This is a genomic window from Actinophytocola xanthii (genome assembly GCF_001921205.1).
GTDB classification, from domain to species: Bacteria; Actinomycetota; Actinomycetes; order Mycobacteriales; family Pseudonocardiaceae; genus Actinophytocola; species Actinophytocola xanthii.
Map to the genome: position 1 here is coordinate 1 of NZ_MSIE01000058.1, position 55863 is coordinate 55863.

58 protein-coding genes (1 of these 58 only partly in view) are annotated in these 55863 nt (G+C 72.4%); 18 read left to right on the plus strand and 40 right to left on the minus strand.

What is annotated here, in order from left to right; genetic code table 11:
* From BU204_RS39465 to BU204_RS28025, 4 genes are all read right to left on the minus strand, one after another.
* The coding region (locus tag BU204_RS39465) for a PPE domain-containing protein (RefSeq protein WP_143229801.1) at positions 1-1170 on the minus strand (1170 nt) is incomplete at its 3' end.
* Between the two features lie 14 nt (positions 1171-1184).
* Positions 1185-1568: a hypothetical protein gene (locus tag BU204_RS28015; protein WP_143229802.1), complete on the minus strand. Its 384-nt coding sequence runs from the start codon at positions 1566-1568 to the stop codon at positions 1185-1187.
* A 142-nt stretch (positions 1569-1710) separates the two neighbouring features.
* On the minus strand, positions 1711-2337 hold the full coding sequence (locus BU204_RS28020) for a DUF3558 domain-containing protein (RefSeq protein ID WP_075128770.1): 627 nt from the start codon (positions 2335-2337) through the stop codon (positions 1711-1713).
* Between the two features lie 42 nt (positions 2338-2379).
* Positions 2380-4407 (minus strand): putative bifunctional diguanylate cyclase/phosphodiesterase, encoded by a 2028-nt coding sequence (locus BU204_RS28025; protein ID WP_233160691.1) that lies wholly within the window; start codon positions 4405-4407, stop codon positions 2380-2382.
* A gap of 227 nt (positions 4408-4634) precedes the next feature.
* On the opposite strand from BU204_RS28025, the gene BU204_RS28030 reads away from it, so the two are divergent.
* The 3 genes from BU204_RS28030 to BU204_RS28040 all read left to right on the plus strand — a co-directional run bounded on the left by BU204_RS28030 (position 4635) and on the right by BU204_RS28040 (position 8015).
* Entirely contained in the window at positions 4635-5513 is an 879-nt protein-coding gene (locus BU204_RS28030) for a lysozyme (RefSeq protein ID WP_075128771.1), read from the plus strand.
* 152 nt (positions 5514-5665) lie between these two features.
* Positions 5666-6838: a hypothetical protein gene (locus BU204_RS28035; RefSeq protein WP_075128772.1), complete on the plus strand. Its 1173-nt coding sequence runs from the start codon at positions 5666-5668 to the stop codon at positions 6836-6838.
* Positions 6839-6851: 13 nt separating this feature from the next.
* Complete coding sequence (locus BU204_RS28040) at positions 6852-8015, plus strand: pentapeptide repeat-containing protein (protein ID WP_083661709.1); 1164 nt, start codon at positions 6852-6854, stop codon at positions 8013-8015.
* A 111-nt stretch (positions 8016-8126) separates the two neighbouring features.
* On the opposite strand, the gene purL is transcribed toward BU204_RS28040, so the two are convergent.
* The 3 genes from purL to purS are packed head-to-tail and all read right to left on the minus strand — an operon-like array spanning position 8127 to position 11310.
* Positions 8127-10409 (minus strand): phosphoribosylformylglycinamidine synthase subunit PurL, encoded by a 2283-nt coding sequence (purL, locus tag BU204_RS28045; protein WP_075128773.1) that lies wholly within the window; start codon positions 10407-10409, stop codon positions 8127-8129.
* On the minus strand, positions 10406-11074 hold the full coding sequence (purQ, locus tag BU204_RS28050) for a phosphoribosylformylglycinamidine synthase subunit PurQ (RefSeq protein WP_075128774.1): 669 nt from the start codon (positions 11072-11074) through the stop codon (positions 10406-10408). Before purQ ends, purL begins: the two co-directional genes overlap by 4 nt.
* Complete coding sequence (gene purS, locus BU204_RS28055) at positions 11071-11310, minus strand: phosphoribosylformylglycinamidine synthase subunit PurS (RefSeq protein ID WP_075128828.1); 240 nt, start codon at positions 11308-11310, stop codon at positions 11071-11073. The genes purQ and purS overlap by 4 nt, the downstream gene beginning before the upstream one ends.
* 197 nt (positions 11311-11507) lie before the next feature.
* Here purS and BU204_RS28060 point away from each other — a divergent pair, with 197 nt between their 5' ends.
* From BU204_RS28060 to BU204_RS28070, 3 genes are all read left to right on the plus strand, one after another.
* The gene (locus tag BU204_RS28060) at positions 11508-12452 is read left to right on the plus strand and encodes an SMP-30/gluconolactonase/LRE family protein (protein ID WP_083661710.1); all 945 of its coding nucleotides are present in this window, start codon (positions 11508-11510) and stop codon (positions 12450-12452) included.
* A gap of 72 nt (positions 12453-12524) precedes the next feature.
* Complete coding sequence (locus BU204_RS28065; RefSeq protein WP_075128775.1) at positions 12525-13538, plus strand: NAD-dependent epimerase/dehydratase family protein; 1014 nt, start codon at positions 12525-12527, stop codon at positions 13536-13538.
* A gap of 22 nt (positions 13539-13560) precedes the next feature.
* Complete coding sequence (locus tag BU204_RS28070; RefSeq protein ID WP_075128776.1) at positions 13561-15129, plus strand: GMC family oxidoreductase; 1569 nt, start codon at positions 13561-13563, stop codon at positions 15127-15129.
* Positions 15130-15141: 12 nt separating this feature from the next.
* Here the strand turns inward: BU204_RS28070 and BU204_RS28075 are convergent, their stop codons facing one another.
* On the minus strand, positions 15142-16653 hold the full coding sequence (locus tag BU204_RS28075) for an aldehyde dehydrogenase family protein (protein WP_075128777.1): 1512 nt from the start codon (positions 16651-16653) through the stop codon (positions 15142-15144).
* A gap of 74 nt (positions 16654-16727) precedes the next feature.
* On the opposite strand from BU204_RS28075, the gene BU204_RS28080 reads away from it, so the two are divergent.
* Positions 16728-17369: an MBL fold metallo-hydrolase gene (locus tag BU204_RS28080; protein WP_075128830.1), complete on the plus strand. Its 642-nt coding sequence runs from the start codon at positions 16728-16730 to the stop codon at positions 17367-17369.
* Here the strand turns inward: BU204_RS28080 and BU204_RS28085 are convergent.
* The 10 genes from BU204_RS28085 to BU204_RS28130 form a co-directional block, all read right to left on the minus strand.
* Positions 17341-18051, minus strand: coding sequence for a DUF2334 domain-containing protein (locus BU204_RS28085; RefSeq protein ID WP_075128778.1), 711 nt, complete (start codon positions 18049-18051; stop codon positions 17341-17343). The genes BU204_RS28080 and BU204_RS28085 overlap by 29 nt on opposite strands.
* 48 nt (positions 18052-18099) lie before the next feature.
* Positions 18100-18912, minus strand: coding sequence for an SAM hydrolase/SAM-dependent halogenase family protein (locus BU204_RS28090; RefSeq protein ID WP_075128779.1), 813 nt, complete (start codon positions 18910-18912; stop codon positions 18100-18102).
* Between the two features lie 37 nt (positions 18913-18949).
* Positions 18950-19789 (minus strand): MOSC domain-containing protein, encoded by an 840-nt coding sequence (locus BU204_RS28095; RefSeq protein WP_075128780.1) that lies wholly within the window; start codon positions 19787-19789, stop codon positions 18950-18952.
* Between the two features lie 19 nt (positions 19790-19808).
* Positions 19809-21242 (minus strand): adenylosuccinate lyase, encoded by a 1434-nt coding sequence (gene purB / locus BU204_RS28100; RefSeq protein WP_075128781.1) that lies wholly within the window; start codon positions 21240-21242, stop codon positions 19809-19811.
* Positions 21243-21370: 128 nt separating this feature from the next.
* Positions 21371-22093 (minus strand): serine/threonine-protein kinase, encoded by a 723-nt coding sequence (locus tag BU204_RS28105; RefSeq protein WP_075128782.1) that lies wholly within the window; start codon positions 22091-22093, stop codon positions 21371-21373.
* 3 nt (positions 22094-22096) lie between these two features.
* Positions 22097-22903, minus strand: a complete 807-nt coding sequence (locus BU204_RS28110; protein WP_075128783.1) for a hypothetical protein — start codon at positions 22901-22903, stop codon at positions 22097-22099.
* The gene (locus BU204_RS28115; RefSeq protein ID WP_075128784.1) at positions 22900-23451 is read right to left on the minus strand and encodes an RNA polymerase sigma factor; all 552 of its coding nucleotides are present in this window, start codon (positions 23449-23451) and stop codon (positions 22900-22902) included. The genes BU204_RS28110 and BU204_RS28115 overlap by 4 nt, the downstream gene beginning before the upstream one ends.
* A 50-nt stretch (positions 23452-23501) precedes the next feature.
* Positions 23502-24089 (minus strand): TetR/AcrR family transcriptional regulator, encoded by a 588-nt coding sequence (locus BU204_RS28120; protein WP_075128785.1) that lies wholly within the window; start codon positions 24087-24089, stop codon positions 23502-23504.
* Between the two features lie 45 nt (positions 24090-24134).
* Positions 24135-24392 carry a hypothetical protein gene (locus BU204_RS39470; protein WP_143229803.1) on the minus strand — a complete coding sequence of 86 codons (258 nt, stop codon included), beginning with the start codon at positions 24390-24392 and terminating at the stop codon, positions 24135-24137.
* A 499-nt stretch (positions 24393-24891) separates the two neighbouring features.
* Positions 24892-25410, minus strand: coding sequence for a SigE family RNA polymerase sigma factor (locus BU204_RS28130; RefSeq protein ID WP_075128787.1), 519 nt, complete (start codon positions 25408-25410; stop codon positions 24892-24894).
* 142 nt (positions 25411-25552) lie between these two features.
* Here BU204_RS28130 and BU204_RS28135 point away from each other — a divergent pair, with 142 nt between their 5' ends.
* A complete protein-coding gene (locus tag BU204_RS28135) occupies positions 25553-26596 on the plus strand; it encodes a threonine aldolase family protein (protein WP_075128788.1) in 1044 nt (347 codons plus the stop codon).
* Positions 26597-26599: 3 nt separating this feature from the next.
* On the opposite strand, the gene BU204_RS40925 is transcribed toward BU204_RS28135, so the two are convergent.
* The 13 genes from BU204_RS40925 to BU204_RS28195 form a co-directional block, all read right to left on the minus strand.
* On the minus strand, positions 26600-26770 hold the full coding sequence (locus tag BU204_RS40925) for a hypothetical protein (protein WP_198943021.1): 171 nt from the start codon (positions 26768-26770) through the stop codon (positions 26600-26602).
* A 125-nt stretch (positions 26771-26895) separates the two neighbouring features.
* Positions 26896-28038, minus strand: coding sequence for a pyridoxal phosphate-dependent aminotransferase (locus BU204_RS28140; protein ID WP_143229811.1), 1143 nt, complete (start codon positions 28036-28038; stop codon positions 26896-26898).
* A 228-nt stretch (positions 28039-28266) separates the two neighbouring features.
* Positions 28267-29727: a DHA2 family efflux MFS transporter permease subunit gene (locus BU204_RS28145; RefSeq protein WP_075128789.1), complete on the minus strand. Its 1461-nt coding sequence runs from the start codon at positions 29725-29727 to the stop codon at positions 28267-28269.
* 80 nt (positions 29728-29807) lie between these two features.
* Positions 29808-30287 carry a MarR family winged helix-turn-helix transcriptional regulator gene (locus BU204_RS28150; RefSeq protein ID WP_075128790.1) on the minus strand — a complete coding sequence of 160 codons (480 nt, stop codon included), beginning with the start codon at positions 30285-30287 and terminating at the stop codon, positions 29808-29810.
* 55 nt (positions 30288-30342) lie between these two features.
* Complete coding sequence (locus BU204_RS28155) at positions 30343-31524, minus strand: transglycosylase SLT domain-containing protein (RefSeq protein WP_083661711.1); 1182 nt, start codon at positions 31522-31524, stop codon at positions 30343-30345.
* Positions 31525-31536: 12 nt separating this feature from the next.
* A complete protein-coding gene (locus tag BU204_RS28160; protein ID WP_075128791.1) occupies positions 31537-31836 on the minus strand; it encodes a hypothetical protein in 300 nt (99 codons plus the stop codon).
* A gap of 6 nt (positions 31837-31842) precedes the next feature.
* Complete coding sequence (locus tag BU204_RS28165; RefSeq protein WP_075128792.1) at positions 31843-32613, minus strand: ESX secretion-associated protein EspG; 771 nt, start codon at positions 32611-32613, stop codon at positions 31843-31845.
* Positions 32603-33880, minus strand: coding sequence for a PPE domain-containing protein (locus BU204_RS28170; protein ID WP_075128793.1), 1278 nt, complete (start codon positions 33878-33880; stop codon positions 32603-32605). Before BU204_RS28170 ends, BU204_RS28165 begins: the two co-directional genes overlap by 11 nt.
* A 6-nt stretch (positions 33881-33886) precedes the next feature.
* Positions 33887-34528 carry a DUF3558 domain-containing protein gene (locus BU204_RS28175; RefSeq protein ID WP_075128794.1) on the minus strand — a complete coding sequence of 214 codons (642 nt, stop codon included), beginning with the start codon at positions 34526-34528 and terminating at the stop codon, positions 33887-33889.
* Complete coding sequence (locus BU204_RS40290; protein ID WP_158073525.1) at positions 34521-34919, minus strand: hypothetical protein; 399 nt, start codon at positions 34917-34919, stop codon at positions 34521-34523. Before BU204_RS40290 ends, BU204_RS28175 begins: the two co-directional genes overlap by 8 nt.
* Before the next feature lie 126 nt (positions 34920-35045).
* Complete coding sequence (gene purD, locus BU204_RS28185; RefSeq protein WP_075128795.1) at positions 35046-36290, minus strand: phosphoribosylamine--glycine ligase; 1245 nt, start codon at positions 36288-36290, stop codon at positions 35046-35048.
* Between the two features lie 38 nt (positions 36291-36328).
* Positions 36329-37312: a TAXI family TRAP transporter solute-binding subunit gene (locus BU204_RS28190; RefSeq protein WP_075128796.1), complete on the minus strand. Its 984-nt coding sequence runs from the start codon at positions 37310-37312 to the stop codon at positions 36329-36331.
* 2 nt (positions 37313-37314) lie between these two features.
* Positions 37315-39348 (minus strand): TRAP transporter permease, encoded by a 2034-nt coding sequence (locus BU204_RS28195; protein WP_075128834.1) that lies wholly within the window; start codon positions 39346-39348, stop codon positions 37315-37317.
* A gap of 203 nt (positions 39349-39551) precedes the next feature.
* Here BU204_RS28195 and BU204_RS28200 point away from each other — a divergent pair, with 203 nt between their 5' ends.
* Positions 39552-40652 carry a glycerophosphodiester phosphodiesterase gene (locus tag BU204_RS28200; protein ID WP_198943022.1) on the plus strand — a complete coding sequence of 367 codons (1101 nt, stop codon included), beginning with the start codon at positions 39552-39554 and terminating at the stop codon, positions 40650-40652.
* A gap of 36 nt (positions 40653-40688) precedes the next feature.
* Here the strand turns inward: BU204_RS28200 and BU204_RS28205 are convergent, their stop codons facing one another.
* Both BU204_RS28205 and BU204_RS28210 read right to left on the minus strand, forming a co-directional pair.
* Positions 40689-41315: a class I SAM-dependent methyltransferase gene (locus tag BU204_RS28205; protein ID WP_075128797.1), complete on the minus strand. Its 627-nt coding sequence runs from the start codon at positions 41313-41315 to the stop codon at positions 40689-40691.
* Positions 41315-42604, minus strand: coding sequence for an adenylosuccinate synthase (locus BU204_RS28210; RefSeq protein WP_075128798.1), 1290 nt, complete (start codon positions 42602-42604; stop codon positions 41315-41317). Before BU204_RS28210 ends, BU204_RS28205 begins: the two co-directional genes overlap by 1 nt.
* Before the next feature lie 83 nt (positions 42605-42687).
* Between BU204_RS28210 and BU204_RS28215 the strand changes: the two genes are divergently transcribed.
* The 3 genes from BU204_RS28215 to BU204_RS28225 all read left to right on the plus strand — a co-directional run bounded on the left by BU204_RS28215 (position 42688) and on the right by BU204_RS28225 (position 45088).
* Entirely contained in the window at positions 42688-43350 is a 663-nt protein-coding gene (locus BU204_RS28215; RefSeq protein WP_075128799.1) for a hypothetical protein, read from the plus strand.
* A 99-nt stretch (positions 43351-43449) separates the two neighbouring features.
* A complete protein-coding gene (locus BU204_RS39475; protein WP_075128800.1) occupies positions 43450-44307 on the plus strand; it encodes a hypothetical protein in 858 nt (285 codons plus the stop codon).
* Positions 44308-44443: 136 nt separating this feature from the next.
* Positions 44444-45088, plus strand: a complete 645-nt coding sequence (locus BU204_RS28225) for an HNH endonuclease family protein (RefSeq protein ID WP_233160692.1) — start codon at positions 44444-44446, stop codon at positions 45086-45088.
* 18 nt (positions 45089-45106) lie between these two features.
* Here the strand turns inward: BU204_RS28225 and BU204_RS28230 are convergent, their stop codons facing one another.
* The 5 genes from BU204_RS28230 to BU204_RS28250 all read right to left on the minus strand — a co-directional run bounded on the left by BU204_RS28230 (position 45107) and on the right by BU204_RS28250 (position 50420).
* The gene (locus BU204_RS28230) at positions 45107-45526 is read right to left on the minus strand and encodes a DUF3151 domain-containing protein (protein ID WP_075128801.1); all 420 of its coding nucleotides are present in this window, start codon (positions 45524-45526) and stop codon (positions 45107-45109) included.
* Positions 45527-45576: 50 nt separating this feature from the next.
* Positions 45577-46611: a class II fructose-bisphosphate aldolase gene (gene fbaA / locus BU204_RS28235; RefSeq protein ID WP_075128802.1), complete on the minus strand. Its 1035-nt coding sequence runs from the start codon at positions 46609-46611 to the stop codon at positions 45577-45579.
* A gap of 107 nt (positions 46612-46718) precedes the next feature.
* Positions 46719-47543, minus strand: a complete 825-nt coding sequence (locus BU204_RS28240; protein ID WP_143229804.1) for an LLM class F420-dependent oxidoreductase — start codon at positions 47541-47543, stop codon at positions 46719-46721.
* 73 nt (positions 47544-47616) lie between these two features.
* Complete coding sequence (locus BU204_RS28245; RefSeq protein WP_143229805.1) at positions 47617-48786, minus strand: alkaline phosphatase family protein; 1170 nt, start codon at positions 48784-48786, stop codon at positions 47617-47619.
* The gene (locus BU204_RS28250; protein WP_075128804.1) at positions 48786-50420 is read right to left on the minus strand and encodes an alkaline phosphatase D family protein; all 1635 of its coding nucleotides are present in this window, start codon (positions 50418-50420) and stop codon (positions 48786-48788) included. Before BU204_RS28250 ends, BU204_RS28245 begins: the two co-directional genes overlap by 1 nt.
* A 134-nt stretch (positions 50421-50554) precedes the next feature.
* Between BU204_RS28250 and BU204_RS28255 the strand changes: the two genes are divergently transcribed.
* Together BU204_RS28255 and BU204_RS28260 are read left to right on the plus strand one after the other, a co-directional pair.
* Entirely contained in the window at positions 50555-51460 is a 906-nt protein-coding gene (locus tag BU204_RS28255) for a short-chain dehydrogenase/reductase (protein ID WP_075128805.1), read from the plus strand.
* 29 nt (positions 51461-51489) lie between these two features.
* Positions 51490-51954, plus strand: coding sequence for a pyridoxamine 5'-phosphate oxidase family protein (locus BU204_RS28260; protein ID WP_075128806.1), 465 nt, complete (start codon positions 51490-51492; stop codon positions 51952-51954).
* Here the strand turns inward: BU204_RS28260 and BU204_RS28265 are convergent.
* A complete protein-coding gene (locus BU204_RS28265) occupies positions 51937-52221 on the minus strand; it encodes a YciI family protein (RefSeq protein WP_075128807.1) in 285 nt (94 codons plus the stop codon). The two genes, BU204_RS28260 and BU204_RS28265, sit on opposite strands and share 18 nt — an antisense overlap.
* 115 nt (positions 52222-52336) lie before the next feature.
* On the opposite strand from BU204_RS28265, the gene BU204_RS28270 reads away from it, so the two are divergent.
* The 4 genes from BU204_RS28270 (at position 52337) to BU204_RS28285 (ending at position 55267) form a co-directional block, all read left to right on the plus strand.
* Entirely contained in the window at positions 52337-52939 is a 603-nt protein-coding gene (locus tag BU204_RS28270) for a SigE family RNA polymerase sigma factor (protein WP_075128808.1), read from the plus strand.
* A gap of 120 nt (positions 52940-53059) precedes the next feature.
* Complete coding sequence (nagA, locus tag BU204_RS28275) at positions 53060-54199, plus strand: N-acetylglucosamine-6-phosphate deacetylase (protein ID WP_075128809.1); 1140 nt, start codon at positions 53060-53062, stop codon at positions 54197-54199.
* 10 nt (positions 54200-54209) lie between these two features.
* Complete coding sequence (locus tag BU204_RS28280) at positions 54210-54521, plus strand: hypothetical protein (protein WP_075128810.1); 312 nt, start codon at positions 54210-54212, stop codon at positions 54519-54521.
* A 62-nt stretch (positions 54522-54583) separates the two neighbouring features.
* Positions 54584-55267, plus strand: a complete 684-nt coding sequence (locus BU204_RS28285) for a DedA family protein (protein WP_075128838.1) — start codon at positions 54584-54586, stop codon at positions 55265-55267.
* 15 nt (positions 55268-55282) lie between these two features.
* On the opposite strand, the gene BU204_RS28290 is transcribed toward BU204_RS28285, so the two are convergent.
* Positions 55283-55863, minus strand: the 3' end of a protein-coding gene (locus BU204_RS28290) for an FAD-binding oxidoreductase (protein WP_075128811.1). The gene runs 814 nt beyond the window's last position; only the last 581 of its 1395 coding nucleotides appear in the window; its start codon lies off the right edge, out of view; it ends in the stop codon at positions 55283-55285.

Sequence of the window (55863 nt, forward strand, 5' to 3'; positions counted from 1 at the left end):
GCCTTCCGGGTCGGGTGCGCCGAGGCCGCCGGGGCCGAGCCCGCCGCCCGGCAGCCCGCCGCGCAGCGGCTGGGCGCCGCGGGCGACGTCGCCGGCGTTGCCGGGAACGTGCGGCTGGACGAGCGGGTTGCCCGTCGGGTTGTACGGCGACAACAGGTTGAGGTTCTGGTTGAACGGCGGGTTGCCCGGCCCGTTGTAGGGCGGGTTCCCCGGGCCGTTGAACGGCGGGTTGCCGGGGCCGTTGTACGGGGGGTTGCCCGGGTTCGGGTTGCCGATCGTCGGCGGCTTGCCCGGCGGGAACGAGTTGGACGGCGTCGTGTTCTGCGAGGGCCCGACCGTGCCACCGCCACCGACCGTGGGCACGACCGTGCCACCGCCGCCGCCTCCACCGCCACCACCGCCACCGCCACCGGCGCCACCGACGCTGCCGGTGGGGACCTGCGGGGCGTGCGCGGGCGGCGGTGAGGTGCTGACCTTGCCACCGTTCGACGGGGCGAAGCCGTTCGCGGTGGTCCCCTGCTGGCTGCCCGAGGCGGCCGTGTCCGCCTCGGCGCCACCGCTGGGCACGTAGGACAGGGTGCCGCCCTGGGGCGGCGGCGCGGAGACCACGACGTCGGGCGGTGCCACGAACGTGCCGAGCGTGTCCCGATTCCAGGTGCTGCTCGACTCGTAGGTCTGCATGGTCTGCACGGCGCGCTGCTCGGCCTCGTTCTGCGCGGCCTCCTGCGCCTCGTGGTCCGCGGCCTGTGCGGCGACGGCGACGGCCGGACCCGCGTTGCCGGTCAGTGCCGCGGCGCCGGCGGTGGCGACCGCCCAGGCCGAGGGAGCGGGCGTGGTCACCGGCACTGGTTCGGGCATCCTGGCCCGCGCGTCGGAGACGTAGTCGGCCTGCAGCTCGCTGGAGGTGCGCATGACGCTGCTCGCCGACTCGGCGTCGGCCGCCCACTCGGCGAGCGGGGTCAGGCCGGTACGCGCCCGGTCGGCGGCCTCGCCCTCCCAGGTGGCGCCGGTCTCGGAGAGGCGCTTGTTGAGGTCGGCGTCGATCTGGGTGAGCTCCGCGGTGAGGCTCTGCCAGTACGCCGTCTGCGGTTCGGAGGCGGCCGCACCAGGGCCGCTGTTGATCATCTTGTAGAGCTCAGGGTGCTCGAAGCCCCGCCATCGGTAACCCATGGAGATCAATCCCTCTAGTTGTACTTACCCCAGCGGGCGGTGTTGGTCCCCTCCGTCGCCAGATACTGCTGCTGGGAGAGCTCGAGCGACTCGATCGCGTTGGCCAACTGCTCCTGGTACCCCACCAGGCACTGGTACGCCGAATCGGCGCCGCCGCCGTTGGTGCGCTCGCCGAACGTGGTCGCGGTCTCACCGCTGACCGGATCGCCCGCCCACTCCTCGACGGGGAGGCCGGCCAGCTCCCGCACCTTCGCGTTGACCCGGTCGTGAGCGTCCCGGAACGCGGCCAGAGCCTGCGGTATGGCGGACGGCTCGATGCGCAACCGCTGCGTCCCGGTATAGGTCGGTCCGGCTGGGACGGCAGGGGCGGCACCCCCGCCACCGTCTGTAACGAACACGGCTCGTCTCCTCCGTTGGTGTAACGCGGACGACTGTATCTCCGATGCGCGCTGCCGGGGAGTGGTTCCCAGAAGCAACCGTTTCTACGCCTGAGACGTCCCACACTCCCGGTCCGGTTCCTTCCGGGTCGGTCCTACCCGGTCAGCGCATCAGGCCGACGGCCGCTGTCGCGATCTCGGCGACCGTGCCGCACAACTGTGGCTGCGGCTGGACGGGGCGGGTCCCGCTCTTCGGCGTGCCGTAGGAGACATACAGCATCTGGCCGTCGTGGACGTCCACCACGGCGATGCACGTGTCCGGGTTGCGCGGGGTGAGCACGGTCATCGGGTAGCCGGCGGCCACCCCGTCGGTCTTCGCCGTGACGTTGGCGGAGTCGACATAGGACGGCGCGTCCCGGTTGGTGACCGCGACGGCCAGCATCGAGGCGTTGGTGTCGATCCCGCTGGCCGAGCAGTCGAGCGAGCCGGGGAACAACAGGGACCGTCCGCCCAACGGCGGCCGGTCGTCGTCGAGCCCGAACTTCCGGCGGGGTAGCGCGGCGACCACCTGGCAGATGTCCACCTGGGAGAGGTTGATCGGGGCGGGCCGCTGGACCGACGGTCGCGTTGTGGACGGTGCGCCGGTCGAGGGGGCCGGGGACGAGGTGCTCACCTCGGATGTGACGGACGTCTCAGCCGCGACCGGAAAGCCAGGAGCGGGACTCGAGCACCCCACGAGCACGAGCAGACAGGCGCCGGCCAGCGCCCGCCGCAGCTTGTGGATCCCCATGCCCGCCCACCCTAGCCGCCGGGGCACGTTGCCGGGCAGCGCTCAGACCAGCCACCGCACGATCTCCTCCGGCGGGCCCGGCTTGGCGTAGAGCCAGCCCTGCGCGCTGTCGCAGCCGATGTCGCTCAGGCGCTCCGCCTGGTCGCGGGTCTCCACTCCCTCGGCGATGACACCGAGCCCGAGCGTGTGGGCCAGCGAGACGAGGGCACGCACGATCTGGGCGTCGACCGAGTCCGGCTCGTCGGCCCGCAGCCCCACCACGAAGGACCCCGCGATCTTCAGGGCGTGCACGGGCAGGTGTCGGAGGTAGGCGAGGTTCGAGTAGCCCGTGCCGAAGTCGTCGATCGCCACGCACACGCCGAGGTCGACGAGCTCGCGTAGCGCGTCGAGCGGTTCACCGGTCGTGCCCATGATCGCACTCTCGGTGAGTTCCAGCTGCAGGCTCGTCGGCGGCAGGCCCGCCTCGCGCAGGATCCGGGCGATGTCCTCGACCAGGCCCGGCTCCTCGACCTGGCGCGCGGCCAGGTTCACGCTGACCACCGGCGCGACCCCACCGAGCGCGGCCCACTCCGCGGCCTGGGCACACGCCTTGGCCAGGACGGACCGTCCGAGCTGGACGATCAGGCCGGTCTCCTCGGCGAGCCCGATGAACCGGTCCGGGCCGAGGCGGCCGAACTCCGGGTGGGCCCACCGCACCAGAGCCTCGACCCCGGTCAGCGTGCCCTCGGGTAGTCGCACGATGGGCTGGTACTCCACATAGAACTCGTCGCGCTCGAGCGCGGCCGGCATCGCCGCGGAGAGCGCGATCCTGGCGACCTCCCGAGCGTTGCGCTCCGCGTCGTAACAGGCCCAGCGGTTCTTCCCGTCGGCCTTCGCCCAGTGCAGGGTCACGTCCGCGTCGCGCATGGTGTCCGCCGGGGTGGACGTCGACACGGCGCGCTCGACGATGCCGACACTGGCCGAGACGGCGAGCCGGTGCCCGCCGACCCGGACCGGCTCCGCCACCGCCGCGAGCACCCGCTCGGCGAGCGCGACCAGCTCCGACACCCCGTCGGTCTGCTCGACGAGCAGGGCGAACTCGTCGCCGCCGACCCGGGCCAGCAGCCGGTTGGGCGCGGTGACCAGACCGTAGAGCCGGTCGGCGATCTCGATCAGCAGCTGGTCGCCGATCACGTGGCCGAGCGTGTCGTTGATGGCCTTGAAGCCGTCGAGGTCGACGTAGCACAGCCCGATCCGCTGGGCCGTCCGCCCGAACGCCGCCTCCAGTCGTTCGGTGAACAGTGCCCGGTTGCCCAACCGGGTCAGCGGGTCGTGGTTGGCCTGGTGGCGCAGGCGCTCGGACAGCACGTGCCGCTCGGTGTTGTCCTCGACCATGCCGACCAGCAGCTGCGGTTCGCCGCCCTCGTCGCGCACGAGCGAGACGGTGACGCTCGCCCACAACGCCGAGCCGTCCCGCCGGCGGAACCGCCGCTCGATCCGGTAGTGGTCGCGCCGGCCGGCCACCATCTCGTTGAAGTAGCGGCGCAGCTCCGGCGGGTCGTCCTCGTGCAGGAACTCGGCCACGTTGCGGCCGCGCACCCGGTCCGGTGCGAGGCCGAGCATGGCCGCGAAGGCGGCGTTGACCTCGACCAGGCGGCCGGAGGTGTCGGTGATGCCGATGCCGATCGCGGCTGCCGAGAACACGGCGTTGAACCGCGCCTCGCTCCGCCGGTCCGACTCGACCGCGTCGCCGCCCTGCTCATCCCCCTGGACGGCCCGGACGAACCCGCGGGCGAGCGCGGCCTGCACGTCGGCCAGCCGGGGCGACCCGGGCAGCGCGTCGGCGAGGAACCGGATCGTGGCGGCGAGCACGTCGGGCGTGCCGAGACCGGCGTCGACGAGCTCCGCGGCGCCCCGCTCGACGGGAATGATCGAAAACGGCTCCGCGGTCGCGGCGGTCAGCACGACGTCAAGGAATTCACCGGCACGCTCGCGGAATGCCGCCACCTCCGTCGGTGCGACTCCGCTTCCGAGCGCGTGGGCCCACGACACCGCGAGCACATCGCGGCGAGACCCTGTCGCGCCTGCCACGGGCACACCTTTCGGCTTCGAGTTCTCCGAGGATAAGCCCACCTTCACGGTCCGTCCATGTCCACATTCTGGCCGTTATCCCAGCAGGCAGGCGAGGGGTTGTCCAACTTGTTGTTACTAATTAACCGGGAAGGGTGACAAAACGGTAGAACGCGCCCACAATCGGTACCTTGGCAACTCCGGGCTCCCCGAAGCTGTCACCGCGAGGGCAATGGAAAGGCGATCACATGAACCGCATTCTCCGCGGCAAACGCCGCGGACCAATCGCCGCGGCGACCGCGATGATCGTGGTGGTAACCGCGATGACCACCGCCGTAGCACTCGCCAGCCCGGCGCTGGCCGACCAGGACGCCACCCCTGCCGGCGACCAGGCGGCCATCGACGCGCTGGTGGCGAAGTACGACCACCCCATGGGCTCGCAGATCCGCAAGCACGAGGGAACCGCCCAGATGCCGCGCAGCGTCGACCCCCGCGACCACGGCGTGCTGGCCTCGGTCGAGGGCATCGACGTCAGCGGCTGGCAGGGCAACGTCGACTGGCCGGCGCAGTGGAACGCGGGCAAGCGCTTCGTCTGGGCCAAGGCGACCGAGGGCACCGGGTACGAGAACCCGTACTTCGCCCAGCAGTACAACGGCTCCTACAACCAGGGCTTCATCCGGGGCGCGTACCACTTCGCGCTGCCCGACCGCTCGAGCGGCGCCGCGCAGGCGAACTACTTCTCCAACAACGGCGGTGGCTGGTCGGGTGACGGCAGGACGCTGCCCGGGGCGCTGGACATGGAGTACAACCCCTACGGCGCGACCTGCTACGGGCTGTCCAAGGCGGCCATGACCAACTGGATCAGGGACTTCAGCGACACCTACAAGGCCCGCTGGGACAAGTACCCGGCGATCTACACCTCGACCAGCTGGTGGAACCAGTGCGTGGGCGCGAGCTTCGGCAGCACCAACCCGCTCTGGGTCGCCCGCTACGCCTCGGCGCCTGGCGCGCTGCCCGTCGGGTGGAGCGTCTACACGGTCTGGCAGTACAGCTCCACGCCGATCGACCAGAACTCGTTCAACGGCAGCTACGACCGGCTCGTGGTGTTCGCGCGCAACGCCGACTGAGCACGTACCTCCCAGCGGGAAGAGGGCCGCTCGCGCCAACCCGGGCGCGAGGGCCCTCTTCCGGCATTTAAGCTCCGCGTGAGCAGGGAACGGACACCCCCGCGTTCACGTCGGACGTCCGGGCAGAAGTGATCCCGGGGAGGAAAGCGCGCATGACGTACCCACCACAGCCGCCGCAGGGCGGGCCGGATCCGTACGGGCAGGGGCAGCAGCCCGGTCAGCAACCGGGTCAGTACGGCGGGCAGGACCCCTACGGTCAGCAGTACGGCGGCGGTCAGCAGTACGGCGGACAGCAGCAGCAGTACGGCGGGCAGTACGGCGGACAGCAGTACGGTGGCGAGCAGCAGCAGTACGGCGCCGGTCAGCCCTACGGGGCCTACCAGCAGCAGCCGACCGCGCAGTACCCCGGCTACGACCAGAGCACCCAGTACGGCGGCTTCCCCGGCGGCCAGCAGTACGGCGGCTACGGCACGCCACCGCCGCAGAAGAAGAAGACCGGCATGATCGTCGCGATCGTGTCGGTCGTGGTGCTGGTGCTGGCCGGCGTCGGGATCACCGGCTTCGTGGCGCCCGGCTTCTTCCTCTCCGACGACAAGAACAACGCGGGCGGCGGCGGCTCCTCGCAGACCTCCGCACCCGCGGGTGGCGGCGCGGACCAGTTCCTCGCCCAGCTCGTCGCCGCGACCGACGGCAAGGACGCCGACCGGCTCAAGGAGATGGCCTGCGACAACGCCGAGGACAACGTCAACCAGGCCATCGAGGACATCGACCAGATCTCCGGCGCCAAGCTCAAGGACAGCGAGGAGGTGTCGGACAGCGAGGTCAAGGCGACCGTCGACATCACCGTCGACGGCGACACCGGCGCCTTCGAGGTGCTGGTGACCAAGGACGGCGGGGACTGGTGCTGGAAGGACATCGACCTCGGGGCCGGCAGCACGGACCCGAGCGCGGACGTCCCGACCTCGAGTGAGAACGCTCCGCCGCCGAGCGAGGGCGGCGGTGGTGGTGGTGGTGGTGGCGGCGGCGAGCCGGGTGCCAGCGAGGGGCAGGCGTTCGTCGAGAGCTTCCTGAGCGCGATCAACGCCGGGGACACCGCGAAGGCGACCGGCGTGCTCTGCGGCGACAGCGACAGCCAGGGCGACGTCACCGACGCGATCAGCGCGAAGGCCCAGCTCCAGATCGACCCGGCCGGCCTGCAGGCGCAGGACGAGTACGTGGGGGCGGACCTCAAGGGCACGCTGGACGGCGCACCGACCTCCGCCGCGCGCACCAGCGCGTTCTACGAGGAAAACGGGTGGTGCATCTACACCTTCTACGCGTTCTGATCGGGACCCGGCGATGACCAGCCTGCTGTTCGTCGTCGTCGGGCTCGTGTCCATCCTCGGCGGCGTGTGCGTGTTCGCGGTGTGGAACCTGCGCGCCAGGGGGATGGAGAACCTGCGCCTCGTCGGCACCGTGCTGCTGGCCGGCGGGGCGCTCGCCCTGGTCACCGGCTGGCTGCTGACCGGGGAGAACCCGGACCGCGGCGATGCGATCAAGACGGGCGGGCTGGCGGCGGGGTCGGTCGTGGCGCTGTACGCGCTGTGGCTCAACGACCGCCGCCGCCGGGTCGACGAGGAACGCCAGGAGCTCGAGCAGAGCCGCCAGCGGCTGGAGAGCGACCGGGCCGAGCACGACCGGGAGCGAGCCGCGGACGAACGGTTCCTTCGGGCTGTCGAGCTGCTGGGCCACGAGGCCGACCAGGTGCGGGTGGGCGCGCTGCACGCACTGGCCGGTCTCGCCCGCAGCCGGCCGTCCTACACCCAGGACGTGCTCGACGTCATCTGCTCGTACCTGCGCCGCCCGTTCGACCACCCGCGCTACGCGGCGATCCGAGGGGTCCCGGCCCGGTTCGAGGGCGACGAGCGGGACGCCGACCGCTGGCTGCAGGTGCGGCTGACCGCTCAGCGCCTGATCGCCGACCTGCTGCCCGAGGTCGGCACCCCGGACGCACCGGCCTACAACCTCGACCTGCACGGGGCGACGCTGGAGTACTTCGACATCGCCAACCGGGTGCTCGGCCAACTGCGGGCGCGCGAGCTCAACCTCTACGAGGCGAACACGCTGCGCGGGTGTGTCGTGCGGGGTCCGGCCTGGTTCACCGGCAGCCGCAGCTGGGGCCGGCTGGGGGTGCACAACGCGGTGTTCGAGCGGGAGTGCTGGTTCAGCCGTTTCACCGCGCACGAGCGGGTCGACTTCAGCAACACCGAGTTCCGCGGCAACACCAAGTTCGCCAACTCCAGCTGGTCGGGCCCGGTCCTGTTCCGCGACGCCCGGTTCGCCAACAACGTCGACTTCTCCCACACCCGCTTCGCCGCCGACCTCGACCTCCGCGTCGCCGGCGCCACCCTCACCGGCCGCACGTACGCGATGCGGGTGTCGCTGTCCCACGAGCACCACCTGCCCCCCGGCTGGCACCTGGACGGCAGCCGCGAGGGAGACCTGGGCCTGGTCCGGGCCTGACCTCACTACTCCCGCACGGCACGCACGAACAGAAACACCGGCTGGGTGTCGAGCACGGCGAACAGCTCCGCGCCGTGTGCCGGTCGTAGGCTTCGGCGTGCTCGTCGAAGATCAACCGAACAGGGCGGGGAGCGTGCCCTCCCAGGCCGTGCGCAGCTCGGGCAGGGGCAGGGCGGGGATGCCCTCGATCTCCAGCACGTCGGTCGCCCCCACGGTGCCGAGGCGGCGCCAGGGGACGTCGGCCTCGGTGCAGCGGGCGGTGAACCCGTCCAGCTCGGCGGGGGGTACGGCGACCAGGACACGGGCGCTCGACTCGCTGAACAGGGCGACGAACGGGTCGTCACCCGGCAGGGTGACCCGGCAGCCGGTGCCGGACAGCAGGCACGCCTCGACCAGGGTCTGGGCCAGCCCGCCGTCGGACAGGTCGTGCGCGGCCGCGACACCGCCGCCGCGCAGGACCTCGGCGAGCCGCCGTTCGCGGCGCAGGTCGACCGCGGGCGGACGGCCGCCGAGGTGGCCGTGTGCCACGTGGGCCCACTCCGAGCCGCCGAGCTCGGGCTCGGTGGCGCCGAGCAGCACCAGGACGTCCCCGGGGGCGCCGAGGCCGGTCGGGATCCTGGCGGCCACGTCGTCGATGACGCCGAGCACCCCCACCACGGGGGTGGGCAGGATCGCGGTGGCGCCGGTCTGGTTGTAGAAGCTGACGTTGCCGCCGGTGACCGGGATGCCGAGCTCGGCACAGCCGTCGGCCAGACCGCGGACGGCCTGCTCGAACTGCCACATCACCCCCGGGTCCTCCGGGGAGCCGAAGTTCAGGCAGTTGGTCACCGCGACCGGGCGGGCACCGGAGACCGCCACGTTCCGGTAGGCCTCGGCCAGCGCCAGCTGCGTCCCGGCGTAGGGGTCCAGGCGCACGAAGCGACCGTTGCAGTCGCAGGAGATCGCCACGCCCCGCCCGGTGGCCTCGTCGACCCGGATCATGCCGGCGTCCGAGGGCTGGGCCAGCACCGTCCCGCCGCGCACGTAGCGGTCGTACTGCTCGGTGACCCACCGCCGCGACGCCAGGTTGGGCGAGGCGGCCATCCGCAGGATCTCCGCGCGCAGCTCGTCCGGGCCCGAGGGCCGCGGCAGCTGCTCGGGGCCGGCGGCGACCAGGGCGTCCTGGTCGGCCGGGCGCTGGACCGGGCGCTGGTACACCGGGCCCTCGTGGGCGACGGTGCGCGGCGGCACGTCCACGACGGTCTGGCCGTGCCAGGTGATCACCAGGCGGTCGCCGTCGGTGACCTCGCCGATCTCGGTGGCGATCACGTCCCACTTGGCGCAGACGCGCATAAAGGCGTCCACATCGGACGGACGGACGACCGCGCACATGCGTTCCTGCGACTCCGAGGACAGGATCTCGGCCGGGGTCATCCCGGTCGCCCGCAGCGGCACCCGGTCCAGGTTCACCAGCATGCCGCCGTCTCCGGCGGAGGCCAGCTCGCTGGTCGCACAGGACAGACCGGCGCCGCCGAGGTCCTGGATGCCGACCACCAGGCCGGCGCCGAACAGCTCGAGGCAGCACTCGATGAGCACCTTCTCCATGAAGGGGTCACCGACCTGCACGCTCGGCAGCTTCTTGCGGCCGGTGCCGCCCTCGTCCCCGGCGAAGGTGTCCGAGGCGAGCACCGAGACGCCGCCGATGCCGTCCAGCCCGGTCCGGGCGCCGAACAGGATCACCTTGTTGCCGGTGCCCGAGGCGTGGGCGAGGTGTAGGTCCTCGACCCGCATCGCACCGACGCAGAGCGCGTTGACCAGCGGGTTGCCCTGGTAGGACGGGTCGAACACGACCTCGCCGCCGATGTTGGGCAGGCCGAGGCAGTTGCCGTAGCCGCCGACGCCGGCGACGACGCCGGGCAGCACCCGGCGGGTGTCCGGGGCGTCCGCGGCGCCGAACCGCAGCGGGTCCATGACCGCGAGCGGCCGAGCGCCCATCGCCAGGATGTCGCGCACGATGCCGCCGACGCCGGTCGCCGCGCCCTGGTACGGCTCGACGTAGGAGGGGTGGTTGTGCGACTCGACCTTGAACGTGACGGCCCAGCCGTCGCCGATGTCCACCACCCCGGCGTTCTCGCCGATGCCGGCCAGCATCCCGGCCCGCATCTCCTCGGTCGTGGTGGTCCCGAAGTAGGCCAGGTGAACCTTCGAGGACTTGTAGGAGCAGTGCTCGCTCCACATGACCGAGTACATGGCGAGCTCGGCGTCGGTCGGCCGGCGACCCAGGATCTCGCGGATCCGGGCGTACTCGTCGTCCTTGAGCCCCAGCTCCCGGTAGGGCTGGTTGACCTCGGGGGTGCTTACCGCGTGGTCGACCGTGTCCACGTGGACGGCACCCGGCGTGTGGGTGGCGGTCATGCTGGCACCGACCCCAGCACCGAGCGGAAGATGCCAAGGCCGTCGGCGCTCGGCCCGGTGAGCGCGTCGACGGCGTGCTCGGGATGCGGCATCAGGCCGACGACCCGGCCGTCGGTGGAGCAGATCCCGGCGATGTCGCCGACGGAGCCGTTCGGGTTCCCACCGACGTAGCGGAAGACCACTCGACCCTCGCCCTCCAACTCGTCCACTGTGGACTTCGAGGCGGTGAAGCGCCCGTCCATGTTCTTCACCGGGATGACGATCTCCACTCCCTGCTCGTAGCTCCCGGTCCACGCGGTCGAGGTGCGCTCCACCCGCAGGGTCTGGTCGCGACAGACGAAGTGCAGCCCGGCGTTGCGCAGCAGCGCGCCGGGCAGCAGGCCGGCCTCGCACAGGACCTGGAAGCCGTTGCAGATGCCCAGAACCGGCATCCCGCGCCGGGCGGCGGCCACCACCTCGCCCATCACCGGGGCGAACCGGGCGATGGCACCGGCCCGCAGGTAGTCGCCGTAGGAGAACCCGCCGGGCACGACGACGGCCTCCACCCCGCGCAGGTCGGCGTCGCCGTGCCAGAGAGCCACCGGCTCGGCACCGGCGAGGCGGACCGCACGGGCGGCGTCGACGTCGTCGAGGGTGCCCGGGAAGGTGATGACACCGACCTTCACGACTCCACCCGCCGCACGACGAAGTCCTCGACGACCGGGTTGGACAGGAAGCCCTCGGCGATCCGCTCGAGCGTCCGGTCGTCGACCGAGTCGTCCACCTCCAGCTCGAAGTGCTTGCCCTGCCGGACGTCGGAGACGCCGGCGAAGCCCAGCCGGGGCAGCGCGTTGGCGACCGCCTGTCCCTGCGGGTCGAGGATCTCGGGCTTGGGCATGACATCGACGACGACTCGGGCCACGACAGGCTGCTCCTGGGTCGAGGAGAGGTGGGTTTCGCCCAGCACACTACCCGCCGCACGGCGAAGGGTGCCCTGGTCGGGCCGGTGAACTCGCACACGACCGAGTGGCGGCGGTTCTTCCGTTCCGCACCCGGCGCGACCGCGGATTCGGGATGATCCGTACAGCGAACCCGACCTGACTGAGGGGGATCAGGCAGATGCGAACCCGTACCCGCGTTTCCGCCGCCGTGCTGGCGGCCACCATGGCGGCCGCCGCGCCGGCCGCGACCGGAGTGGCCCAGGCGACCCACGGCCACCTGCCGCCGGTGTTGACGCCGGCGGCCGTCAACCAGTTCCCCGAGGGGGTGGCCTGGGATCCGACCCGGCAGGCGCTGCTGGTCGGCTCGGTGACCATGCCACCCGTCATCTCCGCGGTCGGCCGGGACGGTGTGGCTCGTACCGTCGTCACCGACCCCGGGGTGCCGGCCTTCCTCGGCCTCAAGGTGGACGCGCGCCGCGGGCGGATCGTGGCCGTATACGGCGTTCCCGGTTTTCCGGCGCCGACCGGGCTCGGGATCTACGACCTGGCCACCGGAGAGCGGGAGCGGCTCGTCGACCTCGGCGGAGAGAACCACGCACCCAACGACGTCGCGCTGGACGACCGGGGCAACGCCTACGTCACCGATCCGAGCGCGGGCGCGGTGTACCGGGTGGACCTGGCGGGACAGGTGACCACGGTCGCGAGCGACCCAAGGCTGGGACCGGCGCCCGGCGCCAACGGCATCGCCTGGCATCCGGACGGGTACCTGCTGGTCGTCAACCACACGACGGGCCGGCTCTACCGGCTGGCCGGTGGGCGGGTGAGCGAGGTGTGGATGCCGGAACCGCTGGTCGGCGCGGACGGCATCGGCCTGCGCCGGGACGGCACGCTGGTCGTGGTCACCAACACGATCCTCGGGCTGCCCGGCAGCACGGTCGAGGTGCACGAGCTGGCGGTGGTCGCCGGCGGGCGGGTAGCCCTGCCGCTGCGGGCCACGCCCTGGCCGGACCCCGCCCCGACCACGGTCGCGGTCACCCCGCACGGCGACTACGTCCTGGACGGCCACCTGGACGTGCTGTTCAGCGGCGGCACCGCGACCGACTTCGTGCTGCGCCGGGTTTAGGGCACCCGGGCACGGCGTTCGCCGAGCGCGAGATCGCTGGCGGTGCGGTGACCTCCAGGCGAGGGTGTCGCCATGAGACTCCTGGTTCTCGGTGGAACGATCTTCGTCGGACACGCGGTGGCGGCGGAGGGGGTACGGCGCGGGCACGAGGTCGTCTGCGCGGCGCGTGGGGAGTCCGGCTCGGTGCCGGCGGGCGCGACCCTGGTGCGGGTCGACCGGAACGCCGAGGACGGGCTGGCCCCGCTCGCCGGACAGGACTTCGACGCGGTGGTGGACGTGTCGCCGCTGTCCTACCCCTGGGTGGAACGCGCGCTGCGGGCCCTGGGCGAGCGGGTCGGGCACTGGTCGTTCGTGTCGACGATCAGCGTGTACGCCGACAACGCCACGCCCGGACTGACCCCGGAGACCGGCCCGCTGGTGCCGGCGCTGACCGAGCACTCCGACCGCGAGCAGATGGCCGCCCGGGGCGGCGAGGACGGTGTCCTGCTCTACGGCGGGATCAAGGTGGCCAGCGAGAACGCCGTGCGGGCGGCGATGGGCGACCGCGCCCTGGTCACCCGGCCCGGCCTCATCACCGGCGCGGGCGACCGCAGCGACCGGTTCGGCTACTGGCCGGCCCGGTTCGCCCGCGGCGGCCGCGTCCTCGTGCCGGACACCCCCGAGCTCCCCATGCAGTACATCGACGTGCGGGACTACGCGCGCTGGCTCCTCGACGCCGCGGAACGGGGGCTCACCGGCACCTTCGACGCCGTCGGCCCGGCCCAGCCGCTCCCGGACCTGGTCGCCGGGATCCGGGAGGCGGTCGGGGTGGACGTGGAGCCGGTGCCGGCCACCGCGGAGCAGTTGGTCGAGGCGAAGGTCGAGCCGTGGGGCGGTCCGCGCTCGCTGCCGCTGTGGCTGCCGCCGGAGTTCCTCGGCATGGGAGCCCACGACCCGACGCCCGCCCTCGAGGCCGGCTTGCGGGTGCGCCCACTCGACGAGGCGGTGGCCGACGCGCTGGAGCGGGAGCGGGAGCTCGGCCTGGACCGGCCGCGCCGGGCGGGACTGAGCCCACAGGAGGAGCAGGAGGTACTCGCCAAGCTCTGACCGGAGTGGGAGTCTTGCTCGGGTGAGCGAGACCTTCGACTACATCGTTGTGGGCGCGGGCAGCGCGGGATGCGTGCTGGCCAACCGGTTGACCGAGGACCCGGCACGTTCGGTTCTGCTGCTCGAGGCCGGCGGCGAGGACGACGCCGACGAGATGCACATCCCGGCGGCGTTCTCCAGCCTGTTCAAGACCAGGCACGACTGGAACTACGAGACGGTCGAGCAGAAACAGCTCGGCGGCCGACGGGCCTACTGGCCGCGGGCGAAGGTGCTCGGCGGCTGCTCGTCGATGAACGCGATGATCTACATCCGCGGCAACCGGGCCGACTACGACGGCTGGCGCGACAAGCACGGCGCCGCCGGCTGGGGCTACGACGACGTGCTGCCGTACTTCGTCCGCTCCGAGCACAACACGCGGCTGGGCGGGCCGCTGCACGGCACCGACGGCCCGCTGTACGTCGAGGACCGCCGCTTCACCCACGAGCTCTCCCAGGCCTGGGTGGACGCGGCGGTGGCCTGGGGCCTCAAGCCGACCGACGACTTCAACGGCGCCACCCAGGAGGGCGCCGGGCTGTACCAGGTGACCTGCCGGGGCGGGCGGCGCTGGTCCACGGCGGACGCCTACCTGCGCCCGGCGCTGGACCGGCCGAACCTGACCGTGCGCACGAACGCCCTGGCCGAGCGGGTGCTGTTCGAGGGCACCCGGGCGGTCGGCGTGGCCTACCGCCGGCACGGGACGGCGGAGGTCGCCCGCACCGAGGGCGAGGTCCTCCTGGCCGGGGGCGCGGTGAACTCGCCGCAGCTGCTCATGCTGTCCGGCATCGGGCCGGCCGAACACCTGCGTGAGCTGGGGCTGGAGGTGCTGGTGCACCTCCCGGAGGTCGGCGAGAACCTGCACGACCACCCGGCCGCGGCGATCCTCTGGCAGACCAGGGACACCACCGACCTGGCGGACCTCGCGACGCCCGGCGCGCTGCTGCGCTGGAAGCTGACCGGCCGTGGGCCGCTGGCCTCCAACGTGGGTGAGGCCGGGGCCTTCTACCAGGTGCGGACCGACCTGCCGGACATGCAGGTGCACGTCGCGCCGTCGATCTTCTACGACAACGGCCTGCGCGAGCCCTCGGTCTCCGGGTTCACCGCCGGCGCCACGCTGGTGGCACCGCTGAGCCGGGGCCGGCTGCGACTGCGCTCGGCCGATCCGCGGTGGCGCCCGGAGATCGACCCGGCCTACTACGCCGACCCGATCGACCTGGAGGTCATGGTGGCGGCGCTGCGCCACATGATCGAGATCGGCACGCGGGCCCCGCTGGCCCGGCTGCTCGCCGGCCCGCACCTGCCCACGACGCACACGCTCTCCGACGAGGACCTGGCCGAGCACGTGCGGGCGGTCACCCAGACGCTCTACCACCCGGTCGGCACCTGCGCGATCGGCACGGTCGTCGACCCCGAGCTGCGGGTCCGGGGCGCGGAAGGGCTCCGGGTGGTCGACGCGTCGGTGATGCCGGTGGTGCCCCGGGGCAACACCAACGCACCGACGATCATGGTCGCCGAGCGGGCGGCGGACCTGATCCGGGGCCGAACCTCGTCCTGAGTGTCCGGCGGCTCAGCGGCGCCTGCCGTGCAACAGGGTGATCACCTTGGCCACGGTGGCGTCGGTCTTGGCCGTGCGGGCGAACGTGGTCAGGTTCAGCGGCGCGCGGAAGCGCTGGCGAGCGATGGCCTTGGGCCGGGCGAACTCCTTGAGGCCCTCCGGGCCGTGAATGCGGCCGAACCCGGACTCGCCGATGCCGCCGAAGGGCAGCGCCGGGATGCCGGCGAAGCTGATCACGCCGTTGACCGCGGTCATGCCCGAGCGCAGCCGCCGGGCCAGCTCCATCCCGCGTGCCTTGGCGAAGACGGTCGCACCGAGGCCGTAGCGGGTGGCGTTGGCCTTGTCGACCGCCTCGTCCATGTCGCGGACCTTCGCGACGGTGAGGGTGGGCCCGAACGTCTCCTCGCGCACGGCTGCCGAGTCCTCCGGGACGTCGACCAGCACGGTCGGCTGGACGAACCGCTCGCCCACCGCGTCCGCGCCGCCGACCAGTGCCCGCCCACCCCTGGCCAGGGCGTCGGCGATGTGCCGCCGGATGATCTCGAGCTGGCCGGGCATGGTGATCGGGCCGATCTGGGCCTCGGGGTCCGAGCCGGCCCGGACCTTGCCGGCGAGGTCGACGACCCGGGACAGGAAGTCGTCGTAGACCTTCTCGTGCACATACACGCGCTCGACCCCGGTGCAGGTCTGGCCGGCGTTGGACATACCGCCCCAGACCGCCGCGTCGGCGGCGGCCGCGACGTCCGCGTCCGCGTCCACCAGCAGGGCGTCCTTCCCGCCGGCCTCGATCAGCACCGGCGTGAGCGTCTCCGCGCACGCGGCCATGATCTTCTTGCCGGTGCCGGGTGAGCCGGTGAACGCGAGCTTGCCGACCCCGGCCCGGCACAGCGCCGCCCCGGTCTCGCCGAAGCCGGTGACCACCTGGAACACCGGGTGCTCCGGCACGACGTCGGCGAAGGTGTCGGCGAGCCACCGGCCGACGCCCGGGGTGTACTCCGAGGGCTTGAACACCACGGCGTTCCCGGCGGCCAGGGCGTAGACGATCGAGCCCATCGGCGTGAACACCGGGTAGTTCCACGGGCCGATCACGCCGACCACGCCGAGCGGCTGCCACTCCACGGTCGCGGACTGGTTGGCCATCAGCATGCCGGCCGACCGGCGCTTGGGGCCGAGCACCTTGGGCGCGTGCTTGGCCGCCCAGGCCGTGTGGTCGATGGCGAGCACGATCTCCAGCATCGCGTCGCCGTGCGGCTTGCCGGTCTCGGCGTGCACCAGCTCGGCGAGCTGGGCCGCGCGCCGGGTCAGCACGCCCTTCCAGCGGTTCAGCCGCTCCGCCCGGCCGGCGAACCCGAGCCCGGCCCACCAGTCGGCGGCCACCCGGGCCCGTTCCACGGCCGCGGCGACGTCCTCCGCGGTGTGGATCGGGTAGGTGCCGATCACCTCGTCGGTGGCCGGGTCGAGCGAGTCGAAGGTCTCGCGGACGGGCTCACCGGTGGTCGCGGACTCGGCCTGGACGGTGGTCATGCTGGCCTCCCTGGTCGGCTTCCGGCCACCCACGCTACCGGTCGGTAGCGACCGTGACGAGTACTGTGACCGGCGTGCGGATCGTTCACCACGGGCATGCCTGCGTGCTGGTCGACACCGGCTCGGCGCGGCTGCTGTTCGACCCTGGCACGCTCTCCACCGGGTTCGAGGAGCTCCGCGACCTCGACGCCATCCTGGTCACCCACCAGCACTTCGACCACCTCGACCCCGAGCGGTTGCCCGCACTGGTCGCCGTGAACCCGACGGCCGCACTGGTCGTCGACCCCGGCTCGGTCGCCGAGGTCGAGAAGCTCGGGTTGACCGCGCGGCAGGTCCTGGCCGGCGACACCCTGACCCTCGGCGGCGCCTCGGTCGCGGTGCTCGGCGGCGAGCACGCGGTCATCCACCCGGACGTCCCGACCGTCCCCAACGTGGGGTACCTGGTCGACGAGGGCGCCTTCTACCATCCGGGGGACTCGCTGGTCGTGCCGGAGCGACCGGTGGACGTGCTCGGCCTGCCGACCGCGGCGCCGTGGCTCAAGGTCGTCGAGGCCGTGGAGTTCATGCGCTCGGTGGCGCCCAGGGTCGCGACGCCGATCCACCAGGGCCTGCTCAACGAGCAGGGCCTGCGGGTGACCTACGGCTGGTTCGAGCGGATGGCGCCGGAGGGCACCGAGCTCCGGCCGCTCACGCCGCTCGAGCCGACCGAACCCTGAGCAGGTCGGGGTAGGTGGTCGCGCGGGCGCCGTGCTGCAACGCGATGTCCACGGCGTCCAGCACCGCCTGGCGCGGCCCCGAGCGGTCCAGGTCCACGGCGTCCACGGCGAGGCGCACCAGCCCGCCCCGGCGGGCGGTCCGCGCGGTGCCCATCACCAGGGCGAAGCACCACCAGGGCTCGGTCCGTTCACCGAAGGCGAAGCCCTGGACCCGTCCCCGGTGCAGGTCGCCGGTGCGCAGGTCGCGCACGCCGACGACGTCGGCACACAGGTCGTAGCCCCGCCGCCGCAGCGCCGCCCGGGTGCCCGGTGAGGCGAGCCAGCGCGGCGGGACGAAGCCGCGGGTGTCGAGCCCCAGGCCCTCCATGGCGGCAGCCGCGGCGATGAGCCGCAGACCGGCCTCGTGGGCCGGGAGCGCGGCGAACTCGGCCCGTCGCCGGCCGCCGGCCACGGGCGCGGGGTCGAAGCCGTGCTGGAGCAGGGCGTCGCCCGCGGCGACGCGCTCACGGACCCAGGAGAGCACCGACGGGGGCTGGGGGGCGCCGGCGTACCTCGGCGCGAGCAGGAGGGAGAGCGGGACGCCCCGACCGGCGAGTTCCTCGCTCAGTTCGGCACCCCGGTCCAGCGTTGTGACGTTGATCCCGGACAACGACACGAGCAGGCGTGCGTGCACGTGTCCCATGACGCCATGCCCGGGTGACCTCGACCCGACGCCGAGGTGGCCGGACGGTCAGGGTCGGGCGAACAACAGCACCGCCTGTTCACCGAGCGCGCCGCCGAACGCGCTCGCCGCCGAGCCGCCGTTCACCGCGAGCGCGACCTGACCTGCGGAGTCGAGGAAGACGATCAGCGCGCCGGGCGCGGTGTCGCCGAAGGTGCGCGCGACGACCGCGGTGACCGACCGACCGCCCAGGTTCACGTGCGCCGCGACGCCCGCGTTGGCGCCGGCCGCGGCGAGGTCGGCACCGGTGGCGGCGAGCTGGACGTTGCCGAAGGCGTCGACGGCGAGGACCTCGGTCGTCAGCTTGCCCGGCTCGGCGATGGTCTCCGGCTCGGGGAGGCGGACCAGCGTGCCCACCTCGACCGGGGGGCCGAGCTCCTCGGGCGCGACACCGGTGGCGAGGTGCGCCGCCGCGGGGGCGAAGACGTCCCGGCCGTGGAAGGTGGCCGAGACCCGTGGGAGCTGGTAGGCGGGTTCGGTGAGCTGGTGGGCGGCGCGGATCCCGCCGAGCGCCTCGGCCGCCGAGACCAGCAGCCCGTTGTCCGGGCCCACCAGCAGCCCGTCCCCGGCGACGAGGACCACCCCGCGCCGGTTCGTGCCGACGCCCGGGTCGACGACCGCGAGGTGCACGGCGGGGGGCAGGTAGGACACGGTCTGGGCGAGGATCGCCGCCCCCCGGCGGACGTCCTGGGCCGGCACCCGGTGGCTCACGTGCAGGACCCGGAGGGCGGGGGCGATCCGGGCGACCACGCCCTCGCAGGCGGCGACGAAGCCGTCGTCGGTGCCGTAGTCGGTGGTGAAGGAGATCCAGTCGTAGGCCATCTGGTCGTTCCCCGCTTGGCGGCGGTCGGCGGGCGCGTCAGCCGAGGGTATCGCCGGTGCCGGTGGCGCCGCCGGCTACCAGCTCATCGCCGACGGCGAGCTGCCCCGGGACCTCGACCGCGAGCTTCACCCCGAAGCTCACCCCGCCCTCCGGCTCCCGCCGGAAGGTCGCCAGGGTACGCAGCGGTTCCGGGCCGGCTCGCCCACCTGTCTCCTGGTCGACCATCGTCACCTTGCAGCGCACGTCCGGCTTCACCCAGCGCAGCCGCAGGCCCCCGGCCTCGAACCAACGCAGGCCGTCCTCGGCGTAGGGCTCGGGCAGCCCGCCGACCACGATGTTCGGCCGGAACCGGTCCATCGGCACCGGGCTCCCGCCCCGCTCCAGGATCCGCGCGTTGAGGTCGTCGAGCGAGGACAGCGAGGTCAGGTGGAGCGCGGTGGAGTCGGTGAAGGTGACGGGGCCGTGGTGGGCGTCCACCATCCGCTCGTGGTCGGGCGGTACGCGCACGAGCCGCAGCGGCTCACCGACGAGCTCGCTCGCCCATCCGGCCGCGTCCTCGCCCTGGTCGACACCCTCGCCGAACCAGACGCCGTGCACGCTGATCTCCCGGCGCGGTCCGTCCGGCCGCACGTCCAGCACGAGCTCGGCGGTGCCGGCGGCCGACAGGGCGAGCTTGGTGCCGTCGTGCACCAGCGACGGGCGGATCGTGGCGAGCGCGGGCGTGCCGCGCTGGCTGCGGAACACGCCGTCCGCGGCGCTGACGAACATGAACTCGCGGTCGTGCGCCGGGCCGACGGGCGTGATGTCGAGCCGCGGCGCGGCGACCCCCGCGCACCCCTTGACCGGGTAGTACCTCAGCTCGGAAACGGTGACCACACCGGCAGGGTAACCGCCCCTACAGGATGGCCGCGGGGGAATAGGCCGCCGCGTCACCGAAGCGGCTGACCACCTCGCCGACCCGCTTCACCACCGCGGCGACCTGCGCCCCGGCCACCCCGGTGAACGAGAGCCGGTCGGCCAGCAGGCCCTCGAGCGCGGCTCGGTCCAGCGGGATGCGCTCGTCCGCGGCCAGCCGGTCGAGCAGGTCGTTGCGCTCGGTCCCCTGCTCGCGCATGGCCAGCGCGACCGCGACCGCGTGCTCCTTGATCGCCTCGTGCGCGGTCTCCCGGCCGACGCCGGTCTGCACCGAGGCCATCAGCACCTTCGTCGTGGCCAGGAAGGGCAGGTACCGGTCGAGCTCGCGGGCGATCACCGCCGGGTACGCGCCGAAGGAGTCCAGGATGGTCAGGAACGTCTCGAACAGGCCGTCGAGCGCGAAGAACGCGTCCGGCAACGCGACCCGGCGCACGACCGAGCAGGACACGTCGCCCTCGTTCCACTGGTCGCCCGCGAGCTCGGCGACCATCGAGGCGTAGCCGCGCAGGATCACCGCGAACCCGTTGACCCGCTCGCTGGAGCGGGTGTTCATCTTGTGCGGCATCGCCGACGAGCCGACCTGGCCGGGGCGGAAGCCCTCGGTCGCCAGCTCGTGGCCCACCATCAGCCTGATCGTGGTGGCCAGGCTGGACGGCGCCGCGGCCAGCTGGACGAGGGTGGAGACCACGTCGTAGTCCAGCGAGCGCGGGTACACCTGGCCGACCGAGTCGAACACCGTGGTGAAGCCGAGGTACTCGGCGATCCGCTGCTGGAAGGTGTCCAACCGGGACGGGTCGCCGGCGAACAGGTCGAGCATGTCCTGGCCGGTGCCGACCGGGCCCTGGATGCCGCGCAGCGGGTACCGCTCGATCAGGCCCTCCAGCCTGGCGAAGGCGACCAGCAGCTCCTCCGCGGCCGAGGCGAAGCGCTTGCCGAGCGTCGTGGCCTGCGCCGCGACGTTGTGCGAGCGGCCGGCCAGCACCAGGTCCGCGTGCTCCGCGGCCAGCGCGGCCAACCGGGCGAGCACGGCGACGGCGCGGTCCCGCACGAGCACCAGCGAGTCGCGGAGCTGTAGCTGCTCGACGTTCTCGGTGAGGTCGCGCGAGGTCATGCCCTTGTGCACCTGCTCGTGCCCGGCCAGCGCGTTGAACTCCTCGATCCTGGCCTTCACGTCGTGCAACGTGACCCGCTCCCGGGCCGCGATCGACTCGAGGTCCACCCGGTCGACCACCCGTTCGTAGTCGGCCAGCACCTGCTCGTCGACGCCGACCCCGAGGGCCGCCTGGGCCCGCAGCACCGCAAGCCACAGCCGCCGCTCCAGGACGATCTTGTGCTCGGGCGACCAGAGCGTGGCGAGCTCCGCGGAGGCGTAGCGACCGGCGAGCACGTTCGGGATGCTGGGCTTGGCTGTCACATCTGCCGAGCCTAGGGCGCGTCCGCACAGTCCCGGTCGATGGGCTTCGTGATCCAGGGCTTGTCCAACAACGCCGCCAGCGGCGGGCTGGGCGCGAAGACCGCGACCGCGGGCTGTGCGGACGCGCCCTAACCAGGCCCGTTGTCCTCGGATCGCAGCACGGGGTCGGTGGCGATGGCGATCAGCGCCTTCAGCCCGACGCCACCAGTGGCGGCGGCCTGGATGGTGACCCGGCCGTCGCCCCAGCGCACGAGCTGCCGGCCGGTGGCCCGGTAGATGCGCAGCCGCCCGCCGTCCGCCCACTCCTTGTCGCCAACCAGCTTCCCATCGACCGGCGCACCGGGGCGCAGGGCGGCGAGCAGGAGGAGGTCGCCGCCGGGCAGCCGGTAGACCGGGCAGTCGGTGTCCCGGTCCCGTGGCAGCGGCCTGAGATCGGCTCCCGGCAGGTGGGTGGAAACGACCTTCGACCAGAGGCCGGCCGACCGGCGCACGCAGTCCGCCGCCGGTGGGCCGCCGCCCACCTCGCCGTCCGGTGCGGTCGTGGGCGCCACGGTGGCCGGCAGCGAACTGGTCGATCGCGAATTGGTCGATGGTGAATTGGTCGATGCCGAACCGGTCGGAACGGGTGTGGATGTGGCGGCCGCGTTCCGGTCGCCGGGCGGCAGCCGCGGCCCGTCGCGTAGGGCACCGACGACCATCGTCACCGCCGCGGTGAGCAGCACGGCGAGCGTGGTGGCGAGCACCGAGCGCCGCTGCCGGTCGACCGCGGCGGCCCGGGCGACCAGGTCGTCCAGGTCGAGCACCAGCCGCGGCTCCTCCAGGCGGAGCTCGCGCAGCCGGTCCTCGATCACGGCCTACAGCCCGAGGCCCGGGTTGCCGGCGAGCTTCGCCAACTGCTCCACGCTGACCGGCATCGGCAGGACGGTGCTGCGGGTCGCGCCCCGGCCGGTGGGGTCGTAGTTGTAGCCGACGACCGACACGGCCGAGCCGTCCTGGCGGAGGCTGTACACGGTCACGATCCGCAGGGTGGGGTCGGCCGGGTCGACGCCCTCGTCGACGGTGAACACCGTGCGCGACTCGTTGAGCCACTCGCAGCGCTTCGCGTTGGTCGGGCACAGCTGCTCCACGTCGGTCGCGCCGGGGGTGAACGCGTTCACCCCGAGAGCGAAGCGCTCACCGGCGAGGGTGTAGGCCGCGAAGGTAGTCAGGTAGTCCTGCCCGTCCTCGACCTGGCCCGTCGCCTCGCCGCCGAACGGCTGGATGACCACGTCGACGGCACCGGGAAGGACCTCACGCAGCGCGTCCTCCAGCTCGGCCTGCATCTGCCGGCCCCGCCGCCGGAGTTGCTCGGCCGTGTACTCCCGCGCCGCCTCGGACGCGGGCGGCGTGGACGGCCGCTCGGTGGCACCGGGCACGGGCGAGCTCGCCACCGGGCGGTTGCCCGGGGTGAGGTCGCCCTGCTCGCGGGAGACGCCCAGCACGACCGGCACCGCGACCGCGGCGACCGCGACGGCGACCGTCGCCAGGCTCGCCGACACGAGCGCGCGCCGGCGTCGAGCCTCCCGGCGCGCGGTGGCGACCAGCGCGTCGGGGTCGAAGTCGAGCGGTGGCTCGTCCGCCACCGCGCTCCGCAGGCCCTCACGAACGTCCCGCTCGGTCATCTCGCGACCCTCCCCGCAGTCGGCCCCAGCTCCTCCTCGGCGGACAACCGGGCGACCGAGGCCCGCAGCGTGTCCAGCGCGCGGGCCGTCTGGCTCTTCACCGTTCCCTCCGAGCACCCCATCACCGCCGCCGTCTCGGCCACCGACAGCTCGTCGAAGTACCGCAGCACCAGCACCGCGCGCTGGCGCGGCGGCAGGCGCAGCAGACCGCGGTGCACGACGTCCCGCACCCACATCCGGTGCACGCCCTCGGCCGGGTCGTGCCGGGGGTCGGCCACCTCCGGCACCGCGGCCTCGGTGTGCTCCGAGCGCCGCCACGCCCGCCGCTTCTCGTCCAGCCAGGTACGCAGCAGCACGGTGCGGCCGTAGTTGGCCAGGCTCTCGTCGTGCTGCACCCGCGACCAGGACCGGTAGACCTTGATCAGGCTCTGCTGCATCAGGTCCTCGGCCAGGTGCCAGTCGCCGCAGAACAGGAACGCCGAGCGGCGCAGCGAGGCGGCGTAGCGGGTGGCGAACCGGCGAAAGCTGTCCTCGTCGGTCTGTCGCATGGGGCTCCCTTCGCACCCTTACCCACGACGTCGTCGCGGACGGGGTTGCATCAGGGCGCGAGGAACTCGTGCAACATCCGACGGGCCACGCCGCGCGGGTCGGTGTTGATCTCGATCAGCGCGTTGACCACCGCGCCGTCCACGATCGCGATCACCTGCTCGACCCGGCGCGCGTCGAACTCCATCCCGGAACGGGTGAACACCTCGAGCAGCAGCCCGCGCAGCTCCGCACCGAGGACGTGCATCAGCGGGCGCAGGTACGGGCGGCGGAACGTGGCGACCAACCGCTCGTAGCGCAGCAGTACCAGCTCGGCGTCGCGCTCCCCGGCCGGCGGACCGAGCAGCTGGTCGAGCACGAGGTCGACGACGGCGTCCACGCCGCGCGGCTGGGTGGGCAGGGCGGCGAGCAGCGCGCTGCCGCGAACCAGCTCCGCCCGACCGTGGTGCTCCACGGCGGCGGCGACCAGCTCGTCCAGCGAACCGAAGTAGTAGGTGGTGGACGACAGCGGCAGCCCGGCACGTTCGGCGACCGCTCGGTGGCGGACCGCGTCGAAGCCGCGTTCGACCAGCAGCTCCGCGGCGGCCTCGACCAGTGCCTGCCGGCGGCGCTCGCCCTTGGGTGTGCTCGCGGCCGTCATCCGGACAGATCGTGCCAGCTCAGGGTTCGGCCGCAGAACACAGGCTCAGCTCCGGGCGGCGACCGCGCCGGCCAGCCTGCCGAGCTCGTCGGCGTAGGGCGGCTCCTGCCCGGGCACCGCGGGTTCGCTGAGCACCACGACCGTCCACCCGTCCTTGGTCGTGGCGGTGGCCTGCCGCCCGCGATCGGCGGCAACCGGGATCTGAATCTCGGTCGCCCGGACCAGGAGGATTGAGAGCGTGCCGCCCGGGACGTGGAACGCGGCGCCCGACGCGTTGGGCGGGCAGCCCGAGGGCAGCGGCACCGCGGCCTCGGGCTGGAGCTTTGCGGCGGCCGGGAGCTCGCCCGCGAGGGCAGCAGCGAGCTCCCGGTCCGCCTGTTCGCACCCACTAGAGGTGCTCCCGGGCCCAGTGGGCCCGGCGTCCCCTTCCGAAGTGCGTCCCTGCTTACGCGACTCCGGCGGGGAGTTTTCCTGACGCTCCGTCTTAGGAGCGACGTCTTGTTCCCTGTTCGGTAACTCGTATGGAGCAGCGTTTCCGTTACCGGATGCAGCCTCACTATCTGCCGCAGTCGGCTGATCGGCCGAACGCGCCCCTGTCCACAATGCCACGCCCAGCGCAGTCGCGCCCGCCAACAGGGCTAGTGCGAGGGCGGAACCGGACAGGATGCCGTTGCGCCTGCGCTGCTGCCGCTTCGACTCGCGCGCCACGTCCTGGTGGTCGAACGACGGGGGCGGAGCGTCGGCGACCGCGTCACGCAGCAGTTCGCTCAGCTTGTGCTCGTCCATCGACGTCCCTCCCTTCTCACGTCGCCGACCTCAGGTCGTCCAGCGAGTCCCCGAGCGCCTCCCGCAGTGCGGCCAGGCCTCGAGCCGTCTGGCTCTTCACGGTGCCCTCGGAGCACTTGAGCGCCTCGGCGGTCGCCGTGACGTCCAGTCCCTCGAGGAACCGCAGCACGAGCACCGCCCGTTGCCGGGGCGGTACCCGCCGCAGACCGTCGAGCAGCGTCGCCCGGTTGGCCACGGTGGTGTCGACCCCGCCGTCGAGCTGCGCCTGCTCGGGCAGCTCGTCGACGAAGCGCTCCCGCCGCCACGGCCGCCGCGACTCGTCGATCACCGCACGCACCAGCGTGCGGCGCACGTACGCGTCCAGCGCACCACGGTCCCTGACCTTGCGCCATCTCCGGTGCAGCGCGACGAACGCCGTCTGGGCGAGGTCGTCCGCGCGGTGCCAGTCACCGCACAGCAGGTACGCGGATCTCCGCACGGCGTCCTGTCTCGCCGTGAAGTACTCCGCGAATGCCTCCTCGTCGCGCTGTTCCACGCGGACTCTTCTCCGCTCGTCGTCTGCGTCAGGGGGGACGGAATGCGCCCGCTCCACGGTTGCACGGGACCTCACCGAGATCTACGCCACCCCCCACACGGGTTAGGACGTCCGAGGTGCCCCTCAGGATGTCCGCACCAGAATGTGGTGTGATCGGATCGTGACAAACACTCGGCTGATAGACCTCCGTTCGGACACCGTCACCAAGCCCGACGACGTGATGCGCGCCGCGATGGCGGGCGCCGAGGTCGGCGACGACGTGCTGGACGGCGATCCGACGATGCGGCGGCTGGAGGAGCGAGTCGCCGAGCTGCTGGGTGTCGAGGCCGCGCTGTGGGTTCCGAGCGGGTCGATGGGCAACATGATCGCGTTGACCGTGCACCTGCGTCGCGGGGACCGGTTCCTCGCCCCGCGCGGGGCGCACGTGCTGGAGAACGAGCTGGGCGCGGCGGCCTGGCTGTCCGGTGGCATGCCGCAACCGGTCGAGTGGGGCGAGCAGCCGGGGCGGATCCCGGTGGAGGCGGTACGGGCGAGCGGTGGCTCCCGGGGGCCCTACCACGCCCTGCGGACGACGCTGCTCTGCCTGGAGAACACGCACAACGCCGCCGGCGGCACGGTCACCCCGCCCGACGAGCACGCCAAGCTGGTCGCGACGGCCAAGGACGTCGGGCTGCTGGTGCACCTGGACGGGGCGCGGCTCTGGCACGCCTCGGTCGCCCTCGAGGTGCCACCGGCGGCGCTGACCGTCGGCGTGGACACCGTCCAGGTGTGCCTGAGCAAGGGCCTGGGCGCCCCGGTCGGCTCGGTCGTCGCCGGCTCGGCCGCGTTCGTCGAGGAGGCCCGCCGGGTGCGCAAGATGCTGGGCGGCGGGGTCCGCCAGGGCGGCGTACTGGCGGCCGCGGGCCTGGTCGCCCTCGACCGCATCCCGACCCTGGCGCTGGACCACGCCAACGCCACGGCGCTGGCCACCGGGCTCGCCGAGCTCGGCTGGGAGGTCAACCGGCCGGAGACGAACATCGTGCTCGTCGCGACGCCGGACGTCGGGGCGACCCTCGCGGCACTGCGCCGGGTCGACGTGCTGGGCGTGCCCATGGGCAACCGCGTCCGTCTCATCGCCCACCGGGACGTGAGCGTCGCCGACATCGCCGAGGTGCTGGACCGGGTGGCCGCCGTCACCACCCGGTGACGCTCACCGGATCTGCTTGCGCTGGGCGCTGCCCTTGACGGCGGCGTAGCCCAGGGCGCCGACGGTGAGCACGGCGGCGACGACGAGCAGGGTGCCGAGCACCTCGAACACGAAGCCGAGCACCGAGAACGCCACCCAGATGACGATGATCGCGCCGATGATCTTCAACAGCATCGCGGGTTCACCCTCCCGAGGAACCGGCCGTGGTGGCCGTTATCTGGTCAACGAACGTCGCACACCAGCTGTTCCACACCTCGAGTGTGACACTCGCGGAACCCGCGCACATCGGGGAAGACCCCTCAGGGGAGCCAGCCCTGCAGCCGCTCCAGCGCCTCGGTGATGTCGGTGGACGGGCCGGCGAAGGAGAACCGGACGAAGTGGCGTCCCTCCTCCGGGTCGAAGTCGATGCCGGGGACGATGGCCAGACCCGTGTCTGCCAGCAGGCGCTGGCAGAACGACATCGAGTCCGACGTCAGGTGGGCGATGTCCGCATAGATGTAGAACGCGCCGTCGGCCGGGGCGAGCTTCGTGACACCCAGCCGGTGCAGCCCGTGGATCAGCGTGTCGCGGTTGGCCTCGTACTGCGCGACGTGCGCGTCGAGCTCGGGGTAGGCGCCGAACGCCGCGGTGGCGGCGTACTGGGAGAGCACCGGCGGGCAGATGGTGAAGTTGCCGGTCAGGCAGTCGACCGCGCGGTGCAGTCGCTCGGGCACGAGCAGCCAGCCCAGGCGCCAGCCGGTCATCGCGAAGTACTTCGAGAACGAGTTCACCACGACGGCCTCGCGGGAGAACTGCCAGGCGGAGGCCGGGTCGGTGGTCCCGTAGTGGATGCCGTGGTAGATCTCGTCGCTGACCAGCTGCACGCCGTGCTCGACGCACCAGCCGGCGATCGCCGCCAGCTCGCCGGGTGCCAGCATCGTGCCGGTCGGATTGGCCGGGCTGGCGACGACCAGGCCGTCGAGCGGGAGGAGCTCCTCGAGCAGCTCGACGGTCGGCTGGAACCGGGCCTCCGGACCGCACGGCAGCTCCACGACCTCGCAGTCCAACGCCCCGAGGATGTTGCGGTAGGCCGGGTAACCGGGCCGCGCCAGCGCCACCCGGTCGCCCGCGTCGAACGCGGCCAGGAACGACAGCAGGAAGCCGCCCGAGGAGCCGGTGGTCACCACGACGTCGTGCGGCTCGACGGACAGGGAGTACCGGCGCTCGTAGTGCCCGGCGATCGCCTCCCGCAGCTCGGGGATGCCCAGCTGCTCGGTGTAGCCGAGCGGGCCGGCCAGGGCCTCGGCCGCCGCGATCCTGACCCCCCGCGGCGGCCCGGCGCTGGGCTGCCCGGCGGCCAGCGACACCACGTCCCCCTTCGCCCGCTGCCGGGTGTTGGCCGCGGACAGCACGTCCATGACGTGGAACGGCGGGACCGCGGACGCGCGCGCGGCGACCTTCATCAGGCGGGCCTGGGACATGGTCTCCAGCCTGCCGCCACCGGCGCGCGTCCGCACCCCCACCCCCCTAGGGCACGTCCGCACAGCCCTCGATCGCGGTCTTCGCGCCCAGCCCGTCGCTGGCGGCGTTGTCGGACAGGCCGGGTACGACCCGGTACGAGGCCTGCCCTCCGCCTTGCCAGCGACGACCTGGATCACGAAGCCCATCGACCGGGACTGTGCGGACGCGCCCTACACGCCGACAGCCGCCGGCACTGGCTCGCCCACTCCAGCCACGGTTCCGGCCGGGCGGCGCAGCACGGTCAGCGCCAGCACGACAGCGGTCGCGACCATTCCGGCACCCACCCAGAACGCCAGGCGGAACCCGCTGGCCATGGCCTCGGCCGGCGCTGCGCCCCCGGTCAGCAGGGTGTTCGTCCGTGCGGTGGACAGGGTCGCCAGTACCGCGAGCCCGAGCGCGCCACCGACCTGCTGGGTGGTGTTCACCAGCCCCGAGGTGAGGCCGGAGTCCTCCACCGTGGCGCCCGACATCGCGAGCGTGGTCATGGCCGGGAAGGCGAGCCCGCCGCCGATGCCCATCAGGGTCACCGACGGGAACACGTCGGAAAGGTAGTTCCCGTCCACCGGCGCCCTGGTGAACAGGGCCAGCCCGACCAGCACCAGCAGCAGCGCCCCGACCAGCACGGTCCGCTCGCCGAACCGGGCGTTGAGGCGTGCGGAGGCCCCGAGCGAGAGCGCCCCGATGCCGACCGCGACCGGCAGGAACGCCAGGCCGATCTCCAGCGGGTCGTAGCCGAGCACCCGCTCCAGGTAGAGCGCGCCGAGGAAGAACATGCTGATCATGCCGCCGACCAGGAGGACCTGGATCAGGTTCGCGCCGGCGACGGTCCGGTTGGCCAGGATCCGCGGCGGCAGCAGCGGGTTGGCGATCCGAGCCTGCCGCAGGCCGAACGCGGCGAGCAGCAGCAGCGAACCGGCGCCGAACAGCAGGGTGTGCGCCGACGCCCAGCCGTGGTCGGCGGCCTTCACGATCGTGTAGACGCCGATCATCAGCCCGGCGGTGACCAGCAGCGCACCGAGCACGTCCGCACCCGCCCGCAGGCCGATGCCGCGCTCGGCGGGCACCACGCGCACCGCGAGCAGGAACGCGACCAGGCCGATGGGGACGTTGACGAAGAAGATCCAGTGCCAGCTGATGGCCTCGGTGAGCAGGCCACCGGCGAGCAGACCGATCGAGCCGCCGGCGGCGGCGACGAAGCTGAACACGCCGATCGCCCTGGCCTGCTCGCCCTTCTCCGGGAACATCGTGACGATCATGCCGAGGATCACCGCGGCTGCCATGGCGCCGCCGACACCCTGCACGAACCGGGCCGCGATCAGCAGCGCCTGGTTCTCGGCGAGCCCGCACAGGAGCGAGGCCACCGTGAACACGACGAGACCGGAGAGGAACATCCGGCGGCGCCCGAGCAGGTCGCCGGTGCGGCCGGCGAGCAGCAGCAGGCCGCCGAAGGGGATCAGGTAGGCGTTGACGACCCACGCCAGACCGGACTGGGAGAAGCCCAGATCGTCCTGGATGGCGGGGAGCGCGACGTTCACGATGGTGCCGTCGAGGATGATCATGAGCATCCCCGCACACAGCACGACGAGGGCGAACCAGCGGGAGTCCCGACGCGCGCTCGTGTTGTCCGACATAACGAAACCTCTCCTGGGTGATGCTTCCAGGAGAGACCGTAACAGATAGTCTGGTTCGAGACGATCTGCTGTGGGATTGCCTACAGTCGTCGCCGAGGGGCCCGTTGGCACTGGACAGGGGTGGCGAGACGACCGCTCACGAGGCGGATCAGCCCGCTCACGAAAGCGGACCGCTCGTCGTCGGGCAGGACAGCGAGCACGTCGGCGTAGACCCCGGCGACGATCTCCTCGGCCTGCCGGACGACCCGGCGGCCCTCGTCGGTGAGCACGATGATGCGGGCCCGCCGGTCGGTCGGGGACAACTTCCGCTCGACCAGGCTGGACTTCTCCAACTCGTCGAGCGTGACGACCATCGTGGTCTTGTCCATCCCGCACAGGTCGGCCAGCTTGATCTGGGTCCGGTCACCGGGGGTGGCCTTGGCCAGCACGCAGTAGCCGCGGGGGGTGATGCCGAGGTCGGCGAGCCGGGCGGTCAGCTCGGTCGTGAGCACATGGCTGGCGTGACCGAGGAGGAACGCCAGGTCGACCTCGGCGGCGGCGTCGACGCGAGAGGTGGTCATGGGCCGAGCGTACGCCCATTCGTTCTGCTAACGGATTATCCGTGACGCGGACGACTCAGTAGCCCACGTAGCTGCCACCGCTCTCGGTCGCCCGGATGCCGGGCACGTTGGCCAGCGAGCCATACCGGGAGATCGCGTAGTTCACCCCGGCGAGGATGTTGTCGACCGGGTTCCAGATGTCGCCGTGCCCGGGGAGCTGGTAGGCGTCGAAGGTGGGGTCGATCGTCTGCATGAGGCCCTTCGACGGCGTGCCCTTGGCGGCGTTCGAGTCCCAGTCGTTGATCGCGTGCGGGTTGCCACCGGACTCGTGCTGGATGATCTGCCAGATGCGCTGGGCGTCGGCCTCGGTCACGTTGATCCCGTTCTGCCGCAGGATCTCGATGGCCTGGCGGATCCACTCCTGCACATTGCCCGGCGGGGGTCCGCCGGCCGGGGGCCCGCCGCTCATCGGGCCCGAGTAGCCGCCGCCACCCCCGCCCCCTCCTCCGCCGCCGGACGAGCCACCAGAGGAGCCACCGCCGGAGTCCGCCGCTGCGGAGGAGCCGTTCCCGGCGAAGGTGTTCGTGGTGCTCTGGGCGGGCGGCTGGACGGAGCGCTCGGCGCCGGCGGGCGTGGTCTGCGCCGGCGGGGTGGGCACCCATTCCACGGCCGCGCCGGGTTGCGGGACGAACGGCTGCGCGTCGGGCTCGCCGAGGCCGGAGAACCGGGTCGCCGGCGTGGCCGCGGCCTGGACCGTGGCCAGCGCGGCGGCCAGCGTCTGCTCGGTGCCGGCGAGGTGCCGGTCGATGTCGCCGGCGACCTCCGCGCACAGGTCGGTCGTGAAGTCGTCGAGCTGCTGCTGGGTGGCCTGCGGGTTCTGGGTGAGCCACCGCTTGATCTCGCCCAGCGCCTGGTCGCAACGGGTGGAGACGAAGCGCTTGGCTCCGTCGATCGCGGTGGCGACGCCCTCGAGCGCGGTCGCGGCCTCGGTCATCCCCGAGGCGATGTCGGTCCCCGCCGCGGCGAAGCGGCCCATGTAGGCGACGAACGCGTCGGCCGAGGAGCCCTCCCAGGCGCTGTCCAGCCCGGCGACGCCGGCGGCGACCTGTCGGCCCGACGCGCCGGCGTCCTCGACGGCCTGGGTGAGCCGGGCCGCGGCCTCGGTGATGGCGGCGCTGTCGGCGTTCGCGACCTTCGCCGCGGCCGTCCTCACGACGTCACCGCCCGCATAGCCGGCCAGGCTCTCGGCGGCTGTCACGTGGGTCTCCTCCTAGCGAGGCGTCATCGCGTCGGCGTGCGCGTAGTCGGTGTCGCTCACCGTCGTCACGACCGCGTCCAGGGCGCGGGCCACCCCGGAAAGCCGGCTCTCCGCGGCCGAGAACTCCTCGTTGAGCATGGTGTTCAGCGTTTCGACCGCGCCGGACAGGGCCGCCGAGCTTGGCAGGGCGCCGTAGGCGGCGGGTGTCAAGCCAACCCCGGAGAAGGTGTCGGCGACGGCACCGAACTTGGACGTGTGGTCCTGCACGCCGCGCATGCAGGCGTTGATGGCGTCGGTGTTGTAGGTGGCCACGGTTCCTCACACCTCGTCGAGCAGCTCGCGCACCAGCATGGCGAGGCGATGGTTGTCGGCTGGGGTGACGGTACTCCAGGTGCGGCCGTCGCTGTTGGGTTTCGCGAGGTGTGCGTAGCGACCCTGGGGGGTGTCGTGGAAGGCGACGACCCGGTCGGCGCGTGCCAGCCGTCCGTCGCGCCGCACCCGGCTGGCACCGAACTGCCCGCGGATGCCCATCCCGGTGACCATGAGGGCGAGGGTTTTGGCGTCGGCGGTCGGCACCCCCTTGCGCATGAGCGCGGCACCCAGCTCGCGGGCGTCGCCCTTGGCCTCGGCGTCGGCAGCGGCCAGAGTGTCGGCCGGCACGCTGATCGACAGCCCCGGTCCGGCGGGAGCCTCCCCGCAGATGGAGACGGCCGACTGGGCGAGCGCGGTCTCCCGGGCCGGGATCAGCCACACCTCGTCCCCCTCGACGACCGCGAGCAGTGCCCGGGTGCCGGTGGCGACGGTGAGGGAGCGGATCTCCCGGTCGGTCCAGACCCAGCTGTCGATGCAGACCTGCGGGCGGGCGAGCAGGCTGAGCTGGTCGACAAGCTCGCCGCTGGCCCGCTGCCCGTCGGCGAGGCCGCGCCGCTCGAGCTGGTCAAAGGCCTGCTCGACCAGCGCGGCGCGCTCGGTGTGCGTCCGTCCCGGGCTGGGCACGGCCAGCGCGGGGTGCTTGTGCGGCAGGCGCTCACGCTCCCAGAGGACGTCGAACTCGAGCGTGGAGAGCTTGACGGTCCCGCTAGCGATCATCCGGCTCGTCGCCGATGGACTCGGGAGCGACCTCCCGGTCGTCGTCGAACACGTCGCCGGAGTCGATCCCGTACCGCCGCACGTGTTCCTGGTCTTCCTCGCCCTCGGCGCGGTTCCCGCCGGCGGCCGCCGGCTGCATGATCGACGGGGCCGGTCGTCCGGTCCTGGCCGCGAACCGCTCGGCGTTGCGCGCGGCCCGCGCCTCCTCGTCGGGCACCGAGCCGAGCGCCGTGCCGCCACGCCCGGGGGCGGCGCCCTTGGTCCCCGTACCCCCGCCACTCCCGGTCCCGCCACCGGTACCGCCGCCGCGCACGGTGCGGTCCTGCTGCGCGCCAGCGGCGGCGGCGCTCGCACCGCCGGCACCCATCATCGTCGCGGCCTCGGCCATGAACAGCGGGCTGACCGGGGTACGCAACAGCGGCGGCGTGATGTTCTGACCGGCCGGCATCGGGTTCACCGGTGGCGTGGCAGCGAACTGGCCGCCGGGCGGCCCCGTGACGGTGGGTGGGGGCGCACCGGTTGTCGGCAGCGGGTTTCCCCCGACGCTACTGGTCGGAACCGGGCCTACGCCCACCCCCGGGCCGGCCGAGGTCCCGCTGAGGCCGGACGCACCGCTGAGGCCGGACGCTGCGCCGAGGCCGGACGCTCCGCCGCCGCCGAAGCCGGAGACGCTGGTGATACCGGTCTCCAGCTCCACGGGCCGGGCGACGAGGTTCATCCCGGGTGGGACGGGAAGGGCGCGGGAGCGGTTCAGGGCGTCGGAGCTGCTTTCCTGGTACCCGTTCATGCGCTCGATGGCCTGCTCGCGGGCCTGGCCGGTGGCCTGCACCTGGCGGGCGTGGTCGGTGGTGTGCCCGAAGAACCCGGCGACCCGGTCGGCGAAGTTCTCCTGGCTGGGGCCGCGCAGGGTGCCGGAGTCGGGCACGGAGTTGCGGGTGGTGGTGAAGGTCGCCCCCTGGCTGTCGACACCCTTGGCGGAGGCCGTCACCGGCTCGGATGCCTGCTCGGCGTAGATGGAGGCGTTCTCGGTCGCCTCGGTCCCACCCTCGGCCGCGGCTCCCTGCCAGACGACGCCGATCTCGCGAAGCTGCTCGCGCAGCGTCTGATCGGTGTCGGCAAGGCCGTTCGCCAACTGCACCAAGGCGCGGACGGCGTTGTTCAGGGTCTCGGAGCCGGCCCCGTCACGCAGGCCGTCCACCTGGCGCGCCAGGTCCTCGTTCGAGTAGCCCTCGAAGCGCAGGTCGCTCAGCCCGTAGTCACCAGCCATGGCTCATCACCTCAACGTCTGCAGGGTCTGGGTCGCCCAGGTGGCCACCTGCTCGGTTACCTGGCACAACTGCCGATAGTCCGTATCCACGAGCGGCTGCAGGTCAACGATCAGCTGCTGGCCGTCGGCGACACCGACCGAGGTCACGCACTCCTCGTCCTCGGTGCCCATCAGCTTGTAGTTCGCCGCCGGATAACCGGCGATCGTCACCAGCCAGGCATCGACGTTCCGCCGTCCTGACAGCCACGGCTCGATGCCCTCGTCGGTCGCCACCACGATGTCGATCGCGCTGAACGGTTCGGCCGACTGCTCGATGGAGCAGAACGGATACTTCTTCGAGTTCTTTCGGACGTCGGACTCCGGCGGCTCGTCGAACTTGAACCGCGAGGCAAGCTGTTCCAGCTGCGGCGCGGTGAGCAGCGAGCACGGCTCGACGCCGGTCAGGCTGAGGTCACGCGGGCGGGGCGGGATCTCGACGGTGGGGGTGGGCCCGCTCGACGAGGGCGCCGGAGTGCTGCTCGACCCGCCCGAGGGAGCATCCGCCGTGGTGTCCGTCGGGGTGGCCTCCCCGCCGGTGCTGTTGGTGCAGGCCGCGCACAGGACCAAGGTCAACAGACCGGCGAGGGAGAGTGCGGCGACCCTACGCACCCTGTCCCCTGAACGCGGCCTCGATCTCATCTTCGGTGTAGCCGTAGGCCTTCGCGCTGTCGCCCAACTGGACCGCCAGCTTCCGCAACCCCAGGACATAGCTCGCGATCCGCTCGGCGTAGCAGTCGTCCCCGTCGACGAGGCGGTCGTTCCACGCGGGCGCGATACGACTGCTGACATCGTCGGAGCCGGGAGGCTCGATCCGCAGTTCCTCGCGGGCCCCCCTCAACATCGTGAACAGGGCGTCGGCTTGGGTTTCGACGATTCGGGCGGCGGCGAGGACGTTGTCCTTGGTGACGGTGAAGGAGCCGGAGCTGACGCCCTCGTTGGCCTTGTCCACCTGCCAGAACGCCTGGTTGATGCCACGGCCGTAGTCGCCGACGATCTGCATCCCCGATCGCTCCCCACCTGTTGTAACTGATCGGTCCCGTTTCGCAGGCTACCAAGGACACGGTAAGTCCACGCCCACGTTGGCCGAAGTCGAACGCGGCGCGGTTCCTCCGGACGGCCTAACAGGTCAGCCGGTCTGGGCGGCGGCGGCCGCGATGTCGGTGCGGTGGTGGGAGCCGGCGAGGTGGACGGCGGCGACCCGGCGGTAGGCCTCCTCCCGGGCGGCGGCGAGCGTGTCGCCCTGGCCCACCACCGACAGGACGCGGCCGCCGGCGGAGACGATGGCGCCGTCCTCGCGGCGGCGGGTGCCGGCGTGCAGGACGCCTTCGCTCTCGGCGCCGGTGATGACGTCACCGGCGCGGGGATAGCCGGGGTAGCCCTCGGCGGCGATGACCACGGTCACCGCCGCGCCGTCGGACCAGTCGAGGGGTGGCTGGGCGGCCAGGGCGCCGGTCGCCGTCGCGTGCAGCAGGCCGGCCAGGGGGGTGCGCAGGAGGGCCAGCACCGCCTGGGTCTCCGGGTCGCCGAAGCGGCAGTTGAACTCGACGACCTTGGGGCCCTCGGCGGTCAGGGCCAGGCCGGCGTAGAGGAGGCCGGAGAACGCGCAGTCCCGGGCGGACAGCTCCTGCACCACCGGCTGGACGATCTTCGCGACCACGTCGTCGACGAGGCCGGGCGGCGCCCACGGGAGCGGGGCGTAGGCGCCCATCCCTCCGGTGTTCGGGCCGGCGTCGCCGTCGCCCACGCGCTTGAAGTCCTGGGCCGGCACCAACGGGACCACCGTGGTGTCGTCCACAAGGCAGAACAGCGACAGCTCCGGGCCGTCGAGGTAGCTCTCCAGCAGGACGGGATGGCCGCCCTCGAGCAGGGTCATGGCGTGGGCCCGGGCGGCGGCCAGGTCACTGGTCACGGCCACCCCCTTGCCGGCGGCCAGGCCGTCGTCCTTGACCACCCAGGTCGGGCCGAAGCGGCCCAGGGCCGCGTCGAGCTTGGCCGGGTTGTCGACGACCTCGCTGTGCGCCGTCGGCACGCCGGCCGCGGCCATGACCTCCTTGGCGTACGCCTTGGAGCCCTCGATCCGGGCCGCCGCGGCGGAGGGGCCGAAGCAGGCGATGCCGGCGGCCCGCACCGCGTCCGCCGCACCGGCGACCAGAGGCACCTCGGGGCCGACTACGACGAGGTCCGCCTGCCACCGCGTCGCCAGCTCGGCGACGGCTGCCGGGGAGGTCACGTCGACCCCGTAGGTCTCGGCGAGCGCGGCGGTGCCGGCGTTGCCGGGGGCGCACGCCAGCGCCACGACCGCGGGGTCATGGGCGAGCGCGAGCACCAGGGCATGCTCACGCGCACCGGACCCGATAACCAGGACACGCACGGCTCTAGAGGGTAGATGCCGTCCCCACCGGTGTCCGCTCAGCCCTGGTCGAGCGCGCGTCGTGCCCCCGGGTGCAGCGGCACCGGGTCCGTCTCGGTGGCCGTGGCGCGGTCGAGCTCGTCGGCGGCCTTGTGCACCTTCACCAGGTCGGCCTTCTTGTCGAAGATCAGGTTGGTGATCGCGCAGGCCTCGCCGGCGCCGAAGTCCTCGCGGACCAGCAGCATGTTCGGCACGGCGATCGTGTCGACGTCCTCGGGTAGTCCGTAGGTGTCCGCGGCGAGCGTGCCCTCCTCGTAGACCGGGTTCAGCTCGCGCATCGCCGGCAGCAGGTCGCTGATGTCCACGAACGACACCTCCGCTCCCAGCGAGGTGGTCAGGTCGGTGATCTCCGGCGTCGGCAGGCCACCGGACCAGAACAGGCCGTCGATCTGCCCGGCCTTCATCTGGTCCACGGTCTGGCGCAGGGCGAGGCGCTGGGCCGACACGTCCGTGGTGGGGTCGAGCCCCGCCGCCTTGAGCAGGCGGTTGGCGATCACCTCGGTACCCGACTTCGGCGAACCGGTGGAGATGCTCTTGCCCCGCATGTCCGCCACGCTGTCGATCCCCGCGTCGGCTCGCACGATCACGTGGGTGAAGTTCGAGTAGATCCGGGCCAGGGCGGTGATGTCCTGCGGCTTGCCCTCGAAGCTCCCGCTGCCCTCGACCGCGTCGGCCGCCGAGTCGGCGAGCGAGAACGCGATGTCGTAGTCCCCGGCCACCAGCTGCTGGATGTTCTGCACCGACGCCCCGGTCTCCGCCGCGCTGGCGTTCAGCTCGGTGTTGTCGCTGATCAGCTGGGCGAGGCCGCCGCCAAGGGTGTAGTACACGCCGCCCGTGTTGCCGGTCGCGATCGTGATCCGACCCTCCGCCGCCTCGCAGCCGCCCGCCTCATCACCGGCGGGCTCCCTGTCCTGTTTGCCGCCGCACGCCGCCGCGGCCATGGCCACGACGAGGGCACCGGCGGCGATCTTCGTCGACCGCATGCTCAAGCTCCTTGTTCTGTAACGGTTTCCCGGGAACGGGTGGCCAGGTGTACCCCGACCGCGATGATCAGGCAGCCCACTCCTATCGCGATCGAGAGCGGCTGCAGGTAGAGCAGCAGGACCGCGGCGGCCCCGCACAGCACGCGCTCGGGCCAGCGCGCGGGGCCGAACAGCCACGCCCCGGTGACCACGGCCAGCGCGGCGACGCCGAGCGCGGAGACCGCGACCACCCACAGCACGGTGCCCGCCGGCCGCTGGAGCAGCAGCGCCGAGCCGTTGTCGGTCAGCACGAAGGCGAGCGGCACCAGGAACGCCGGCAGCGTGTACTTCCAGGTCTGCCACATGGTCCCCATCACCGACCCGCCAGTGACAGCGGCCGCCGCCACCGAGGCGAGCGCGGTCGGCGGCGTCACCTCGGACAGGACCGCGTAGTAGAAGATGAACATCGCGACCTCGGGCGCCGCGACGCCGAGGTCGGTAAGCGCCGGCCCGAGCACCACCCAGGCGATGATGAACGAGGCGGTCACCGGCACCGCGAGGCCGAGCACGCTCACCGCGACGGCCGCGAACACGACGGTCAGCGTCAGGACCACCGCCGGGTTGGTGGCCAGCGCCCGGGCGGCGTCGACGAGTTCCGCCGCGAGCTGCTGGCCGAGGCCGGTCTTGGTGATCGTGGAGGTGATCACCCCGGCCGCCGCGCAGACCGCGATCACCGGGAGCGCGCCGCGCACCCCCTCGGCAAGCGCGTCGGCCAGCGAGCGCAGCCAGGTCAGCAGTCCCGTGACGGGCGAAGCGCCCTCCCGGCGCGCCTCGAGCAGCCGAGCCACCAGGGCGAAGGCGGCCGCCACCGCCGTCGCGTAGACAACCGCCGAGAACGGTGGGATGTCCAGCGCCAGGAACAGCACGATGACCGCCAGCGAGAGGAAGTGGTAGCCGCCGCGCAGCAGCAGCCGGCCCACCCTCGGCACCTCGATGTCGACCGCCCGCGCGCCGAACCGGCGGGCGTCGGCCTCCACGGCGAACACGATGCCCAGGTAGTACAGCAGCGTCGGGACGATCGCCCAGACCAGCACGGTGAAGTAGTCGGTCTCCAGGTACTCGGCGATGATGAACGCCGCCGCGCCCAGCGTCGGCGGCGACAGGATCGCCCCGATGCCGGACGCCGCGAGCAGGCCGCCCGCGTTCTCCCTGGGATAGCCCGCCCGGCGCAGCACCGGCCAGGTGACCGCGCCCAGGCTCACCGTGGTCGCCGTGCCCGACCCGGACACCGTCCCGAGCAGGAACCCCGACAGCGCCGCGGTGCGACCGGGCGCGGTGCGCGAGCGGCGGAACAACGCGAAGCTCAGGTCCACGAAGAACACGTCCGCGCCGGACGAGGCGAGCACCGCCCCGTAGATCGTGAACAGCACGATGTAGGTGGCCGCCACGTCCAGCGGGATCCCGTAGAACCCGCTCTGGTCGTTGTAGAGCGCGTTGACGATCTGGCTGAAGTCCACTCCGGCATGGGAGATGTCCCAGCTCTGCGGCAGGAACCCGCCGTAGTAGGCGAACGCCAGGAACAGCAGGCACACCACGGGAAGCACGAACCCGGTGGTCCGTCGGGTCGCCTCCAGCACCAGGACGAGCAGCAACGCCCCGGCCACGATGTCCGACGTGGACAGGATGCCCTGCCGGTCGAGGAAGGCGTCGTACCCCCCGCCGAGGTCGCCGATCGCCAGCGGCAGCACCGGGTACAACCCGACCAGCAACGCGATCGCGGCGAGCCCCCAGTCGACAGGACCGGGGTTGTCCGTCCCACCCGGACGACCCCACGGCCGGTAGCAGAGGAACACCAGCGGCAGGGTGAGGCCGAGGAAGATCACGAGGTAGTACTGGTTGCCCTTGGCGAAGGGCAGGAACACCTGCTTGAGCACGAGCAGCGCGACGGCGATGGAGGCGGCCCACACGAACAGCGCCCACCGACCGGACAGCCGGCGTGCCGGGCGTTCCTCGTCGTGCTCCCCGACCGGCGTCTCCGGAGCGAGTCCACCCGTCACGCGGGCCGGCTCGTCGGCGGCGTCGGCGCGCTCCGTTGAGCTCGTCACCATCCGCAACTTACCGGTCACGACGGGAGCAGCAGAAGTTGATCTAATGCGTTATTCCACCGTTACCCCACGGTCTTGGCCTGTTCGCCCACCCCGAGGAGCATCGGGACGCCTTTCGACCGAGGAGGAGCACTGTGAGCCCGAAGTTCCTGCGCATGACCGTCGCCGCGGCGGCCGTGCTGACCCTGGTGGGCGCCGCGCCGGCGACGGCGGACCGACCGGCGAGCACCGGGACGACCCACGCGCGGGGTGACGACTTCCTCGTCGTCGGCCACCGGGGCGCGTCCGGTTACCGCCCGGAGCACACGCTGGCCTCCTACGAGCTGGCCGCCCGGATGGGCGCGGACTACATCGAGCCGGACCTGGTGACCACCAAGGACGGTGTGCTCGTCGCCCGGCACGAGCCGGAGATCAGCGAGACCACCGACGTCGCCGCGCACCCCGAGTTCGCGAACCGCAAGACCACCAAGAACCTTGACGGCATCCAGGTCACCGGTTGGTTCACCGAGGACTTCACGCTTGCCGAGCTGCGGACCCTGCGGGCCAAGGAGCGCATCCCGGCGCTCCGCCAGCAGAACACGATCTACGACGGGCGCTACCGGGTGCCGACCTTCCAGGAGGTCATCGACCTGGCCAAGCGGCTGTCCCGGGAGCTGCGCCGCGAGATCGGTGTGTACGCCGAGACCAAGCATCCCTCGTATTTCCGCCAGCAGGGCAAGGCGTTGGAGCCCAAGGTCGTGGAGACGTTGAACCGCAACGGTCTCAACCGGCGCGGCGCCGAGGTGTACGTACAGTCCTTCGAGGTCTCGAACCTGCAGTGGCTCGACCCGCGGCTGAACGTGCCGCTCGTGCAGCTGACCTCGGCCAGCGGCCGGCCCTACGACTTCACCCTCGCCGGTGACCCCCGCACCTACGCCGACCTGGTCACCGCGGACGGGTTGCGCTGGGTCTCCCGGTACGCCGACGGCCTCGGTCCGGAGAAGGGGCAGGTGATCCCGCGCGACGCGGCCGGTTTCCTGCTCGAGCCGACGACCCTGGTCCGCGACGCACACCGGGCCGGACTGGACGTCCACCCGTACACCTTCCGGGTGGAGAACCAGTTCCTGCCCGCCGACTTCCGCTCCTCCGCGGTGCCGGCGGACTACGGCGACCTGTTCGCCGAGATCGCTGCGTTCCGGGCGACCGGGATCGACGGCCTGTTCACCGACAACCCCGATGTGGCCGTCGCCCAGCGCGACGAGCGCCTGGCCGGCTGACCCGCGCGACGGGAGCCGTGGGGGACACGACGTCCCTCACGGCTTCCGCGCCAGCACGTAGAGCCGGGCCGACGGGTACTCGCCCGGGTAGGGCGGGCGCTGGTGGCGCTCGAGGACGGTGAGTCCGGCGTCGGTGAGCATGGCGGCCAGCTCGTCCGGCTCGACCAGGGTCGTGCGCACCGCCACCGGGTGTCCGAACCAGTCCTCGACGCCGACCTCGCCGCTGCCGCCGTGCACCGCGAGCAGCAGGAGCCCGCCGGGCACGAGCACCCGGTGGAACTCGGCGAACGCCGCCGGCCATTCCGTGCGGGGCAGGTGCACCACCGAGTAGAACGAGACGATGCCCGCCAGCGCCCCCTCCTCGGCGGGCAGCTCGCGCAGGTCACCCACCCAGAACCGCAGGCCGGGGTTGCGCCGGGTGGCCTCGGCGACGACCGCCGGCGACACGTCCAGGCCCTCCACCCGCACGTCGCGCTCGGCCAGGTAGCGGGTGACGTGACCGGCCGGACCACAGCCCACGTCGAGCACCGGTGCGCCGACCGCGGCCGCGAACGAGTCGAGCAGCTCGCGGTCGAACGGTTTGCCGGCAAGCTCCTCGGCGAAGGTCTCCGCGTAGTCCGCGGCGACCACGTCGTAGGTGTGCCTGATGTCCGGCCAGTCCATCAGCCGGTCAACGAGTGCCGGACGATCGTCTGCTCCCGGCCGGGCCCGACGCCGACAGCGGAGATGCGCGCCCCGGAGAGCTCCTCCAGACGCTCCACATAGGACTTCGCGTTCGCCGGCAGCTCGTCGAAGTCGCGGCACCGCGAGATGTCCTCCCACCAACCGGGGAGCTCCTCGTAGACCGGAACGGCGTGGTGCACGTCGGTCTGCGTCATCGGCATCTCGTGCACGGTCTCGCCGTTGACCCGGTACCCGACGCACACCGGCACGGTGTCCAGACCGGACAGCACGTCGAGCTTGGTGAGGAAGTAGTCGGTGATCCCGTTGACCCGTGAGGCATAGCGGGCGATCACGGCGTCGAACCAGCCGGTGCGACGGGACCGGCCGGTGGTGACCCCGAACTCGCCGCCGGTCTTGCGCAGCCGCTCGCCCATCTCGTCGTGCAGTTCGCTGGGGAACGGACCGGACCCGACCCGCGTGGTGTACGCCTTGAGGATGCCGATCACCGTGGTGATCCGGGTCGGGCCGATGCCGGAGCCCGCCGCCGCGCCGCCCGCGGTCGGGTTGGACGAGGTGACGAACGGGTAGGTGCCGTGGTCGACGTCGAGCAGGGTGCCCTGCGAACCCTCGAGCAGCACGGTCTCGCCCCGCTCGAGCGCCTCGTTGAGCAGCAGCCGGGTGTCGGCGATGCGGTGGGCGAACTTCTCGCCCGCCTCCAGCACCGAGTCGACGACCTGCTCGGGGTCGAGACCCTTGCGGTTGTACACCTTGACCAGGATCTGGTTCTTGACGTCGAGCGCGGCCTCGACCTTCTGCCGCAGGATCTTCTCGTCCAGCAGGTCCTGCACGCGGACGCCGACCCGGGAGACCTTGTCCTGGTAGGCGGGCCCGATGCCGCGGCCGGTCGTGCCGATCTTGGCCTTGCCCAGGTACCGCTCGGTGACTTTGTCGATGGCGACGTGGTACGGCATGATCAGGTGCGCGTCCGCGGAGATCAACAGCCGCGAGGTGTCCACCGCCCGCTCCTCCAGCCCGGCGAGCTCGGTGAGCAGCACACCGGGGTCGACGACCACGCCGTTGCCGATCACGTTGGTCACCCCCGGAGTGAGGATGCCGGACGGGATCAGGTGCAGGGCGAAGTCCTGCCCGTCGGGCAGCACGACGGTGTGGCCGGCGTTGTTGCCGCCCTGGTAGCGCACCACCCACTGCACCCGCTCGCCGAGCAGGTCGGTGGCCTTACCCTTCCCCTCGTCGCCCCACTGGGCGCCAATGAGCACGATGGCCGGCATGTGAGACTCCCCGGGGTCGCTGAGGACACGGTTGTAGTTACGGGCGAAATGCCGGTGATTGAGCGTAGACCAGGAGGGACCGGGTGGGTGCACTGATCCTGGGTTGTGGCGGTGCCGTTACCAGCGCGGACTGGGCGATCCTGGCCGCCACCACGGGATCGCTGGTCCGGGAGACACCCGCCACACCGGGCCGGGCCGACCTCGACCCGCTGCTGAAGGGCCTCTCCGGGGAGGATGTCGTGGTACACGGCAGCGACGCCGACCTGGCCGCGGTCGTGCTCCGGCTGCTGCGGCTGGACCGGCTCGACGTCCGCGTCGGTTACGTGCCCACCTCGCCGACCTCCCCGGTGGCCCGGCTCTGGCGGCTGCCGGCCGACCGGGTGCGGGCGGCGCTGGCCGGCTCGGCCCACCCGGTCCCGCTCATCCGCGACGACGTCGGCGGCGTGCTGCTCGGTCTCGGCGTGCTGGCTCCGGTGAACGGCACGGTCTTCTGCGACGACGCCGTGCCGCTGCGCGGCACCGCCAAGCGGGTCGAGGTCGCCCCCGACCCCGCCGGCGGGCCGGGGCTCTCGGTCACCGTGGTCCGCCGCGCCTTCCTGCGCGACCGGCGGCACACCTGGACCGGCCGCGCGGTGCAGTTCGGCTCCGACCCGGTGGTCCCGGTGCGCGACGGGGTGCCCCATCCGCGGCCGATGACCCGCTGGACCTGGTACCGGCACACCCAGGACCTGCTGGTGGTCCGGTAGCGCAACCCTGTTGCCCGTGCGAGCACTCACGGGTGCCCCGAGCCCTCGGTCCCGGTTGGAATGACCTCCCGTCACGCCCGACGATCGGGAGGTAACCCCGTGCGACGCTCCATCCTGGCTGGTGCGCTCACCCTCGCCGCAGCGCTCACCGGCGTCACCCTGACCTCCGCCCCCGCCGCGGCGGCCCCGCTCCAGGACACGATCACCGGCGACCGGGCCACCGTGCGGGACGCACCGGCGCGGCTGGTGCTCGCCAACGCCCGGGCCGGCGATCCGGCCGAGGTCACCGCGTCCTGCGGGGAGTGGGTGCGGGTCCGGGTGACGCCCCGACATGCCATGTCCACCCCGGTCGGCTGGGTCCTGCGCGGCCACCTGGCCAGGGCGAGCCGGCCGGGTGGCCTGGACGGGGTGCCCAGGCGCTGCGGGACGGACGGGACCCGCTGGCGCGACTGGGTCGGCGCGATCAACGCCCCGTTCCGCTCGCTGCGCCAGGTCGACGGCCGGTGGCGTCGGGTCACCTTCGGCACGGGTGTCGCGCTCGCGGCGACCCCGGACTGCGTCCCCTCGCTCAACTACACCCGGCACGCAGGCACGCCGGACGTGGTCGACCCCGCCCAGCGGGTGTCCGGTCTGGACATGTCGGCGGTGAGCTACCGCTACGTCACGACCGACGGGTCCGTCGCGCTGGTCAGCGCACCCCGGCCGGGTGCGGATCACGGTGTGTGGGGCTTCGTGCCGTCCTCCTGCGTGCTGCCCAAGGGATCCCGACCCACCGTCTACTTCGACGAGCCGGTCGTCCAGCTCGCGGACCTGTCCGGTCTGGAGGGTGGGGTCGGCTACCCGGACGCGACGATCAGGGCGCGGGGGTGCACCGCGGCGTTGCCGAGCCCGTCGCACCCGAGGTTCGGCTACTGGCCCGACCCGCTGCCGGAGAACCGCCCGGCCTGTCCCGTCTGACCCACCCGTTCGCCGCACCGCTGCCCCGTTCGGCCCCGGCCCAAGGTCTGGACTTCGTACCGGAACCACAACACGTGTTGATCCCGTTACTCCGCGTACCGCACAGTCGAACGACACCACGGTGATCGGAGGCGTCATGGTCGGCAGGTCAGGGACAGTGCGGGGGTTCGGTGCGTCGTTGCTGCTCGCCGTGGGGGCGGTGGTCGGCCTGGGCGGCGGTACGGCGGCGGCCGATCCGCCGGGTATCCCGAGCGCGGCCACCGCCCGAACCGAGTTGGCGGCGCTGCGGGTGGCGCGGGACGGTTCGATGGACGGCTACAGCCGCGATCTGTTCCCGCACTGGTCGACCGTGCAGGGCAGCTGCAACACCCGGGAGACGGTGCTGCGCCGGGACGGCGACGATGTCGAGGTCGGCTCGACCTGCGCGCCGACCTCCGGCAGCTGGCACAGCCCCTACGACGGCGGCACCTGGACCAGGGCCTCCGATGTGGACATCGACCACATGGTGCCGCTGGCGGTGGCCTGGCGCACCGGCGCGCGGAGCTGGACGACGGCCAAACGCGAGGCGTTCGCCAACGACCTGTCCTCCCCGCAGCTGTGGGCGGTCACCGACGACGTGAACCAGTCCAAGGGGGACAAGACGCCGGACGCCTGGAAGCCCTCGCTGCGCTCGCACTGGTGCGAGTACGCGCGGGCGTACACGCGCGTGAAGTACCGCTACGAGCTGACGGTGCACTCCGCCGAGCAAGCCGCGCTCTCGGGCATGCTGGCGACCTGCTGACGGTGTTCCCGCCGCGGCTCAGGCCAGGCCGAGCTGCGCCGGCGCGTCGGGGTCGGAGTCGGCGAGGAACTGGGTGCAGCGAGCATGTTCCTCGCTCTCGCCGATGGCCTCGGCGGCCCTGGCCAGGGCGGCCAGTGCCCGCAGGAAGCCCTGGTTGGGGCGATGCGACCAGGGGATCGGGCCGTGGCCCTTCCAGCCGGCGCGGCGCAGCTGGTCCAGCCCGCGGTGGTAGCCGGTCCGAGCGTAGGCGTAGGCGGCGACCGGGTTGTTCTCGGTCAGCGCGAGCTCGGCCAGCGCCGCCCAGCCCTCGCTGAAGTCCGGCCACTGGGTGACCACCTTCGCCGGCTCGGTCCCCGAGTCCAGGGCAGCCTGGGGCTCGGGCCGGTCCGGCAGCTGGGTCGCGGGCGGACCGCCGAACAAGTTCTCCTGCAGCGTCATGCGCCCATCCTGCCCGACGCGGCGTATCGCGCCGGGCAGGAGGCGAGCACTCAGCCGGCCAGCATGCGGCCGGCGGACTTCAGGTGCTCGCAGGCCTGGGTGACCCGGGCGGCCATGCCCTGCTCGGCGGCCTTGAGGTAGCTGCGCGGGTCGTAGGCCTTCTTGTTGCCGACCTCGCCGTCGATCTTCAGCACGCCGTCGTAGTTCGCGAACATGTGCGCGGCCACCGGGCGGGTGAACGCGTACTGGGTGTCGGTGTCGATGTTCATCTTCACCACGCCGTAGGAGAGTGCCTCGTGGATCTCCTCCAGCAGCGAGCCCGAACCGCCGTGGAAGACCAGCTCGAACGGCTTGGAGCCGGCGGGCTGGCCCAGCTTCTCGGCCACGACATCCTGGCCGCGCTTGAGCACGTCGGGGCGGAGCTTGACGTTGCCCGGCTTGTAGACCCCGTGCACGTTGCCGAAGGTGGCGGCGAGCAGGTAGCGGCCCTTGTCGCCGGAACCGAGCACGTCGAGGGTGCGCAGGAAGTCGCCCTCGGCCGTGTAGAGCTTCTCGTTGATCTCGTGGGCGACGCCGTCCTCCTCGCCCCCGACGACGCCGATCTCGACCTCGAGGATGATCTTGGCCTTGGCCGCGGCGTCGAGCAGCTCGGCCGCGATCGTGAGGTTCTCCTCAAGGTCGATGGCCGAGCCGTCCCACATGTGGGACTGGAACAGCGGCGCCCGACCCGCCGCCACCCGCTCCTGGGAGAGCGCGATCAGCGGCCGGACGAAGCCGTCGAGCTTGTCCTTGGGGCAGTGGTCGGTGTGCAGGGCGATGTTCACCGGGTACTTCTCGGCGACCACGTGGGCGAACTCGGCCAGCGCGACCGAGCCGGTGACCATGTCCTTGACCTTGGTGCCGGAGGCGAACTCGGACCCGCCGGTGGAGACCTGGACGATCCCGTCGCTCTCCGCCTCGGCGAAGCCCCGCAGTGCGGCGTTGAGCGTCTCGGAAGAGGTCACGTTGATGGCGGGAAACGCGAACTCGTTCGCCTTCGCCCGGTCCAGCATCTCGGCGTAGACCTCGGGTGTGGCGATGGGCATCGGTACGTCCTCCTCGGGGCTGGACAGGGCGTTCGTCTGCGAATCCTACGAGCCTGCCCGCCCGGCACGCACCCGACCGCGAGGAGTCCGCGACGACACGCCGGGCCTCACCCGAGCAGTGCCGGCGCGAGGCGCCGCAGAGCGGCCAGCCGGTCGGGGTTGAGCACCTGCAGGGCGACCTGGTCGGCGCCCGCGGCGCGGTGCTCCTCGACCCGGGCCCGCACCGCGTCCTCGTCACCCCAGGCGACCATCGCGTCGACCAGGCGATCGCTGCCGCCACCGGCGAGGTCGTCCTCGGTGAAGCCCTGCCGGCGCCAGCTGTTGGTGTAGTTGGGCAGCTCCAGGTACATCGCCAGGCGCTGTCGGGCCAGCGTTCGGGCCTCGCCGGGATCGGTCGACAGCACGACCTTCTGCTCCGGGACCAGCAGCTTCCCGGCGCCGAGGATCTCCCTTGCCCGCGCGGTGTGCTCGGGCGTGACGAGGTAGGGGTGCGCGCCGCGGGTCCGCTCCGCGGCCAGCCGCAGCACCCTGGGGCCGAGCGCGGCAAGCACCCGGCCGTCCACCGGCACCCCGGCCGCGTCCAGGTCGTCGAGATAGCTCACGAGCTTCTCGTAGGGCCGGACGTAGGCGTCGCCGACCAGCACGCGGTGGCTCGCTCCGACGCCGAGCAGGAACCGGTCCGGGTAGCGCTCGAGCACCCGTGTCCGGCTTCGCGCGGCCACCTCGGCGGGCTCGGCCCAGACGTTGACGATGCCGGTGGCCACGGTGAGCGTGGTCGAGCTGTCCAGCAGTTCCTCGACGATCCGCAGGTCGGGGTCGGGGGAACCGCCGAGCCAGAGAGTGCCGACCCCAATCTCCTCCAGCTCCGCAAGCGTTTCCGCCCGACGCAGCTCGGCCCAGTGAACCGTGTCCCACAACGCGAGCCCCTGCACGACGATCTCCCGTCCTCGGTTCGAAGTTCTCTTCGATACTCCTCGAAGACAAGCGGCGCGGCAAGCGGTGAGGTCAGCCGACCGGCTCGAGCGCGGCGGGTTCCCGGGCGAAGGCGTTCAGCAGCGCCCGGCCGTCCCAGCCCTCCTCCGGCGCCGGCAGGCCGAACAACGCGGCTACCGTGGGCGCGACGTCCAGCGACCGCACCGGCTCGGCGAACACCCGGCCGCGGCGGACCACCGGGTGCCCGCCCGAGACCACCAGCGGGATCGGCTCGGTCACCGGGTGCCCGTGGTTGCCGGGTGCGAGGTCGCCGAACCGCCGACCCGCCGCGCAGTGCACCACCAGGTCCCCGGCCAGCGGCCCGAGCCGCAGCGATCCCGGCTCGTGAACCGACGACACACCGGGGGTGGCACGGGCACGCTCGCGCATCCGGGCGAGCGCGGCGGGGCGGTCGTCCTCGCCGCCGGTCCAGTAGAGCAGGGCGGCCCCGCCGTTGCGGGCGACCACGGTGTTGCCGGCGAGCAGCGGGTCGGCCGCCAGCCGCTCGGCCAGCTCCACCGGCGGGAGCGGCAGCGACCAGTCGGTCGAGTGGTCGGCGAGCACGACCACGACCGAGCTCCGCCAGCGGCCGGTTCGGCGCAGGTGGCCGGTGAACCGGGCGAGCTGGGTGTCGGTGTCCACCAGCGCGAGCGTGCGCAGCAGCCGCGGTGAGCCACCGCCGAGGTCGGCATGGCCGAACCGGTCGAGGTCGGCGAGGTTCGCGAACAGCAGCGCCGGGTCGTGGGCGTCGATCTCGGCGAGCACCGCGCCCATCGTGACCGCGTCCGACGCGTGCCGGGTGACCGGCAGGACCGGCTCGGGGCCCCACCGGTAGGTGGCGCGGGACCCGAACACCCCGTGCGGGCACTCCTTCGCCAGCACGGTCGAGCTGGACAGCCCCAGCTCGGCCGGCAGGCGCTCGAGCAGGGTCGGCGCTCGCAGGTCGGTCGCCAGGGCCAGCTCGCGGACCGCACCGCGCTCGGGGTCGAACACGACGTCGGCCGGCACGCCGGAGCGCTCGGGGTGCACCCCGGTCATCGTCGCCACGAGGTTGGGGACCGTCGCGGCGACCGGCACCGCCCGCGCGGCGGCGAACGACGTGCCGCGCGCGGCGAGCGAGCGCAGGGTCGGCAGGTAGGGCCCGATGGCCTCGTCCGGTCGCAGCCCGGTGACGACCAGGACGTACACCCGCAGGTCGGTCATCAGACCCCACCGACGGGGATCGGCGAGCCGACCCGCTGCACCCGTTGCGTTCCCGCCCGGACGCGGTAGGAGCGGGAGTGGGACAGCGCGCTCGCCGGGTCCAGCTTGTTGGCGAGGAAGTACCAGTCCATCTGCACCGCGGCCGGGGTCACCTCGAGCACAGACGCCCCGTGCGAGTCGACCTCGACCCACTTCACGTGCCGGTTGAGCGTGGTCAGCGCGCCCTCGATGACCGGGCCGACGGTCCGCGGGGGTACCCCGGCGATCTCGTCGATGTTGTCGGAGCTGACCGAGGTCGCGACGAACTCGGTGGCCACCGAGGGCGACAGCGGGTAGAGCCCGGCGTCGCGGGGCACGTCGCAAGCCCACGAGGAGTGGATGTCCCCGGTCAGGAACACCGTGTCCCGCACCTGGTTGGCGACGATGGTGCCGAGCAGCCGACGCCGGTCGGCCGCGTACCCGTCCCACTGGTCGGGGTTGATCACGCCGCCCTCGCGCGGCAGCCCGAGCAGCTCCAGCAGCGGGCCGAGCAGGTCGGCCGGCAGCGGCGGCACCAGCACCGGCGCGACCATCACCGAGTTCCCGACCAGCTTCCACTGCGCGCCGCTGGTGACCAGGCCGTTCTGCAGCCAGGCCAGCTGGGCGGGGCCGGTGATCGAGCGGTTCGGGTCGTCGGTCCCGCCGTTGAACGGGGGCACCTGCTGGGAGCGGTAGCTGCGCAGGTCGAGCATGGAGATCTCGGCGAGCAGGCCGAACCGCAACCGCCGGTACAGCCGGTCGGCCTCGTTGCGCACCGGCATCCACTCGAAGTAGGCCTGGTGGGCCCGGGCCCGGCGGGCGGCGTAGTCGCCCTCGGTCTCCGGCTGGTGGTTCTCCGCGCCGCCCGACCAGGCGTCGTTGGCGACCTCGTGGTCGTCCCAGGTGGCGATGACCGGGCAGGTGGCGTGCAGGCGCTGGAGGTGCTCGTCGGTCTTGTACTGGGCGTGCCGGCGCCGGTAGTCGGCGAGCGAGATCATCTCGTGGGCGGGGTCGTGGGCCCGGACCCCGTCGGCGGACGCGCCGGACTCGTAGACGTAGTCGCCGAGGTGCAGCACCGCGTCGAGGTCGCCGCGCTCGGCGAGGTACCGGTAAGCCGCGAAGTGGCCCTGCTGCCAGTTCGAGCAGGACACCACGCCGAAGCGGAGCCGGGACACCGCCGCCGCGGCGGCCGGCGCGGTGCGGGTGGTGCCGACCGCTGATACGGCCGCGCCGAGGTGGAAGCGGTAGTGGTAGGTCGTGGCCGGCGCGAGCCCGGTGACGTCGACCTTCACCGTGTGGTCCCGGTCCGGGCCGGTGGCCGCGGTGCCGGAGGCGACCACCGAGGCGAACGCGGGGTCGGTGGCGATCTCCCAGCCCACCTCGACCACGGGCCCCTGTCCGGAGCCGGGGGTCGACTCGGGGGTGGGGGTGACCCGCGTCCACAGCAGCACCGCGTCGGGCAGGGGGTCGCCCGAGGCCACCCCGTGGCCGAAGGCGGGGTCGACCGCGGCGGCGGCCGGGGCGGCGGTGGCGAGCCCACCGCCGACGACGACGCCCACGGTCGCCACGCCGGATGCCCGCAGCACGGATCGACGGTCGAGCAGGGGATCAACCATGACCTCGCATCGTGGCCCAGCGCGAGCCCCCGGCATACAGCCGTCCTGACCAATCGTCCAATCACAGTTGCCATCTACTGGGAGTAGGTTACTCATGGTAGGTTTCGCCTCGACGGATCTTCGGAGGAGGCGCGATGTTCGGCCGGGAACAGGACGTGCGGGGCAAGGTCGTGGTCGTCACCGGGGCGGCGCGGGGCATCGGGGCCGCCGTGGCCCGCGACCTCGCGGCACGCGGCGCCCGGGTGGCGCTCCTCGGACTCGAGGGCGACCAGCTGGCCGAGGTCGCGGCCGAGTGCGGCCCGGACGCCGCCTCCTGGGAGGCCGACGTGACCAGCTGGTCGGACCTGGAGCGGGCGGTCGCCGGGGTCGTCGAGCGGTTCGGCCGGATCGACGTCGTGCTGGCCAACGCGGGTATCGCCGCCACCGGGTTCACCCGCTCGATCGACCCCAAGGCGTTCGAGCGGGTGATCGAGGTGAATCTGCTCGGGGTGTGGCGGACGGTCCGGGTCGCCCTCCCGCACCTGGTCGAGAGCCGGGGCTACGCGCTGCTGGTGTCCTCGCTGGCCGCGATCGTGCACATCCCGGGCAACGCGGCGTACTCCGCGGCCAAGGCCGGCGTCGAGGCGTTCGCGAACGCCTTGCGCGCCGAGGTGCGCCACCTCGGGGTGGACGTGGGCGTCGTGCACCCGACCTGGATCTCCACCGACATGGTCGGCGGCGCCGAGGAGCATCCGGTGTTCGGCCCCGCCCGGCGCGCCACGAAGGGGATCGGCAGCCGGACCTACCCGGTCTCGGTGGCCACCGACCTGATCGTCACCGGCATCCGCAGGCGCTCCCGCGTCGTGCACGTGCCCGGCTGGGTCGGCGCGGTCAAGCTCGTCCGCGCGCTGATGCCGCGGCTGGTCGAGCTCGCCGCGCGGCGCCAGGTGCCGCCGATGGACGCGGCCGCGCTCGAGGACATCGAGCGGCGTGGCGCCGAGGAGGCGAGCATGGTCGGCCCCGGGGCGCGAGCCGCCGCGAGGAGCGCGGACGCGCGATAGCCTGCAGCCCACCGAGCACGGGAGGCGCGATGTCGCGGCGGACGCAGATCAGGATGACACCCGAGGAGGTCACGGCGTTCCTGGCCGAGGGCAGGGTCGCCAGCGTCGCGACGATCGGCCCGAACGGTCGGCCGCACGTCGTGCCGCTCTGGTATGTCCCGCGCGGGTCGACCCTGGTGACCTGGACCTACGGGAGCTCGCAGAAGGCGAAGAACCTGCGCCGGCTGGCCCAGGCGACGGTGCTGGTCGAGGACGGCGAGTCCTACGAGGAGCTGCGCGGCGTCTCGATGGAGTGCGACGTCGAGCTGGTCGAGGACGGCGAGCAGGTCGCGTTGATCGGCACGGAGCTGATGCGCCGCTACGGCGGGAACCAGGAGGTCGCCACCGCGGCGACCCAGTTCGTCCGGCTGCAGGCGCCCAAGCGGGTGGGCCTGGTGTACACCCCGACCGACGTGGTCAGCTGGGACCACCGCAAGCTAGGCGGAACCTACTGACCCGAAGACGAGCTTCCACTCGTGGATGGTCCGGGACGCGGCGACGCCCTCGGTCGTGTACGGGTCCTCCTCGAGCAGCCGGTCCAGCTCCGCCCGGTCCTCGACCTGGTAGATCGCGAACCCCGCCGAGTCGTCGGCCCACGGTCCGGCGGCACCCACCGAGCCCTGCTCGACGAGCCGTCCCAGGTACTCCCGGTGCCGGGGACGCGTGGCGGCCAGCAGCTCACGATCTGCCGTGTACGTGGTCTCCACGGTGAACCAGGGCATTCCTCGGCGCTCCCTCGCTGTTCGGCGGGCCCGACGTCGTCCCGGCCCTGCCCGCACGCTACTTGCTCGCTGACTGGCGCTGTCCGCGCCTGGCGATCACCGGTACGGTTTCCGCGTGGCAGGGGAAGGTCAGGGCAGGTTCGAGGGCAGCGCCGAGCGGAGTGTGGAACGCACGCTCGGCCACCTGAGAGCGGTCGACACCGGGAGCTTCGCCGTCCCGGGCAAGGAACCGGCACCGCTCACCCTGGAGGACCTGTACCGGACCCACCGCATGCGCCTGGTCCGGCTGGCCCTGCTGCTCGTGGACGAGCCGGCCACGGCGGAGGACGTCGTCCAGGAGGCGTTCACCGGCCTGCACCGCAACTGGGGCAACCTACGCGACGCGGCGGCGGCGCTCGGCTACCTGCGCACGGCGGTCGTCAACGGCTCGCGCAGCGTGCTGCGGCGGCGCAAGACCGCCCGCGAGTACACCCCGCCGCACCAGGTGAACGCCCGCTCGGCGGAGAGCCTGGCCATGCTGACCGCCGAGCACCAGTCGGTGGTGCGCGCCCTGTCGCAGCTGCCGCCGCGCCAGCGTGAGGTTCTCGTCCTGCGGTACTACGGAGACCTGTCCGAGGCGGAGATCGCCGAGGCCGCCGGGATCTCCAAGGGCACGGTGAAGTCCACGGCCAGCCGGGCGTTGGACGCGCTGCAGAAGATCATGCGCCACCCGAACTGACCGCGGACAGTTAGCTCTAGACCAATCTCATTGGTACCTTGTGAATTGTTCTCAACGGTACGAGCACCGCTATGGTATAGACCAATGGTCATCGACAGCGGTGGTTCGAGGGGTGGGGCAATGGCTGCGCAGCTCATCACGGGCGGCAGGGTGGCGACGCCGGACGGCGTGCTCGACCCCGGCTGGGTGCTCGTCGAGTCCGGCACGATCGCGGCCGTCGGCACCGGTCCCGCGCCGGCCTGCGACGGCCCGGTGACCGACGCCGCGGGCTCGTGGGTCGTCCCCGGCTTCGTCGACATCCACTGCCACGGCGGCGGCGGGGCGGCCTTCACCTCCGCCGACCCCGAGATCGTGCGGCAGGCGGTCACCGCGCACCGGCGCCACGGCACCACCACGATGCTGGCCAGCCTGGTCTCCCGGCCCGTGCCCGAGCTCGTCGAGCAGGTCGCGGCGCTGCGCGAGCTGGTCGCCGACGGGCTGCTCGCCGGGATTCACCTCGAGGGGCCGTTCCTGTCCGCGGCCCGCTGCGGCGCGCACGATCCCGCGGTTCTCCGGCCGCCGGACGCGCACTCGGTCGACGCCCTGCTCGCCGCTGGCCGGGGCGCCATCCGGATGGTGACCGTCGCGCCCGAGCTGGAGGGAGCGGTGCCGGCGGTGAAACGGCTGGTGGACGCCGGCGTGATCGCGGCGATCGGGCACACCGACGCGCTCGCCGAGGACGTCGTGCCGGCCGTCGACGCCGGGGCCAGCGTGGCGACCCACCTGTTCAACGGGATGCGGCCGCTGCACCACCGCGAACCCGGGCCGATCGGCACCCTGCTCGACGACGAGCGGGTCACCGTCGAGCTCATCTGCGACCTGGTCCACCTGCACCCCACCGTCGTGCGGCTCGCCGCCAGGCATGCCGGAACCGGGCGCACTGTCGTGATCACCGACGCGATCTCGGCCGCCGGCGCGGGCGACGGCGTCTACGAGATCGGTGGGCTCGAGGTCCGGGTCACCGACGGGGTGCCGACGCTCGCCGGCGGCGGCTCGCTCGCCGGCAGCACGCTGACCATGGACGCCGCGTTCCGCAACCTCGTTCGAGGCTGCGGGCTGGGCGTGCTCGAGGCGGTCGTCGCGGCAAGCACCCGGCCGGCCGAGCTGCTCGGGCTCGGCGAGGTGACCGGGCGGATCGCCGCCGGCCTCGCCGCCGACCTGGTGCTGTTGGACGAGGGACTGCGCCCTGGCGCGGTGCTGCGGCGCGGCGAGTGGGTATAGCGTCGGGAGCGTGAGCGAGGACCCGGAACGGCTGGTCGCCGAGGCGCTCAGGGCCCACGCGGCCAGGACGCCGCTGCCGGCCCCGGCCGCCGAGCCGGCCGAGGGCGCGAGCCCTGTGCTCGGCAGCTACGGCCTGCTCTCCGGATCCGGGGTCGAGCTGCCGGGTGCCGGGCAGGCGCCGGACCAGGACCAGCGGGGTGACGCTGAGCTGACCACCCGCGTCGAACCGGACGTACCGGTCGCACTCGGATGGGTGGTCCTGCTCTCGCTGCTCCTCGGTCTGGCGGCCGGTGCGGTGGTCGGGCTGGTTACCCTTCTATAACCATATCCAGGCCTTTCGGTACCGTGGGCCGCGTGACGATTGCCGCCGCCACCGCGAACGTGATGTCGATCATGCCGTCCTGGCTGGATCCCGAGACGATCCTGCGGGGTCTCGGGCCGTTCCTGCTGCCGGGTCTGTGCCTGATCATCTTCGCCGAGTGCGGACTGCTGATCGGCTTCTTCCTGCCGGGCGACTCGCTGCTGTTCACCGCGGGCCTGTTCGTGGCGAACGGGATCATCAGCCCTGACCTGTGGCTGGTCTGCCTGCTGCTCACGATCTGCGCGTTCATCGGGAACGTCTGTGGCTACTGGATCGGCTCCAAGGCCGGGCCGGCCCTGTTCAGCAAGCCGAAGTCCAAGCTGTTCAAGCAGGAGTACGTGGACAAGACCCACGAGTTCTTCGACAAGTACGGAACCCGCGCGATCGTCCTCGCCCGCTTCGTTCCGATCGTGCGGACGTTTATCACCGCGATGGCCGGCGTCGGGCGGATGGACCCCAAGAAGTACTTCACCTACTCCGCCATCGGCGGCGTGCTCTGGGCGACCGGTGTGACCGTGCTGGGGTACTTCCTCGGCCAGATCCCGTTCGTGCACGAGAACATCGAGGCCATGCTCATCCTCATCGTGCTGATCTCGCTGGTCCCCATCGTCATCGAGGTCATCAAGGCACGCCGGGAGAAGAAGCGGATCACCGAGGCGGCCATCGAGACGGCGGCCGAGACGACCACCGAGATCACCCGGTTCTGAGCAGGTCGGGGCCGCTCATTCCATCGAGAACATCGAACCGGGGTTGAACAGGTTCCCCGGATCGAGCGCCGCCTTGATCGCCCGGTGGGTGCGCAGGCCGACCGGGCCGATCTCGCGCTCCAACCACTCGCGCTTGATCTTGCCGATGCCGTGCTCGCCGGTGACCGTGCCGCCGAGCGACAGGCCGACCGCGAGGATGTCGTGGAAGGCCTGGTTGGCCCGCTCGAACTCGCCGGGCGAGGTCGGGTCGTAGATGATCGTCGGGTGCATGTTGCCGTCGCCGGCGTGTCCGACGACCGCGATCCGCAGCCCCACCTCGGCGCTGATCCGCTCACACCCGGCGATCAGGTCCGCGATCCGGGTACGCGGCACGCACACGTCGTCGGTCATCCAGGTGCCGTACTCCTCCAGCGCCATCAGCACCGCGCGGCGCGCCGCCAGCAGCATCTGGCCCTCGGCCAGGTCGAACGTCGAGTGCACGAGGTCGGCGCCGGTGTCCTGGCAGACCTGCTCGATCGCGCTCAGCTCCCGGCGGGCCTGCTCGCCCCCGGAGTCCGACTGGCACAGCAGCAGCGCCGCACACCCCTTGCCGGCGC

What these genes read in the sequence shown, in the direction of transcription:
- BU204_RS28020 (WP_075128770.1), bottom strand. Translation starts at nt 2,337, where the DNA reads ATGGGGATCCACAAGCTGCGGCGGGCGCTGGCCGGCGCCTGTCTGCTC.
- BU204_RS28030 (WP_075128771.1), top strand. Translation starts at nt 4,635, where the DNA reads ATGAACCGCATTCTCCGCGGCAAACGCCGCGGACCAATCGCCGCGGCG.
- BU204_RS28035 (WP_075128772.1), top strand. Translation starts at nt 5,666, where the DNA reads ATGACGTACCCACCACAGCCGCCGCAGGGCGGGCCGGATCCGTACGGG.
- BU204_RS28040 (WP_083661709.1), top strand. Translation starts at nt 6,852, where the DNA reads ATGACCAGCCTGCTGTTCGTCGTCGTCGGGCTCGTGTCCATCCTCGGC.
- purL (WP_075128773.1), bottom strand. Translation starts at nt 10,409, where the DNA reads ATGACCGCCACCCACACGCCGGGTGCCGTCCACGTGGACACGGTCGAC.
- BU204_RS28060 (WP_083661710.1), top strand. Translation starts at nt 11,508, where the DNA reads ATGCGAACCCGTACCCGCGTTTCCGCCGCCGTGCTGGCGGCCACCATG.
- BU204_RS28065 (WP_075128775.1), top strand. Translation starts at nt 12,525, where the DNA reads ATGAGACTCCTGGTTCTCGGTGGAACGATCTTCGTCGGACACGCGGTG.
- BU204_RS28075 (WP_075128777.1), bottom strand. Translation starts at nt 16,653, where the DNA reads ATGACCACCGTCCAGGCCGAGTCCGCGACCACCGGTGAGCCCGTCCGC.
- BU204_RS28085 (WP_075128778.1), bottom strand. Translation starts at nt 18,051, where the DNA reads ATGGGACACGTGCACGCACGCCTGCTCGTGTCGTTGTCCGGGATCAAC.
- BU204_RS28090 (WP_075128779.1), bottom strand. Translation starts at nt 18,912, where the DNA reads ATGGCCTACGACTGGATCTCCTTCACCACCGACTACGGCACCGACGAC.
- BU204_RS28110 (WP_075128783.1), bottom strand. Translation starts at nt 22,903, where the DNA reads ATGACCGAGCGGGACGTTCGTGAGGGCCTGCGGAGCGCGGTGGCGGAC.
- BU204_RS28115 (WP_075128784.1), bottom strand. Translation starts at nt 23,451, where the DNA reads ATGCGACAGACCGACGAGGACAGCTTTCGCCGGTTCGCCACCCGCTAC.
- BU204_RS28120 (WP_075128785.1), bottom strand. Translation starts at nt 24,089, where the DNA reads ATGACGGCCGCGAGCACACCCAAGGGCGAGCGCCGCCGGCAGGCACTG.
- BU204_RS28135 (WP_075128788.1), top strand. Translation starts at nt 25,553, where the DNA reads ATGTGGTGTGATCGGATCGTGACAAACACTCGGCTGATAGACCTCCGT.
- BU204_RS40925 (WP_198943021.1), bottom strand. Translation starts at nt 26,770, where the DNA reads ATGCTGTTGAAGATCATCGGCGCGATCATCGTCATCTGGGTGGCGTTC.
- BU204_RS28140 (WP_143229811.1), bottom strand. Translation starts at nt 28,038, where the DNA reads ATGAAGGTCGCCGCGCGCGCGTCCGCGGTCCCGCCGTTCCACGTCATG.
- BU204_RS28145 (WP_075128789.1), bottom strand. Translation starts at nt 29,727, where the DNA reads ATGTCGGACAACACGAGCGCGCGTCGGGACTCCCGCTGGTTCGCCCTC.
- BU204_RS28150 (WP_075128790.1), bottom strand. Translation starts at nt 30,287, where the DNA reads ATGACCACCTCTCGCGTCGACGCCGCCGCCGAGGTCGACCTGGCGTTC.
- BU204_RS28165 (WP_075128792.1), bottom strand. Translation starts at nt 32,613, where the DNA reads ATGATCGCTAGCGGGACCGTCAAGCTCTCCACGCTCGAGTTCGACGTC.
- BU204_RS28170 (WP_075128793.1), bottom strand. Translation starts at nt 33,880, where the DNA reads ATGGCTGGTGACTACGGGCTGAGCGACCTGCGCTTCGAGGGCTACTCG.
- BU204_RS40290 (WP_158073525.1), bottom strand. Translation starts at nt 34,919, where the DNA reads ATGCAGATCGTCGGCGACTACGGCCGTGGCATCAACCAGGCGTTCTGG.
- BU204_RS28190 (WP_075128796.1), bottom strand. Translation starts at nt 37,312, where the DNA reads ATGCGGTCGACGAAGATCGCCGCCGGTGCCCTCGTCGTGGCCATGGCC.
- BU204_RS28200 (WP_198943022.1), top strand. Translation starts at nt 39,552, where the DNA reads ATGACCGTCGCCGCGGCGGCCGTGCTGACCCTGGTGGGCGCCGCGCCG.
- BU204_RS28205 (WP_075128797.1), bottom strand. Translation starts at nt 41,315, where the DNA reads ATGGACTGGCCGGACATCAGGCACACCTACGACGTGGTCGCCGCGGAC.
- BU204_RS28210 (WP_075128798.1), bottom strand. Translation starts at nt 42,604, where the DNA reads ATGCCGGCCATCGTGCTCATTGGCGCCCAGTGGGGCGACGAGGGGAAG.
- BU204_RS28225 (WP_233160692.1), top strand. Translation starts at nt 44,444, where the DNA reads ATGGTCGGCAGGTCAGGGACAGTGCGGGGGTTCGGTGCGTCGTTGCTG.
- BU204_RS28230 (WP_075128801.1), bottom strand. Translation starts at nt 45,526, where the DNA reads ATGACGCTGCAGGAGAACTTGTTCGGCGGTCCGCCCGCGACCCAGCTG.
- fbaA (WP_075128802.1), bottom strand. Translation starts at nt 46,611, where the DNA reads ATGCCCATCGCCACACCCGAGGTCTACGCCGAGATGCTGGACCGGGCG.
- BU204_RS28245 (WP_143229805.1), bottom strand. Translation starts at nt 48,786, where the DNA reads ATGACCGACCTGCGGGTGTACGTCCTGGTCGTCACCGGGCTGCGACCG.
- BU204_RS28250 (WP_075128804.1), bottom strand. Translation starts at nt 50,420, where the DNA reads ATGGTTGATCCCCTGCTCGACCGTCGATCCGTGCTGCGGGCATCCGGC.
- BU204_RS28255 (WP_075128805.1), top strand. Translation starts at nt 50,555, where the DNA reads ATGTTCGGCCGGGAACAGGACGTGCGGGGCAAGGTCGTGGTCGTCACC.
- BU204_RS28260 (WP_075128806.1), top strand. Translation starts at nt 51,490, where the DNA reads ATGTCGCGGCGGACGCAGATCAGGATGACACCCGAGGAGGTCACGGCG.
- BU204_RS28265 (WP_075128807.1), bottom strand. Translation starts at nt 52,221, where the DNA reads ATGCCCTGGTTCACCGTGGAGACCACGTACACGGCAGATCGTGAGCTG.
- nagA (WP_075128809.1), top strand. Translation starts at nt 53,060, where the DNA reads ATGGCTGCGCAGCTCATCACGGGCGGCAGGGTGGCGACGCCGGACGGC.
- BU204_RS28285 (WP_075128838.1), top strand. Translation starts at nt 54,584, where the DNA reads ATGTCGATCATGCCGTCCTGGCTGGATCCCGAGACGATCCTGCGGGGT.